At 66.9% G+C, this 57,671-nt stretch carries 48 protein-coding genes (1 of these 48 only partly in view); 33 read left to right on the forward strand and 15 right to left on the reverse strand.

The annotated features are described in order from the left end of the window. Nucleotides 1-48 precede the first annotated feature (48 nt). From AB9O74_RS07740 to AB9O74_RS07815, 16 genes are all read left to right on the forward strand, one after another. Nucleotides 49-276 carry a hypothetical protein gene (locus AB9O74_RS07740; RefSeq protein WP_369348947.1) on the forward strand — a complete coding sequence of 76 codons (228 nt, stop codon included), beginning with the start codon at nucleotides 49-51 and terminating at the stop codon, nucleotides 274-276. Nucleotides 277-1,013: 737 nt separating this feature from the next. Beyond that, complete coding sequence (gene recF, locus AB9O74_RS07745; protein WP_369348948.1) at nucleotides 1,014-2,111, forward strand: DNA replication/repair protein RecF; 1,098 nt, start codon at nucleotides 1,014-1,016, stop codon at nucleotides 2,109-2,111. 113 nt (nucleotides 2,112-2,224) lie between these two features. Next, a complete protein-coding gene (gyrB, locus tag AB9O74_RS07750; RefSeq protein WP_369348949.1) occupies nucleotides 2,225-4,684 on the forward strand; it encodes a DNA topoisomerase (ATP-hydrolyzing) subunit B in 2,460 nt (819 codons plus the stop codon). Nucleotides 4,685-4,757: 73 nt separating this feature from the next. Continuing rightward, on the forward strand, nucleotides 4,758-5,609 hold the full coding sequence (locus tag AB9O74_RS07755; RefSeq protein WP_369348950.1) for a lysostaphin resistance A-like protein: 852 nt from the start codon (nucleotides 4,758-4,760) through the stop codon (nucleotides 5,607-5,609). Between the two features lie 71 nt (nucleotides 5,610-5,680). Beyond that, on the forward strand, nucleotides 5,681-6,487 hold the full coding sequence (locus tag AB9O74_RS07760) for a M48 family metallopeptidase (RefSeq protein ID WP_369348951.1): 807 nt from the start codon (nucleotides 5,681-5,683) through the stop codon (nucleotides 6,485-6,487). 142 nt (nucleotides 6,488-6,629) lie between these two features. Then, a complete protein-coding gene (locus AB9O74_RS07765) occupies nucleotides 6,630-7,826 on the forward strand; it encodes a lipopolysaccharide assembly protein LapB (RefSeq protein WP_176990751.1) in 1,197 nt (398 codons plus the stop codon). Between the two features lie 257 nt (nucleotides 7,827-8,083). Beyond that, nucleotides 8,084-8,641, forward strand: coding sequence for an energy transducer TonB (locus tag AB9O74_RS07770; RefSeq protein ID WP_026069914.1), 558 nt, complete (start codon nucleotides 8,084-8,086; stop codon nucleotides 8,639-8,641). Nucleotides 8,642-8,727: 86 nt separating this feature from the next. Then, the gene (exbB, locus tag AB9O74_RS07775; RefSeq protein WP_176990752.1) at nucleotides 8,728-9,486 is read left to right on the forward strand and encodes a TonB-system energizer ExbB; all 759 of its coding nucleotides are present in this window, start codon (nucleotides 8,728-8,730) and stop codon (nucleotides 9,484-9,486) included. A 57-nt stretch (nucleotides 9,487-9,543) separates the two neighbouring features. Beyond that, on the forward strand, nucleotides 9,544-9,969 hold the full coding sequence (locus tag AB9O74_RS07780) for a biopolymer transporter ExbD (RefSeq protein ID WP_176990753.1): 426 nt from the start codon (nucleotides 9,544-9,546) through the stop codon (nucleotides 9,967-9,969). A gap of 3 nt (nucleotides 9,970-9,972) precedes the next feature. Further along, nucleotides 9,973-10,386 (forward strand): biopolymer transporter ExbD, encoded by a 414-nt coding sequence (locus AB9O74_RS07785; RefSeq protein WP_176990754.1) that lies wholly within the window; start codon nucleotides 9,973-9,975, stop codon nucleotides 10,384-10,386. 115 nt (nucleotides 10,387-10,501) lie between these two features. Beyond that, nucleotides 10,502-11,962: a cardiolipin synthase gene (cls, locus tag AB9O74_RS07790; RefSeq protein WP_176990755.1), complete on the forward strand. Its 1,461-nt coding sequence runs from the start codon at nucleotides 10,502-10,504 to the stop codon at nucleotides 11,960-11,962. Between the two features lie 68 nt (nucleotides 11,963-12,030). Further along, entirely contained in the window at nucleotides 12,031-12,291 is a 261-nt protein-coding gene (locus AB9O74_RS07795) for a hypothetical protein (protein WP_019184059.1), read from the forward strand. Between the two features lie 4 nt (nucleotides 12,292-12,295). Next, nucleotides 12,296-13,039 carry a pyridoxine 5'-phosphate synthase gene (locus tag AB9O74_RS07800; protein ID WP_369348952.1) on the forward strand — a complete coding sequence of 248 codons (744 nt, stop codon included), beginning with the start codon at nucleotides 12,296-12,298 and terminating at the stop codon, nucleotides 13,037-13,039. A 285-nt stretch (nucleotides 13,040-13,324) separates the two neighbouring features. After that, nucleotides 13,325-14,416 (forward strand): PA0069 family radical SAM protein, encoded by a 1,092-nt coding sequence (locus AB9O74_RS07805; protein ID WP_369348953.1) that lies wholly within the window; start codon nucleotides 13,325-13,327, stop codon nucleotides 14,414-14,416. Between the two features lie 101 nt (nucleotides 14,417-14,517). After that, nucleotides 14,518-14,880, forward strand: coding sequence for a hypothetical protein (locus AB9O74_RS07810; protein ID WP_369348954.1), 363 nt, complete (start codon nucleotides 14,518-14,520; stop codon nucleotides 14,878-14,880). A 359-nt stretch (nucleotides 14,881-15,239) separates the two neighbouring features. Then, a complete protein-coding gene (locus tag AB9O74_RS07815; protein WP_369348955.1) occupies nucleotides 15,240-15,437 on the forward strand; it encodes a hypothetical protein in 198 nt (65 codons plus the stop codon). 32 nt (nucleotides 15,438-15,469) lie between these two features. Here the strand turns inward: AB9O74_RS07815 and AB9O74_RS07820 are convergent, their stop codons facing one another. From AB9O74_RS07820 to AB9O74_RS07830, 3 genes are all read right to left on the reverse strand, one after another. After that, nucleotides 15,470-16,180 (reverse strand): 2OG-Fe(II) oxygenase, encoded by a 711-nt coding sequence (locus AB9O74_RS07820; RefSeq protein WP_319211604.1) that lies wholly within the window; start codon nucleotides 16,178-16,180, stop codon nucleotides 15,470-15,472. A gap of 109 nt (nucleotides 16,181-16,289) precedes the next feature. Next, the gene (locus tag AB9O74_RS07825; protein ID WP_369348956.1) at nucleotides 16,290-17,306 is read right to left on the reverse strand and encodes a class 1 fructose-bisphosphatase; all 1,017 of its coding nucleotides are present in this window, start codon (nucleotides 17,304-17,306) and stop codon (nucleotides 16,290-16,292) included. A gap of 131 nt (nucleotides 17,307-17,437) precedes the next feature. Beyond that, the gene (locus AB9O74_RS07830) at nucleotides 17,438-18,640 is read right to left on the reverse strand and encodes an aromatic amino acid transaminase (protein WP_369348957.1); all 1,203 of its coding nucleotides are present in this window, start codon (nucleotides 18,638-18,640) and stop codon (nucleotides 17,438-17,440) included. Nucleotides 18,641-18,815: 175 nt separating this feature from the next. Here AB9O74_RS07830 and AB9O74_RS07835 point away from each other — a divergent pair, with 175 nt between their 5' ends. Continuing rightward, complete coding sequence (locus AB9O74_RS07835; RefSeq protein ID WP_369348958.1) at nucleotides 18,816-20,942, forward strand: TonB-dependent receptor family protein; 2,127 nt, start codon at nucleotides 18,816-18,818, stop codon at nucleotides 20,940-20,942. A gap of 1 nt (nucleotide 20,943) precedes the next feature. Here AB9O74_RS07835 and AB9O74_RS07840 read toward each other — a convergent pair whose 3' ends face one another. Then, the gene (locus AB9O74_RS07840) at nucleotides 20,944-21,285 is read right to left on the reverse strand and encodes a hypothetical protein (RefSeq protein ID WP_369348959.1); all 342 of its coding nucleotides are present in this window, start codon (nucleotides 21,283-21,285) and stop codon (nucleotides 20,944-20,946) included. A gap of 144 nt (nucleotides 21,286-21,429) precedes the next feature. Between AB9O74_RS07840 and AB9O74_RS07845 the strand changes: the two genes are divergently transcribed. From AB9O74_RS07845 to ligD, 3 genes are all read left to right on the forward strand, one after another. Next, nucleotides 21,430-21,825: a hypothetical protein gene (locus AB9O74_RS07845; protein ID WP_176990764.1), complete on the forward strand. Its 396-nt coding sequence runs from the start codon at nucleotides 21,430-21,432 to the stop codon at nucleotides 21,823-21,825. Between the two features lie 95 nt (nucleotides 21,826-21,920). Beyond that, the gene (locus AB9O74_RS07850; protein ID WP_176990765.1) at nucleotides 21,921-22,862 is read left to right on the forward strand and encodes a Ku protein; all 942 of its coding nucleotides are present in this window, start codon (nucleotides 21,921-21,923) and stop codon (nucleotides 22,860-22,862) included. Between the two features lie 6 nt (nucleotides 22,863-22,868). Further along, complete coding sequence (ligD, locus tag AB9O74_RS07855; protein WP_369348960.1) at nucleotides 22,869-25,430, forward strand: DNA ligase D; 2,562 nt, start codon at nucleotides 22,869-22,871, stop codon at nucleotides 25,428-25,430. Here ligD and AB9O74_RS07860 read toward each other — a convergent pair whose 3' ends face one another. From AB9O74_RS07860 to adh, 4 genes are all read right to left on the reverse strand, one after another. Then, nucleotides 25,431-25,826 (reverse strand): hypothetical protein, encoded by a 396-nt coding sequence (locus AB9O74_RS07860; protein ID WP_369348961.1) that lies wholly within the window; start codon nucleotides 25,824-25,826, stop codon nucleotides 25,431-25,433. A gap of 56 nt (nucleotides 25,827-25,882) precedes the next feature. Then, nucleotides 25,883-26,260 carry a DUF779 domain-containing protein gene (locus AB9O74_RS07865; protein ID WP_176990768.1) on the reverse strand — a complete coding sequence of 126 codons (378 nt, stop codon included), beginning with the start codon at nucleotides 26,258-26,260 and terminating at the stop codon, nucleotides 25,883-25,885. 113 nt (nucleotides 26,261-26,373) lie between these two features. Then, the gene (adhP, locus tag AB9O74_RS07870; RefSeq protein WP_369348962.1) at nucleotides 26,374-27,402 is read right to left on the reverse strand and encodes an alcohol dehydrogenase AdhP; all 1,029 of its coding nucleotides are present in this window, start codon (nucleotides 27,400-27,402) and stop codon (nucleotides 26,374-26,376) included. A gap of 82 nt (nucleotides 27,403-27,484) precedes the next feature. Further along, nucleotides 27,485-29,014, reverse strand: a complete 1,530-nt coding sequence (gene adh, locus AB9O74_RS07875) for an aldehyde dehydrogenase (RefSeq protein ID WP_369348963.1) — start codon at nucleotides 29,012-29,014, stop codon at nucleotides 27,485-27,487. Nucleotides 29,015-29,253: 239 nt separating this feature from the next. Between adh and AB9O74_RS07880 the strand changes: the two genes are divergently transcribed. Continuing rightward, complete coding sequence (locus AB9O74_RS07880) at nucleotides 29,254-31,137, forward strand: sigma-54-dependent Fis family transcriptional regulator (protein WP_369348964.1); 1,884 nt, start codon at nucleotides 29,254-29,256, stop codon at nucleotides 31,135-31,137. A 19-nt stretch (nucleotides 31,138-31,156) separates the two neighbouring features. On the opposite strand, the gene eda is transcribed toward AB9O74_RS07880, so the two are convergent. Further along, nucleotides 31,157-31,795, reverse strand: coding sequence for a bifunctional 4-hydroxy-2-oxoglutarate aldolase/2-dehydro-3-deoxy-phosphogluconate aldolase (gene eda / locus AB9O74_RS07885; protein WP_176990772.1), 639 nt, complete (start codon nucleotides 31,793-31,795; stop codon nucleotides 31,157-31,159). Then, complete coding sequence (locus tag AB9O74_RS07890) at nucleotides 31,782-32,798, reverse strand: sugar kinase (RefSeq protein ID WP_369348965.1); 1,017 nt, start codon at nucleotides 32,796-32,798, stop codon at nucleotides 31,782-31,784. The genes eda and AB9O74_RS07890 overlap by 14 nt, the downstream gene beginning before the upstream one ends. A 271-nt stretch (nucleotides 32,799-33,069) precedes the next feature. On the opposite strand from AB9O74_RS07890, the gene AB9O74_RS07895 reads away from it, so the two are divergent. The 3 genes from AB9O74_RS07895 (at nucleotide 33,070) to AB9O74_RS07905 (ending at nucleotide 43,243) form a co-directional block, all read left to right on the forward strand. Next, nucleotides 33,070-35,829, forward strand: a complete 2,760-nt coding sequence (locus AB9O74_RS07895) for a TonB-dependent receptor (protein WP_369348966.1) — start codon at nucleotides 33,070-33,072, stop codon at nucleotides 35,827-35,829. 264 nt (nucleotides 35,830-36,093) lie between these two features. Then, nucleotides 36,094-39,273 (forward strand): TonB-dependent receptor, encoded by a 3,180-nt coding sequence (locus AB9O74_RS07900; RefSeq protein WP_369348967.1) that lies wholly within the window; start codon nucleotides 36,094-36,096, stop codon nucleotides 39,271-39,273. Nucleotides 39,274-39,424: 151 nt separating this feature from the next. After that, a complete protein-coding gene (locus AB9O74_RS07905) occupies nucleotides 39,425-43,243 on the forward strand; it encodes a LamG-like jellyroll fold domain-containing protein (protein ID WP_369348968.1) in 3,819 nt (1,272 codons plus the stop codon). A 27-nt stretch (nucleotides 43,244-43,270) separates the two neighbouring features. On the opposite strand, the gene AB9O74_RS07910 is transcribed toward AB9O74_RS07905, so the two are convergent. From AB9O74_RS07910 to AB9O74_RS07930, 5 genes are all read right to left on the reverse strand, one after another. Next, entirely contained in the window at nucleotides 43,271-44,110 is an 840-nt protein-coding gene (locus tag AB9O74_RS07910) for a PhzF family phenazine biosynthesis protein (protein WP_369348969.1), read from the reverse strand. Between the two features lie 68 nt (nucleotides 44,111-44,178). Next, nucleotides 44,179-44,769 (reverse strand): cysteine dioxygenase family protein, encoded by a 591-nt coding sequence (locus AB9O74_RS07915; protein WP_176990778.1) that lies wholly within the window; start codon nucleotides 44,767-44,769, stop codon nucleotides 44,179-44,181. A gap of 116 nt (nucleotides 44,770-44,885) precedes the next feature. Further along, entirely contained in the window at nucleotides 44,886-45,749 is an 864-nt protein-coding gene (locus AB9O74_RS07920) for a rhamnogalacturonan acetylesterase (protein WP_369348970.1), read from the reverse strand. Then, nucleotides 45,749-47,371 (reverse strand): carboxylesterase/lipase family protein, encoded by a 1,623-nt coding sequence (locus tag AB9O74_RS07925; RefSeq protein ID WP_369348971.1) that lies wholly within the window; start codon nucleotides 47,369-47,371, stop codon nucleotides 45,749-45,751. Before AB9O74_RS07925 ends, AB9O74_RS07920 begins: the two co-directional genes overlap by 1 nt. Next, nucleotides 47,364-48,356, reverse strand: coding sequence for an alpha/beta hydrolase (locus tag AB9O74_RS07930; RefSeq protein ID WP_369348972.1), 993 nt, complete (start codon nucleotides 48,354-48,356; stop codon nucleotides 47,364-47,366). The genes AB9O74_RS07925 and AB9O74_RS07930 overlap by 8 nt, the downstream gene beginning before the upstream one ends. A 152-nt stretch (nucleotides 48,357-48,508) precedes the next feature. On the opposite strand from AB9O74_RS07930, the gene AB9O74_RS07935 reads away from it, so the two are divergent. The 9 genes from AB9O74_RS07935 to kduD all read left to right on the forward strand — a co-directional run. Further along, nucleotides 48,509-49,330: a 2-keto-4-pentenoate hydratase gene (locus AB9O74_RS07935; RefSeq protein ID WP_176990782.1), complete on the forward strand. Its 822-nt coding sequence runs from the start codon at nucleotides 48,509-48,511 to the stop codon at nucleotides 49,328-49,330. A 37-nt stretch (nucleotides 49,331-49,367) separates the two neighbouring features. After that, nucleotides 49,368-50,372: a TRAP transporter substrate-binding protein gene (locus AB9O74_RS07940; RefSeq protein ID WP_176990783.1), complete on the forward strand. Its 1,005-nt coding sequence runs from the start codon at nucleotides 49,368-49,370 to the stop codon at nucleotides 50,370-50,372. Between the two features lie 12 nt (nucleotides 50,373-50,384). Continuing rightward, nucleotides 50,385-50,915 (forward strand): TRAP transporter small permease, encoded by a 531-nt coding sequence (locus AB9O74_RS07945; protein ID WP_176990784.1) that lies wholly within the window; start codon nucleotides 50,385-50,387, stop codon nucleotides 50,913-50,915. Nucleotides 50,916-50,918: 3 nt separating this feature from the next. Then, nucleotides 50,919-52,202, forward strand: coding sequence for a TRAP transporter large permease (locus AB9O74_RS07950; RefSeq protein ID WP_369348973.1), 1,284 nt, complete (start codon nucleotides 50,919-50,921; stop codon nucleotides 52,200-52,202). Next, nucleotides 52,175-53,332 (forward strand): pectate lyase, encoded by a 1,158-nt coding sequence (pelA, locus tag AB9O74_RS07955; RefSeq protein WP_369348974.1) that lies wholly within the window; start codon nucleotides 52,175-52,177, stop codon nucleotides 53,330-53,332. Before AB9O74_RS07950 ends, pelA begins: the two co-directional genes overlap by 28 nt. Nucleotides 53,333-53,370: 38 nt before the next feature. After that, complete coding sequence (locus AB9O74_RS07960; RefSeq protein ID WP_369348975.1) at nucleotides 53,371-54,951, forward strand: family 43 glycosylhydrolase; 1,581 nt, start codon at nucleotides 53,371-53,373, stop codon at nucleotides 54,949-54,951. 43 nt (nucleotides 54,952-54,994) lie between these two features. Beyond that, on the forward strand, nucleotides 54,995-56,053 hold the full coding sequence (locus AB9O74_RS07965) for a LacI family DNA-binding transcriptional regulator (RefSeq protein WP_121044030.1): 1,059 nt from the start codon (nucleotides 54,995-54,997) through the stop codon (nucleotides 56,051-56,053). 253 nt (nucleotides 56,054-56,306) lie between these two features. Further along, nucleotides 56,307-57,155, forward strand: coding sequence for a 5-dehydro-4-deoxy-D-glucuronate isomerase (gene kduI, locus AB9O74_RS07970; RefSeq protein WP_176990787.1), 849 nt, complete (start codon nucleotides 56,307-56,309; stop codon nucleotides 57,153-57,155). 66 nt (nucleotides 57,156-57,221) lie between these two features. Then, a protein-coding gene (gene kduD / locus AB9O74_RS07975; protein WP_128095343.1) for a 2-dehydro-3-deoxy-D-gluconate 5-dehydrogenase KduD crosses the window boundary here: on the forward strand, nucleotides 57,222-57,671 show its 5' portion. It continues 306 nt past the right edge of the window; the window shows 450 of its 756 coding nt (coding positions 1-450); it begins with the start codon at nucleotides 57,222-57,224; the stop codon falls past the right edge of the window.

Consider the following 57,671-nt stretch of genomic DNA (forward strand, 5'->3'; position numbering starts at 1 on the left):
GATACCGGTCTGCCCCACGGTTGAACCTTCGAACGTCCAGCCAACGCCTTGGTCGGCGTTCCCTCGGTCGAGCGGTCATCGGCAGCAGTACGTCATCTGGCGCGACGCTCACACGCCAGCCTCGATCCAGCGCTGGCCATCGACCTGGAGGCGATCATCCGATCCATTCGATTGCCCGCTCCCGCCGTGGTCGATTCCCGAAGATCCAGCGTCGTGAACGAGCTCGATTTTCTTCTTGCCTTGGAGCGCGTCGGCGGCCTGCTTTTGAACGGCTGAATCACAGCTCTAAGCTTTTAAAAACTGTATATAAATCTAAAGCTTGGTGGTGGTGGTAGGGCCAGATTTGGTTGAAAAGTAGGTTAAGTGTTTGGTTTGAAAGGGAAATATGGCCTCGAAACCCCCGGTAAAACAGGGTTTAAGCCTGGGGGTGATCCTGTGGATATCTTTCAAGCCCCTCCGAGGGGTGCTTTTTATCCACAGATTGCCCATGGGTTGTGCATAAGTCATACATGGGGGATGTGGACAGTCTCGTTTGGGTCTGCGTGGCGTCCGTTGGATTCTGGACAGCCGTCTCCACCTCCGTCTCGCAGAATTCAAAGAAATGGGCCGTCGGCTCAGATCGAGCCGTCCTGACCGGTGGAAATCAGCGCGAATTTCTTGAAATCTGCACGGCCTCCCTGCTGCGCACGCCTCAGATTTGAAGAAATTCGGCGCGTTTTTGCATCGCGATGCTGCTCATCCAGTGACATGTTCCACGTGGCGCGCCGCATAGGCCCAACTCGGCCTGGGCGGCGGTACCGCAGCGACCGGTCTCTTGTGGTGGCTCGCGCCCTCGGATGGATGTCCTTGGGGGCCCGGATGCCTTCTGGGCCCAGACATCCTGCAGGAAGAGTCGACATCTCCACCGCAGTCCACTCTGCGCGAGGCGGTGTCCCACGTGGAACCAGGTCAATGCAGTAAGCTGATCGATTCCCCCTACCCGTCTGCCGCCCCGTGCGGCGTTGATCGTCCGCATGCACATCCGCCGTCTGTCCCTGCACCAGGTCCGCCGCTTCGATACCGTCGAACTGGCGCCGAAACCGGGCATCAATCTGATCACCGGTGACAATGGCGCCGGCAAGACCAGTGTCCTGGAGGCGCTGCATGTCATGGCGTATGGCCGCAGTTTCCGCGGACGGGTGCGGGATGGCCTGGTACGCCAGGGGCGGGAAGCGCTGGATGTGTTCGTCGAATGGGACGAGCAGCGCGAAGGCGCCGATTCGCCGATCCGTCGAAAAGCCGGGCTCCGCCACAGCGGCCAGGAATGGAAAGGACGGCTGGACGGGGAAGACGTCGCCCAGCTGGGCACGCTGTGCGCAGCGCTGGCCGTGGTGACCTTTGAACCCGGGAGCCATGCCCTGGTCAGTGGCGGCGGTGAACCCCGCCGGCGATTCCTCGATTGGGGGTTGTTCCACGTGGAACCAGACTTCATGGGGCTGTGGCGGCGCTACTCGCGGGCCCTGAAGCAGCGCAATGCCCTGCTGAAGCAGGGCGGGCACCCGCATGCCCTGGATGCATGGGATCGGGAACTCGCCGAGGCCGGCGAACCCCTGACGACCCGCCGCCAGCACTACCTGGAGCGGCTGCAGGAGCGGACCGTGGAACTGGCCGCCGTACTGGCGCCCAATCTGGGCATCCAGTCGTTGAACCTCAGCCCTGGCTGGCGCAAACAGGAGCTGTCCCTCTCCGATGCCCTGCTCCTGGCCCGCGAGCGCGACCGGATGGCCGGCTACACCTCGGTGGGTCCGCACCGGGCAGACTGGAGTGTCGGGTTCGAGACCATCCCCGGGCGGGATGCGCTTTCGCGCGGACAGGCCAAACTCACCGCCCTCACCTGCCTGCTGGCCCAGGCCGAGGACTACGCGGAACAGCGCGGGGAATGGCCGGTCATCGCGCTTGACGATCTTTCTTCGGAACTGGATCGCCGCCACCAGGCGCGGGTGCTGGAGCGGTTGAAGGCGGGTCCCGCGCAGATATTCATCACCGCCACCGAGGTGCCCGCGGCGCTGATCGACGCACCAGATATCACCCGGTTCCACGTGGAACATGGACAGGTCCAGCCTGTGCCATAGTGGTCCCCCAGGGGCCACGGTGCTCGGCTGGTATAATTGCTGTTGCAACCCCTTATTACCCGGCGCCCCGCCTCACCGCGGCGGCCCGACCTGCGGAGCCTACGGCAAGCGCAATGACTGAAGAACAGAACATCCCCGCAAACAGCGGCAACTACGACGCCAACAGCATCACCGCCCTGGAAGGCCTCGAGGCTGTCCGCAAGCGTCCTGGTATGTACATCGGCGACGTCCATGACGGCACCGGTCTGCACCACATGGTGTTCGAGGTTGTCGACAACTCCATCGACGAAGCCTTGGCCGGTCACGCGGACAACGTCTCGGTCATCATCCATGCCGATGGCTCGGTCTCGGTGTCGGACAACGGGCGCGGCATCCCGACCGGCAAGCACGAGCAGATGAGCAAGAAGCTCGACCGCGAAGTCTCCGCGGCCGAAGTCGTGATGACGGTCCTGCACGCCGGCGGCAAGTTCGACGACAACAGCTACAAGGTTTCAGGCGGCCTGCACGGCGTCGGCGTCAGCGTGGTCAACGCGCTGTCCCAGAAGCTGCTGCTCGATATCTACCAGGGCGGCTTCCACTACCAGCAGGAATTCGCGGATGGTGCGGCGGTCAATTCGCTGAAGCAGGTCGAAGCCAGCAGCAAGCGCGGCACCACCCTGCGCTTCTGGCCGTCGGTCAAGGCGTTCCACGACAACGTGGAGTTCCACTACGACATCCTCGCCCGCCGCCTGCGCGAACTGTCCTTCCTCAATTCCGGCGTCAAGATCGCGCTGGTCGACGAGCGCGGCGATGGCCGCCGCGACGACTTCCATTACGAAGGCGGCATCCGCAGCTTCGTGGAGCATCTGGCGCAGTTGAAGACGCCGCTGCACCCGAACGTGATCTCGGTGACGGGCGAGTCCAACGGCATCGTCGTGGACGTGGCGCTGCAGTGGACCGATTCCTACCAGGAAACGATGTACTGCTTCACCAACAACATTCCGCAGAAGGACGGCGGTACCCACCTCGCCGGCTTCCGCGGGGCGCTGACCCGCGTGCTCAACAACTACATCGAGCAGAACGGCATCGCCAAGCAGGCCAAGATCAACCTGACCGGCGATGACATGCGCGAAGGCATGATCGCGGTGCTGTCGGTGAAGGTGCCGGACCCGAGCTTCTCCAGCCAGACCAAGGAAAAGCTGGTCAGCTCGGATGTGCGCCCGGCCGTGGAAAGTGCCTTCGGCCAGCGGCTGGAAGAATTCCTGCAGGAAAACCCGAACGAAGCCAAGGCGATCGCCGGCAAGATCGTCGATGCCGCGCGTGCCCGTGAAGCGGCGCGCAAGGCGCGCGATCTGACCCGCCGCAAGGGCGCGCTGGATATCGCCGGCCTGCCGGGCAAGCTGGCCGACTGCCAGGAGAAGGATCCGGCGCTGTCCGAACTGTTCATCGTCGAGGGTGACTCGGCAGGTGGCTCGGCCAAGCAGGGTCGCAACCGCAAGAACCAGGCGGTGCTGCCGCTGCGCGGCAAGATCCTCAACGTGGAACGCGCGCGCTTCGACCGCATGCTGGCCTCGGATCAGGTCGGTACGCTGATCACCGCGCTGGGCACCGGCATCGGCCGGGACGAATACAACCCGGACAAGCTGCGCTACCACCGCATCATCATCATGACCGATGCCGACGTCGACGGCGCGCACATCCGTACGCTGCTGTTGACGTTCTTCTACCGTCAGATGCCGGAGCTGATCGAGCGCGGCCACATCTACATCGGGCTGCCGCCGCTGTACAAGATCAAGCAGGGCAAGCAGGAGCTGTACCTGAAGGACGACCCGGCACTGGACGCGTACCTGGCCAGCAGCGCGGTGGAAAACGCCTCGCTGATTCCGGCCGAAAGCGAACCGGGCATCGAAGGCGTGGCCCTGGAGAAGCTGCTGCTCTCCTATGCCTCGGCCCAGGAAACGATCGCGCGCAACGGCCATCGCTATGACCGCCAGGTGCTCGAAGCGCTCATCGATTTCACCCCGATGGACCTGGAACACCTGCGCAGGGCCGGTGCCGACGAAGGCCTGGCCGCGCTGGCGACCCGTCTCAACCAGGGCAGCCTCGGCTCGCCGCGCTACACGCTGGAACTGCAGGAACCCACCGACGAGCGTCCGGCCGCCGTGCTGGTCACGCGTCGCCACATGGGCGAACAGATGATCCAGGTGTTGCCGCTGGCCGCGTTCGAAACCGGTGAACTGCGTGCCCTGCACCAGTCCTCGCTGCTGCTGCATGGCCTGGTCCGCACCGGTGCCAAGATCAGCCGCGGCGCCAAGTCGGCCGAGGTGGCCAGCTTCGCGGAAGCGCGCAACTGGCTGCTGGACGAGGCCAAGAAGGGCCGCCAGATCCAGCGATTCAAGGGCCTGGGCGAAATGAATCCCGAGCAGCTGTGGGACACCACGGTGAACCCCGATACCCGCCGCCTTCTCCAGGTGCGCATCGAGGACGCCGTGGCTGCCGACCAGATCTTCAGCACGCTGATGGGCGACGTGGTCGAACCGCGCCGCGACTTCATCGAAGACAATGCGCTGAAGGTCGCCAACCTGGATATCTGACACAATCGGGGACGGGCCGGCCGGGTGCGACCTGCACCCTGGCCGGCCATCGCTCCCCGATGCCAGGAATCCGATGTCTGCAACCACCCCGGCGTCCGTGACGCCTCCGCTGCCCCCTGCCGTTCCGTCATCGCCGCGTACGCCGGGTTCCCCGCTCGCGGGCTTCTTCATCGACCTGGGCATCGGCGCAGCGGTACTGCTGTCGCTGAGCCTGATCGGCGGGCTGGTCTGGGGGCTGTATCGCGGCGCGATCGTGGGCTACCAGGCCGCCCGTGATGGTACGGATGCCTCCGCCGTGGCGGGTCTGGCCCAACAGCTGGGTCAACCCGGTGCACTCGCCCAGATCCTGATGGCGCTGGTCGCCACCGGGGGCGCGGCGCTGGTGCTGTACTTCTTCCGTCGCCGGGCCACGCCCGCCGAACGTGCGCTGTCCTTCCAGGCCGCGCGTCGCCCCTCGACATGGGGGTGGACATTGCTGGTCGCCACCGGGGTGATCATCGGCAGCAACCTGATCGCCTGGCTGGCCAAACAGGCCGGCATCGAGCCGGTGCCAACCAATCTGGCGCTGATGGAACAGGCGATCACGCGCTTCCCGTGGTTCCTCGCTCTGTTTGCCGTGGTGCTCGCGCCGGCCTATGAAGAGCTGTTGTTCCGCCGTGTCCTGTTCGGTCGCCTGTGGCAGGCCGGCCGTCCGGCGCTGGGCATCGTCCTGAGCAGCCTGGCCTTCGCCCTCGTGCATGAAATCCCCGGCACGAGTGCCAACGGCCCGTGGGAAATCGCTCAGCTGTGGCTCGTCTACGGCGCCATGGGCGCAGCCTTCGCCTGGTTGTACCAGCGCACCGGTACCCTCTGGGCCCCGATCGCCGCACATGGGTTGAACAATGGCATCGCGCTGGTGGCGCTGATGTTCCTGGGCATCCAATGATCGATGCGCGGCTTGACGAAAATTTACGTCGCCGCGTTCCACACTGCGCACATGAACACGGGGGATCGCACATGAAACCAGTGCTGTTGGGAATTGCCATCGCCATGCTGGTGAGCGCGTGCGCCACCACGACCTCGCCGACCGGCCGCCGCCAGATGGTCGGCGGGGTGTCGCAGGCCGAACTGGATCAGCTCGGCGCGCAGGCGTTTACCGAAACCAAGTCCAAGGGCACGCTCAGCAAGGATCCGAAGCAGACGGCCTACGTGCAGTGCGTGGTCAATGCCCTGGTCGCCCAGCTGCCCCAACAGTACCGTGGCGTACGGTGGGAAACAGCGCTGATGGTCGACAAGGAACCCAACGCGTTCGCCCTGCCCGGCGGCAAGGTCGGGGTCAACACCGGCATCTTCACCGTCGCCAAGAACCAGGATCAGCTGGCCGGGGTGATCGGCCACGAGATCGGGCATGTCATCTCGCGCCACCACGAAGAACGCATCACCCGGCAGATGGGCGCGCAGACCGGCCTGTCGGTGCTCGGCGCCCTCGCGGGCGCGGCGTACGGCGAGGGGGCGGCCAGCACGGTCAACCAGCTCGGTGGCGCTGGCGCCCAGGCAGCCTTCCTGCTGCCAGGGTCGCGCACCCAGGAAAGCGAGGCCGATATCGTCGGCCAGCGCCTGATGGCCGAGGCCGGCTTCAACCCGGCGCAGGCGGTCGATCTGTGGCAGAACATGATGGCGGCCAGTGGCGGCCGATCACCGCAGTGGCTGTCCACCCACCCCGATCCAGCCAACCGCATCCGCGAATTGCAGCGAGACGCGCCGTCCCTGAGTGGTGTATACCAACAGGCCCAGGCAGCCGGGCGGCGGCCGAAGTGCGGCTGATGCCCCCGTATGCGACCAAAAGATGCTGTATTGCAGCATCGGAAACGATTTCTCACGCCATCAGTTTCTGATACGTTTGGCGGCTCAGATTTTTCTGACAGTCCGTTTTGATGCCGCTGCGGCGGTTCGATCGAGGTGAAAGATGATTTTCAGCAATCACAAGCAAGCCGTCCTTTCCGTCCTCATCGCGACCGCTGTAAGTGGCGCCATGATCACCGATGCCTTTGCCCAGGCCCGCTCCTCCGAGCGCGGTGCCCGCGGTGGGAAGAAGCAGGCCAAGGCCGAAGTGCTCTACCCGAACGCAACCCGCCAGGAGCCGGAGCAGAAGTCCTCGGCCAAGGTCGGCCCGAAGCTGCAGAAGCTGATTGACAGCTACAACGATCAGAAGTTCCCGGAAACCCGCGCGCAGGCCGAAGAGATCCTGGCCAACCCGGCCGCGAACAACTACGACAAGTCGCTCGCCGCGCAGCTCGCCTCGCAGGCCGCCTATCAGCTCGACGACAACGTCGCCGCCAAGAAGTACCTCGAGCAGGTGCTGCAGCTCGGTGGGCTGGACAACAACGGCCACTACCAGTCGATGCTGATGCTCGGCCAGCTGCAGCTCCAGGACGACCAGACCAACGAAGGCCTGGCCACGCTGGACAAGTATTTCGCCGAGACCAAGTCGAGCAAGCCGGAAGAGCTGATCGCCAAGGGCCAGGCGCTGTACCAGGCCGAGCGTTACGCCGAGGCCATCCCGGTGCTGCAGCAGGCCATCGCCGGCTCGTCGGAGCCGAAGGACAGCTGGAACCAGCTGCTGATGGCTGCCATGGCCGAAGGCGGCCAGACCGGTGAAGCGGTCAAGCAGGCCGAAGCCCTGGCCGCAAAGAACCCGAACGACAAGAAAGCCCAGCTGAACCTGGCCAGCATGTACATGCAGGCCGACCAGATGGACAAGGCCGGCGCGGTGATGGGCAAGCTCTACACCGCCGGCCAGCTGACCGACGAGCGCGAGTACAAGCAGCTGTACTCGATCTACGCCAACAGCGAGAACAAAGAAAAGGACGTCATTGCCGTTATCAATGATGGCCTGCAGAAAAACATCCTGAAGCCGGATTATCAGGTATACCTGGCACTGGCCCAGGCGTACTACTACTCCGACCCGCAGCAGGCGGACAAGGCGATCGAGGCGTGGCAGAAGGCTGCCCCGCTTTCCAAGGACGGCGAGACCTACCTGAATCTGGCACGCGTGCTGCATTCGGAAGGTCGCATTCCGGAGGCCAGGCAGGCCGCCCAGCAAGCGCTGGCGAAGGGTGTGAAGAACCAGGCGGATGCCAAGAAAATCATCAACCTGAAGTAAGTAGGAATAACGCCTGAATGCCTGCAGAAGTGATGCGCAGGCGCTCAGGATTGGTATAAGCTTGGAGGTTCCTGCGGTGTCATGCACCGCTGATCATGGGCTACCTGTCCCCGGGTATCCCGGCCCCACTAATGAGCTCTTGGCGCATGACGGAACAACTAGTCGTTCACAGGTACGAACAACGCGATGACACCGGCCTCTCCTGGCCGCGTATCGTGGGTATCGCTTTTGTAATCGCACTGCATCTCGCCGCCTTCATGATGCTTCTGATCCCGGCTGTGGCCCCCAAGGCCGTGGCGGAGAAAGAACGCAACATCATGGTGACCCTGGTCGACGCTCCGCCGCCGCCCCCACCGCCGCCGCCGCCGCCGCCGCCGGATGACACCCCGCCGCCGCCGGTAAAGAACCTGTCGCCGCCGAAGCCGTCCCCGGTTCCGCCGCCGCCGCAGGCTCCAGTGGTCGATATCCCGGACCCGCGTCCGACCGACATCGTCACGCCGCCTTCGCCGCCGTCGCCGCCGCAGCCCCCGAGCACCATCGAGGCAAGCGTCGACATCTCGTCGAAGAACATGAACCCCCCGCGTTACCCGCCGGCAGCGTTCCGTGCTGGTATCCAGGGTGAAGTCATCCTGATCATTGACGTCGATGCCAATGGCAACGTCACCAATGTGTCGGTCGAGAAGTCCAGCCGTAACCGTGACCTCGATCGCGCCGCCATGGAAGCAGCTCGCAAGTGGAGCTTCCGTTCCGCGGAATCGGGCGGGAAGAAGGTCGCAGGTCGCGTTCGCGTCCCGGTCAACTTTGCGCTGAACTGATAGTGGCCGGTGGCCCGCCGGCCACCGCCTCTAGCGGTTATTTCTAGCAATACCCTTTATCACCACACACAACAAAGGTAAGCGTCATGCTGCAGGAACTTTTCATCGCCGCTGCTGCCGGGGGCAACTCCAACGCCCTGTCGCAGATGGGCTTCGAGCACCTGATCCACGAGATGACCACCCAGCCGGGTGACTTCGCGGTCTCCTGGGTCGTGCTGCTGACCCTGATCATCATGTCGGCCATGTCCTGGTACTGGACCGTCATCAACATCTTCCGCGCTGCCCGTCTGAAGGCCGCCGCCGACAAGGTCACCAGCCTGTTCTGGGATACCCCGAACGCGCAGGACGCCATCCGTGCGATGGAAGAACAGCCGGCTTCGGAGCCCTTCTCCAAGATCGCTCTGGACGCTGCACAGGCTGCTGCGCACCACCAGCGTTCGGAAGGCGGCACCTCGGGTGGCCTGGGTGAAAACCTGAGCCGTTCGGAGTTCGTCGATCGCGCCCTGCGTCAGGCCGTGACCCGCGAAAGCAACAACCTGCAGTCGGGCATGACCCTGCTGGCCACCGTCGGCGCAACCGCTCCGTTCGTGGGTCTGCTGGGTACCGTGTGGGGCATCTACGGCGCGCTGATCAAGATCGGTGCCACCGGTTCCGCCTCGATCGACGCCGTTGCCGGCCCGGTGGGTGAAGCACTGATCATGACCGCCATCGGTCTGTTCGTGGCTATCCCGGCCGTGTTCGCCTTCAACTTCTTCAGCAAGATCAACAGCGCCACGATCAGCAAGTTCGATACGTTCGCTCACGACCTGCACGACTTCTTCGCCACCGGTTCGCGCGTTCGCTAATAGCGACGCGCGTCACCCAGCGAGAACGTAGTCAACACGATCTAGACGGAGCCCGTTATGGCTTTCAGTAGTGGTAACAGCGGCGGCCCCATGGCCGACATCAACGTTACGCCCCTCGTGGACGTGATGCTGGTGCTGCTGATCATCTTCATCATCACGGCGCCCCTGATGTCCCACAAGGTCAAGGTGGATCTGCCTGAGGCCAACCTGGTGCAGAATCCGGAAGACGCTGAAAAGCGGGCGAGCCCGATCACCTTGGCAGTCAAGGAAGACGGCTCGATCTACTGGAACGACGAGGAAATCGACAAGCAGACGCTCGAGTCTCGCTTGGCGACCGCCGCCCAGCAGACCCCGCAGCCGCCCCTCAACCTGCGTGGTGACCGCACCACCAAGATGCGCGTCATCAATGAGATGACGAAGATCGCGCAGGAACAGGGCATGCTCGACGTGGGCTTCGTCGCCACCAAAGAGAAGGGGCAGTAAGCCATGGCATTCAGTACTGGTGGTAGCCGCGGCCCCATGGCCGACATCAACGTCACGCCCCTCGTGGACGTGATGCTGGTGCTCCTGATCATCTTCATCGTCACCGCGCCGATCATGACGTACCCGATCGCCGTTGACCTGCCGCAGCGCGTGCTCAACCCACCGCCGGTGACTGTCGAACCGCCGCCGCCGATCGAGCTGAAGGTGGACGCCAGCAACCAGGTGTCGTGGAACAACAGCCCCGTGGCTGTGGGCGAACTGCAGCAGCGTATGGAGCAGGAAGTCCAGCGTGATCCGACCAACCAGCCGGAACTGCGCATCGATGCCAGCCCGGACTCCGAGTACGACGTGATGGCCAAGGTGTTGGCTGCCGCGAAGAATGCTCAGATGAAGAAGATCGGCTTCGTGCAGCAGTAATACGCAAGACGCAGTCATGACGCGACTGGAAAACGCCCCTGGAAACAGGGGCGTTTTTTTTGTGCCGCCGGCCGTGGATACGCGCCAGCGGCACGCCGCCCGCTATCATCCGGCCATGCTCGCAACCTTCGACGTCTTCGGGGACTGGCTCGATGCCATCCCCCACCTGCGCCCCCTGATGGTGGCGGCCTACATTCTCTATCTGCTGTGGCTGATCGGTTGGATCATGCTGCAGAAACGCGAGCCGGTCGCCACGCTGAGCTGGATCCTCTCGCTGGCCGCCCTGCCCTACCTGGGCCTCTTCATTTATTACCTGCTCGGCCCGCAGAAGGTGAAACGGCAGCGCCTGCGCCGTGGCCGTTCGCGCTCGGGCATGGAGCACTACAGCAGCGTCTGTCCCCCCGATGCGGACTGCACGGAGCTGGCCAAGATCGCCCAGGCCACCACCGGGCTGTCGCCGAGCTCGGCCACCGAAGTGGAGTGGCTGGTCGATGGTGCGGCGACCTACAGCGCACTGCTTGCCGCGGTGGCCACGGCCAAGGACCACCTGCACCTGGAGTACTACATCTTCAACCCGGACCACGCCGGCACCGCGTTGCGCGATGCGCTGACCGAGCGTGCGGCGGCCGGCGTGCGCGTGCGCCTGCTGCTGGATGCGGTCGGCTCGTCGTCCCTCCGCAAGCGCTTCCTGCAGCCGCTGCTGGATGCCGGTGCCGAAGTGGTCTGGTTCCATCCGCGGCAGCTGCTCAAGCCGTTCAAGCGGCCGTGGTTGAATCTGCGCACGCACCGCAAGCTGGTCATCATCGACGGCCTGCAGGCGTTCACCGGCGGCATCAACATTACCGACGAGGAAGACGAGAGCGTCCGCGCGGATGCGTATCGCGACCTGCACATGCGGCTGCGGGGCCACGTGGTGCGCAGTCTGCAGCTGGTCTTCATCGAGGACTGGATCTACGCCACCGGCCAGGAGCCGGCGCGCTTCAACATCGCCCAGCTGTGGCCGGAGACGATGCCCAGCCGCAGCGAGGGCAGCATCAATGCGCAGGTGCTGGTGTCCGGCCCGGATTCGTCGTGGGAGACCATCCACCGGCTGCATGTCGCGGCGATCCATGAAGCGAAGGAGCGGGTCTGGCTGGTCACGCCCTACTTCGTTCCCGGCGAGGCCGCGCGCATGGCGCTCACCTCGGCCGCGCTCGGCGGCCTGGACGTGCGCCTGCTGGTGCCCAAGATGAGCGACTCCTGGTTCGTCACCCAGGCCGCACGCTCCTATTTCGACGAGCTGCTGCAGGCAGGCGTCAAGATCTACGAGTACGGCCCGCGCATGCTGCACACGAAGGCGTTCATCGCCGATGACGACGTGTGCATCGTCGGCAGTGCCAACTTCGACCACCGCAGTTTCCGGCTCAACTTCGAGCTCTCGATGATGATCAGCGACACCGGCCGGGTAGCCGCACTGGCCGAGATCCTGCTTGCCGAGTACAGCAGCGCTTCGCCGGTGCGCAACGACCGCCAGCGCTCGCTGTGGCGGCACCGCGTCCCGGAGGCGTTCGCGCGGCTGGCCTCGCCGCTGCTGTAGCCGCCGCTCCCCGTGGAACCGCACCGGGCGCCAGCGCTACACTGGCCCGGTCAATCGGGGAGAACGACATGTACTGGCTCTTTCTGCTGTTCGCGCTGGCCTGTTTCGGCATGGCGCTCAAGACCCCCCACATGGGGCTGATGGCGCTGTCGCTGCTGGGCACCCTGGTGTTCCTGCTGGCGTGGGTCCGTGGCCTCTACGTGGCCCGCTTCGGCGATGTGCAGCCCACCCGTGCGGCCATCACCGATCCCAACGAACTCCGTCGGCTGCGGGAGCTCGCCCTCCAGGCGCGCACCCCGACCGCTCAGGGTGAATCCGACCCCTCGTAGTGCCATGACCCAACTCAGCGTCAACGTGAACAAGATCGCCGTCCTGCGCAACTCGCGCGGCGGTGCGGACCCGGACGTGCTGCAGGCCGCCCGTGTCTGCCTGGACGCTGGCGCGCACGGCATCACCGTGCACCCGCGCCCGGACCGTCGCCACATCCACGCCGAGGACGTGCTCGCGCTGTCCGCGTTGACGACCGAGCGCGGCGTGGAGTTCAACATCGAGGGCAACCCGTTCGCGCCCCCGCGTGAGGGCTATCCCGGGCTGCTGCCGCTGTGCGCGCAGACCCGCCCCGCCCAGGCCACCCTGGTGCCCGATGGCGACGGCCAGCTCACTTCCGACCACGGCTTCGACTTCGGCCGGGATGCGCAGCGCCTGCGCCCGCTGATCGCCGAGTTGAAGACGTTCGGCTGCCGGGTCAGCCTGTTCGTGGATGCGGGAAACCCCGACATCGCCCAGGCCGCGGCAATCGGTGCCGACCGCGTGGAGCTCTACACCGGCCCCTACGCCGAGGCGCATGCCGCCGGCGACGCCACGGCCATGCTGGCGCTGTTCGCGGATGCAGCCCGCCGCGCGCAGGCGGTCGGCCTGGGCGTCAACGCCGGGCACGACCTGTCGCAGGACAACCTGGCGGCGTTCCTGCAGGCAGTGCCCGACGTGCTGGAGGTCTCAATTGGCCACGCCCTGATCAGCGAGGCGCTGTACGCCGGGTTGGACGCCACGGTGAAGGGATATCTGCGGCTGCTCTGATGCGGCGCGTATCCCCGCCGCGTAAGGGCCCCGCATCCGGGAGGAGCCGACCGTTGGTCGGCTCAGCCGCCTGGTGACATGGCACGCCAGGTACCCGCCCAGACCCTGTGGATAATTTTGGGGATCAATTCGGCCCCCACCCCCGGCAACCCTTGCCCGGCGCGGGTTTCACTTCCAATTGCCCCTGTGGTTAGTAATACTACTAACCATGGAAATCTCCTATCTCCGCCGTTCCGACGCCGCGACGTCTCATTCCCTGAGACCTCGCGGCGATAGCCTTTGATCATGGGTATTGCGATCAAAGGCCGGGGCTCCAGCACGCACTTGGCGGGCCGCTTCGAGGTCACCGTCAGCGAAGCGATGGACGACGGCTGGGCGCCGGACGAGAGCGAGGAGTTCGCCGCGCCGCGTCTGCGCACCGAAGTACGCGCCGAAACCGCGCGCAGCATCATCAGCCGCAACAAGTCGCCGGATGTCGGCTTCAGCCAGTCGGTCAATCCCTATCGAGGCTGCGAACACGGCTGCTCGTACTGCTTCGCCCGGCCCTCGCACGCCTATCTCAATCTCTCGCCCGGTCTGGACTTCGAGACCAAGCTGTTCGCCAAGACCAATGCGCCGCAGCTGCTGCGCAAGGAGTTCTCGCGGCCCGGGTACGTGCCGCAGCCGATCGCGCTGGGCATCAATACCGATGCCTACCAGCCGATCGAGCGCAAGCTCAAACTGACGCGCCAGCTGATCGAGGTGATGCTGGAGACCCAGCACCCGTTCTCGTTGATCACCAAGAACGCGCTGGTCGAGCGCGACATCGACCTGCTCGCACCGCTGGCCGAAAAGCAGCTGGTCAGCGTGCACTTCTCGGTGACCTCGCTGGACCCGCACCTGTCCGCCAGGCTGGAACCGCGCGCCTCGGCCCCGCATGCACGGCTGCGCGCCATGCGTCGCCTGAGCGATGCCGGCATCCCGGTCGGGGTGATGGTCGCGCCGGTGATCCCGTGGATCAGCGATGCCGAACTGGAAGCCGTGCTCGAGGCTGCCCGTGATGCCGGTGCGTCCACCGCCGGCTACGTGCTGCTGCGCCTGCCGCTGGAAGTGGCCCCGCTGTTCCGCGATTGGCTCGACACCCACCACCCGGACCGCGCCACGCACGTGATGAGCACCATCAACCAGCTGCGCGGCGGCAAGGACTACAACAGCCAGTTCGGCACGCGCATGCGCGGCGAAGGCGTGTACGCGGATCTGCTGTCCAACCGCTTCAAGCTGGCCCGCAAGCGCCTGGGCTTCGACGCGCAGAACAGCCACTGGCCGAAACTGGACTGCACCCGCTTCCTGCGGCCGCTGCCGCCGCGGGTGGACTCACCCCAAGGCTCGTTGTTCTGACCCGCGCCCCGATGGACTTTGGGACGCGCCCGCCCAACAATCGGGCCAGGCACCGCGCCGCGGTGGTCTGACGTCCACATCGGACATCCAGGGGGAACCACATGTCATCGGCAGCCACCTCGGCCGCGTCCAACGCGGCCAGCATCGCGATCAATGCCGCCATCACCGCAGCGGTGCAGCAGCAGCGCGACGCCGTGATCGCACACTTTACTGGACGCCAGGCGCTGTCTCCGCAGAGCGCGATCGCGGCCGACACCATCGACCCCGCATTGCAGGTGCCGCTGAAGTATTACCGCGACAACGGCGTCATCCGCGATGCCGGCGCTGATCGTCTCTATCTGGACCTGGACGTGTTGGCCGGGCTGAAGGCCAAGGCGAAGCGCACCGGGCGCACTGTGTTGATCACGGTGATGGTGTTGGCGGTGGTGGTTGCAGCCGTCGTGGTGGTGCTGGCGACGTGGTAACACATGGGTTGCCCGTGTCACCCGGTGGCTGTGAATGCAAGGAGAGCGCGTCGGGATGAAATGGATTCATCGACTTGGATCGCCTTCCTGTGGATGCTCCCAGTGAACTTCGTAGTACCGGGCTGAAAATTGCGTACCGTGTTCCTCTAGGCGAACAGGAGCTGGTCGGGTTGTCGTTGGCGATCCTTGGAACCGTGGGAGCGACGGTTTCGACTCGCCGAGGCCGCGTGAGTCGTTCCGATACGGCCGCTGATCGATGACACGGGATAGAGCGAACCTTTGCTCAATCGGCAAGCATTTGAACGGATAGAGTGGAAGGCGTTGATCGACACGTTGAACTCAAGCCAAGGAGGAGGCACATGCTGGACCATCACTGGAGGATGGTGAATCTCGTGGTGTTCGTCCTGATCACGATTGGGACGGGAGTGAATGCTCTCTGCAGGATTGCAGACGGAAAATTTACCGGCGTGCACCAGTACGCGCTGGCTTTCTTTGGCTTGTTCACTCTATTCCTGAGTGTCGTCACCGTCATGACGATGCTGCGTAAAGATGATTGAACGCGGCAAGAGGCGAGCACCAGGCAGGGCGCTCAATTCCCACCAAACAATTTCTGCGCACTCTGGAAAAGAACCCAGCTCGTTGCAATGAACTTGTCCCCACCCTGCGGCCGGTTGCCCCGATGCGTGTGGGTAAACGCGGTCGGTGCGATCAACAGGCTGCCCGTGCGCGGCGCGACCTTGCGGCCCTGGAACAGGAACTCGGTTTCGCCGGCGTCGAAATCGTCGTTGAGGTAGAGCGTCCACAGCAGGTGGCGGTGCAGTGTTTCGCCGGCTGGATCGCGCGGATACAGCTCGCAGTGCCAGTACGGATAGCCGCCCTCGCCCGCTGCATACCATTGCAGATTGATGGCACCCGGACGCAGGCAGGTGCGGGCCAGATCGGACAACGCGGCGTCGTCCATGTCGGGGAAATCCTCGGCCGCCAACCGGCGCGGCTGGCCCTGACTGTCCTGGATCTGCAACATCAACGGCGAGATCAGGGCCTGTGGATAACGGCGTAGATAAGTCAGCAAACCCTTGAAAACCGCCTGCTGCAGCACCGCTTCCGCCTGCCGCCACTCGGGGCGCCCGCTGATCCGCAGATCCTTGCTGTGCTTGAGTTCCGGGAACACGCCGCTGCCCACTTCGCCCGGCTGCAACTGCGCACTGGATCGCATCTGGGCCCGCAGGGCCGCGCAGACCTCGTTGGGGACGGCGTTGTGGATTACTTCGATGAAATCGAGCGGCGCGTCGGCAGTCATGGGGTCGTCCGTGGGCACGAGTGGCCGATGGTGACCGCTGCCGTGGCCGATGTCACGCCGTTCCCACGTAACAACAGGGCTGACCGATCGGCCAGCCCTGTGTAGGAAATCAACCCGCCGCGCTGTCGTGTTCGCGGTGGTAACGGGTGGCTTCTTCCACCTCGTTGCGCGAGCCGAGGAACACCGGCACGCGCTGGTGCAACTGGTCGGGCTGGATGTCGAGGATGCGCTCGCGGCCGGTGGTGGCGGCGCCGCCGGCCTGCTCGACCAGCAGGCCCATCGGGTTGGCTTCGTACATCAGGCGCAGCTTGCCGGCCTTGGACGGATCCTTCGTGTCCCACGGATAGATGAAGATGCCGCCGCGGGTCAGGATGCGGTGCACGTCGGCCACCATGCTGGCGATCCAGCGCATGTTGAAGTTCTTGCCGCGCGCGCCTTCCTTGCCGGCCAGCAGATCCTGCACATAGCCCTGCATCGGGGTTTCCCAATGCCGCTGGTTGGACATGTTGATCGCGAATTCCTGGGTGTCCGCCGGGATCTGCATGTCCGGCGTGGTCAGCACGAACTCGCCTTTCTCGCGGTCCAGGGTGAACGCATGCGTGCCGTGGCCGACGGTGAGCACCATCTGCGTGCTCGGCCCGTAGATGCAGTAGCCGGCCGCGACCTGCGCGGTGCCCGGCTGCAGGAAGCTGGCATCGTTGGGCTGCTCGGTGCCCGGCGGGCAGCGCAGCACCGAGAAGATGGTGCCGACCGACACGTTGACGTCGATGTTGGAGCTGCCATCGAGGGGATCGAACAGCAGCAGGAAGTCACCGCGCGGGTAGGTGTCGGGCACCGGCTGGCAGTGATCCATCTCTTCCGAGGCGCAGGCGGCCAGGTGGCCGCCCCATGCGTTGGCTTCCAGCAGGATCTCGTTGCTGATCACGTCCAGCTTCTTCTGCGCCTCGCCCTGCACGTTGCCGGTACCGGCTTCGCCGAGCACACCGCCCAGCGCGCCCTTGCTGACCGTGATGGAGATGCTGGTGCAGGCGCGGGCGACGACAGCGATCAGCTGGCGCAGATCGGCGTTGATGCGGCCGGCATGTTGCTCTTCGATCAGATAGCGGGTCAGCGACGTCTGGGACATGGAATCAGGCGGCCTTCAGAGGAGAAGCGCCTATTGTCGCCCTTCGCTGGAGCCATTACGAGGCGCGGGCGGCGCCACATGGCAGAACGGCCGCGCAGGGCGGCCGTTCTGCTTCACAGGGGCGATATCGCTCAGCCCTTGCTGACGGTCGCCACGGCCTTGGCCACGTATGCCAGGTTGCCCTGGTTCAGTGCGGCCACGCAGATGCGGCCGGTGCCGACGGCGTAGATCGCGAACTCGTCGCGCAGGCGGTCCACCTGGGCGCGGCTCAGGCCCGAGTACGAGAACATGCCGGCCTGGTCGTTGATGAAGGCGTACTCCGGTGCGCCGGCGGCGACCAGGTTCTCCACCAGGCCATGGCGCAGGGCGTGGATGCGCTCACGCATCTCGGTCAGTTCCGCTTCCCACACCTGGCGCAGCTCGACGCTGTTGAGCACGCCGGACACCAGTGCCGCACCGTGGTTGGACGGGCTGGAGTAGATCGTGCGGATGATGCGCTTGACCTGCGACTGCACGGCCTTGGCCGCGTTCGCGTCCGGGGCGACCACCGACAGTGCGCCAATGCGCTCGCCATACAACGAGAACGACTTGGAGTACGAGTTGGCGACCACGAAGCTGTCGATGCCGGCCTCGGCGATGATGCGCACGGCGGCGCCGTCTTCGCTGATGCCCTTGTCGAAGCCCTGGTAGGCCATGTCGATGAACGGGAACAGCTGGCGGTCCTTCAACAGCTCGGCCACCTGCTTCCACTGCGCGACGGTGAGGTCGGCACCGGTCGGGTTGTGGCAGCACGCGTGCAGCAGCACCACGGTGCCCGGCTGCAGCTTGCCGAGGTCGGCCAGCATGCCGTCGAAGTCCACGCCATGCGTGGCGGCATCGAAGTAGGTGTAATCGACCACGTCGAAGCCGGCCGCGCCGAACACCGCGCGATGGTTTTCCCAGCTCGGGTTGCTGATCGCGATGGTGGCGTGCGGCAGCAGCTTGTGCAGCAGGTCCGCGCCGACGCGCAGCGCACCGCTGCCGCCGATGGTCTGCGAGGTGGCCACGCGGCCGGCGGCCAGCAGCGGCGAATCCTTGCCGAAGACCAGCTCACGGGTGGCCTGGTTGTAGGCCGGCAGGCCGTCGATCGGCAGGTAGCCGCGCGGTTTGGCGTCATTGGCCAGCTGCTGTTCGATCGTGTTCACGGCGCGGAGCAGCGGGATGCGGCCGCTCTCGTCGTAATAGATGCCCACGCCCAGGTTGACCTTGATCAGGCGGCTGTCGGCGTTGTAAGCCTCGGTCAGGCCCAGGATCGGGTCGCCTGGGACCAGTTCCACATTTGCAAAGAAGGACACGGCGGTACTCATTCGGATGACGGAAGGGGGAGGTGGCGCGACGCGGATCTGGCGGCAGAATCAGCCAAAACCGACCCATCGTAACAAAGCCCCGCCGAGGGCGCCGAGGCTGTCGTCACGTCCGCTTCCGTACCATGGCGTGCGGCACGCCCATTCACCGAGGATCCCGCCCCGCATGCTCCGTCTTACCCCGCTGGCCCGCCACTGTGCGCTGGCCTCGGCCGTGTTGCTGCCATCGCTGGCGCAGGCCCAGAACACCCCCGCCGCGCCCGCGCCGATCGAGCGGCTGCCCACCGTGCAGGTCCAGGCCGCGCGCGTGGCACAGGTGGCCGATATCGACCTGCCGGCCTCGCTGACCACAGTCTGGGTGGACGAGGACCGCACCGGGCCGCTGGCCCAGCTCTCCGAGGCGCTCAACGGCATTCCCGGGGTGGTTGCCCGCGATCGTCAGAACTACGCGCAGGACACCCAGCTCTCGATCCGCGGTTTCGGCGCGCGCTCGACCTTCGGCGTGCGCGGCGTGCGGGTGCTGGTGGACGGTGTACCGGCCACCATGCCCGACGGCCAGGGCCAGCTCTCCCACGCCAGCCTGCTCTCGGCGCAGCGCGTGGAAGTGCTGCGCGGGCCGTTCTCGGCGCTGTACGGCAACTCCTCCGGCGGCGTGGTCCAGGTCTGGAGCGCGGACGGCGCCGAAGGCGACCCATGGCGCCTGCGGGTGGATACCGGCAGCGACAACACCGTGAGCGCCGGCGCCCAGCTGCGCGGCGTGCAGGGGCCGATCCGCTACAACGTGGCCGCCAACCATTTCCGCACCGATGGCTGGCGCGACCACAGCCAGGCCCGGCGCGAATCGGTCAACGCCCGGCTCGGCACCGATGTCGGTGGTGGCCAGCTTGATCTGGTGCTGAACTACTTCGATGCACCCGATGCGCAGGATCCGCTCGGCCTGACCCGCGCCCAGGTGCGCGAGAACCCGCGCCAGGCCACCGCCGTGGCCACCCAGTACAACACCCGCAAATCCGTGCGCCAGGCCCAGGCCGGGCTGGTGTTCACCCGAACGGAAGGCGCGCAGACGTGGCGTGCGATGGGCTATGCCGGTCAGCGAAGTGTCGAGCAATACCTGGCGATCCCGCCGGGGCCGCAGGCCAATCCGCTGCATGCCGGCGGGGTGATCGACCTGGACGGGGCCTACGGCGGTGTCGACGCGCGCTGGGCCTGGCGGGGCGACTGGGCCGGGCGCCCGCTGGACGTGGTGATCGGCGCCAATGCCGACCGTCAGCAGCAGGATCGCAACGGTTACGAGAACTTCGTGGGCGACCAGGTGGGCATCAAGGGCCGCCTGCGCCGTGACCAGAGCGACCGGGTCGAGAACGTGGACCAGTTCGCGCAGGCGTGGTGGCAGTGGGCGCCGCGCTGGTCGTTGCTGCTCGGTGTGCGCCACAGCACGGTCCGTTTCCGCTCCAACGACCACTACATCACGGCCGGTAATCCGGACGACAGCGGTTCGCGGCGTTACGAGGCGACCACGCCGGTGGCCGGGGTGGTGTTCCGTGCCAGCGATGCCTGGCGGCTGTACGCCTCGGCCGGCCGTGGCTTTGAAACCCCGACCTTCAACGAGCTGGGCTACCGCGCCGATGGCCAGGCCGGGCTGGCGCTGGATCTCTCGGCGGCCCGCAGCCGCAACCTGGAAGTCGGCAGCAAATGGCATGGGCAGAGTGGCGCGCAGGTCGAGGCCGCGCTGTTCCGCGCCGATACCGATGACGAGCTGGCCGTGGCCAGCAACAGCGGCGGCCGCAGCACCTACCGCAACATCGGCCGCACCCGCCGCCAGGGCGCGGAGGCCAGCGTCGTGCAGCCGCTGGGCGCGCAGGCAGATCTTTCGCTGGCCTACACCTGGATCGAGGCCACCGTGCGCGACCCGTATGCACTGTGCGCGGCCACGGGCTGCAACACGGTGACGGCCGGTTCACGCCTGCCGGGCGTGCCCAGGCAGCAGTGGAACGCGCGGGTGCAGTACCGGCCGGGCCCGTGGCAGTGGGCGGCCGAGGTCGTGGCCTCCAGCGACACCGTGGTCAACGACCTGGCCACCGACAGCGCACCGGGCTACGCGCTGCTGAATCTGGAACTGTCGCGGCGCTGGACCACCGCGCAGGGCACGCTGCGGGCCTTCGCGCGGATCGACAATGCGCTGGACCAGCGTTACATCGGCTCGGTGATCGTCAACGATGGCAACCAGCGCTTCTTCGAACCCGGTCCGGACCGCCGCTACAACGTGGGGGTGCAGTGGCAGTGGGCGCCGTGACCTAACGGGGCGGCTTGGCGGGCACGAACGGTGAGGTCGGGTCGCTCGCCGGGAAGGTCTCTTCCATCGCCTCGTCCTGATTGTCGCTGGCATGTTCCTTGCGCTGGCGGCGCTGGTATTCATCTTCGCGGCGGTGATGACCCGCCGGGCCCTTCTCACCGGCGGCCGAATCCTTGCGGTCGCGCGGGACGGGGTCCGGGGTGACCGCCACCGGCAGGTGATCGGACGCGTCGTCGGGCACGGACATGCCGGCGCCGCGGTCTTCGGCATCCTGGTTGTCATGTTTGGCGCGCTGCTCGCCGGGGACCGGGGCGGTGGCGTCGCGCAGGGGATCGCGTGGCATGGGAGTTCTCCAGTAACGGTGCGCTCCACTACAGCGCGCGGCGGGTGAAGTCGCCGCGAATCCCGTTGCAGCAACGAATCTGTCACGGCTGGATAACGGCGGCGGGTCTATTCCTGCCTGCCCCACCGCTGTCGGAGTCGTGTCATGCCCCGCCTGGACCGCCGTGCCGCACCCGCGTTGTTCAACGCCTACCTGCAGCCGGAACGGAGCGGGCGCCGTGCGCGCCGCGACCGCGCCGAGGACGCGCAGGCGATCGCACAGGACTACCTGCAGTACATGCGCAGTGATTACGAGCAGCGCCGCAGCCATGGCCGGCGTAGCTGGCGCGACCTCTACCCGGCCTATGCCTTCGCGCTGACCACGCATTACGCCGATTGGCCGCGCGGCGCCGACGACACCGATGGCGAGCTGGCCGAGCACTGGGAGCAGATGCGCGGCCAATCCCGGCTGGGCTGGCCGCAGGCGCGGGCGGTGGTCGAGGATGCCTGGCTGGCGCTGGACCACATGCCGGCGGCGGCGGTGCACGGCCTGCTGCAGTAGCGGTGCCGTGCAGCCGGCCTGCACAGGCCGGACACGGGCGTTTCACGTGCCGCGCGGTACAGCTGCCCTCCCTGTAGTGTTGGAGTGGCGCCACCATGGCCCGACCGATCTGGACCGGCACGCTGTCATTCGGGCTGCTCAATGTCCCGGTGTCGCTGATGTCCGGCGAACGCAACGTCGATCTGCACTTCCGGATGCTCGATTCGCGCGACCGCAAACCGATCCGCTTCGAGCGCGTCAACGCCGACACCGGCGAGGAAGTGCCGTGGAAGGACATCGTCAAAGCCTACGAATACGACAAGGGCAGCTACGTCGTGCTGGAGGAAGACGATATCCGCTCGGCCGCACCGGAGAGCCATGAGGCGGTCGAGGTGGAGACCTTCGTCGATGCCGGCACGATCGATCCGCGCTACTACGAGAAGCCCTACCTGCTGGTGCCCGCCAAGAAAGCCGAGAAAGGCTACGTGCTGCTGCGCGAAACGCTGCGCAGCACCGGCAAGGTCGGCATCGCACGGGTGGTGGTGCGTACGCGCGAGTACCTGTGCGCGGTGATGCCGCATGGCGATGCGCTGGTGCTGATGATCCTGCGCTATCCGCAGGAACTGGTGGACCCGGAAGACTACAAGCTGCCCAGTGGCAGCCTGTCCGAGTACCGCATCAACAGCAAGGAAACCGCCATGGCCGAGCAGCTGATCGAGTCGATGTCCGGCGAATGGAAGCCGGACGAGTACCACGATGAGTTCCGCGAGCGCCTGCACACATTGCTGAAGAAGCGGATCAAGGCCAAGGGCGGCACCACCAAGGTGGAGGAAGAGCCGGTTCCGCGTGAGGATGATGCGACCAACGTGGTCGACTTCATGTCGCTGCTGCAGAAGAGCCTGGATGCCAAGAAGCGCACGCCGGCGGCCAGGAAGACACCGGCGAAGAAGGCCACGGCCAAGGTCGCCAAACCCACTGCCGCGAAGAAGGCGACCAAGACAGCGGGCAAGGCAGCCAAAAAGACAACCAAGCGCGCGCCCGCGCGCAAAGCCGGGTAAGCGCGCATGTCCCTGCAGGAGTACCGCCGCAAACGCCGCTTCGACGGCACTCCCGAGCCGGACGCCGAGCGTCGCGGTGCACCGGCGCGGCGACCGATCTTCGTCGTGCAGCTGCACCATGCCAGCTCGCGCCACTACGACTTCCGGCTGGAAGCCGACGGCGTGCTCAAGAGCTGGGCGGTGCCAAAGGGCCCCTCGCTGCGTGTCGGCGAGAAGCGGCTCGCGGTGGAGGTGGAGGACCATCCCCTGTCCTATGCCACCTTTGCCGGTGATATCCCCAGCGGTCACTACGGTGCGGGGCACGTGGATGTCTACGACCACGGTACCTGGGCCTGCGATGGCGATCCGCTGGAGGCGATCGCGGCTGGCAAGGTGGACTTCGTGCTGCACGGCGAGCGGCTGAAAGGCGGCTGGAAGCTGGTGCGCACCGCGATGAAGGGCAAGCAGCACCAGTGGCTGCTGATCAAACGCGATGACGAAGAGGCGAGGGACATGGAGGCCGACGATCTGCTGGAGGCGCCGCCGACAGCGGCCAAGCGCGCGGGCACGAAGAAGGCCGCCGCGGCCAACACGAAGAAGGCGGCCCCGGCAAACAAGACCGCACCCGCCAAGCCTGTGAGGAACGGCGCCGCACGCAAGGCCGATGCGCGCTGGTCCAAACGCGCGCTCGCGCTTGAAGGCGCACGCGAGAAGCCCTATCCGCACGATTTCAAGCCGCAACTGACCGACCACCGTGCCAGCGCGCCGGACGGCGAGCAGTGGCTGCACGAGATCAAATGGGACGGCTATCGCCTGCTCGCCGACGTGCGCGAAGGCGTGGTTGCGCTGCGCTCACGCGGCGGGTTGAACTGGACCGACGATTTTCCCGAGGTGGTGCAGGCGATCGAGCGGCTGCCGGTGCGCGATCTGCGCCTGGACGGTGAGCTGGTGGTGCTGGATGCGCAGGGCCGCAGTGACTTTACCGCGTTACAGAAGGTCATCGACGGCACCGCGAAGCAGCCGCTGCGTTATGTGGTGTTCGACATGCCCGGCATCGCCGGGGTGGATGTCAGCCGCGTGCCCCTGCTGGAGCGCAAGGCGCTGCTCAAGGACCTGCTGGGCAGCAAGCCGGACACCCTGGCCTACAGCGACCATGTGCGCGACCACGGCCCGGCGGTGTTCGCCGCCAGTGGCGAAGCCGGCTTCGAAGGCATCATCAGCAAGCGGATCGACGCGCCCTACGTCAATGCGCGCTCGCGCGACTGGATCAAGATCAAGCACGAGAACACCGATGAGTTCCTCATTGTCGGATACACCGAGCCCAAGGGATCGCGCAGTGGCTTCGGCTCGCTGCTGATGGCCACGCCGGACAAGGGCGGGCTGCGCTATGTCGGCCGCGTCGGCACAGGTTTCGATGATGCCGCGCTGCGCGCGCTGACGAAGCAACTGACGCCGCTGACCGTGAAGGACGCGGTGGTGGAGCTGCCCGCGCATGTGCCGTTCACCGCGCGCAGCGTGCACTGGGTGAGGCCGGTCCTGGTGGCGGAAGTCGCTTTCCGTGGGTGGGCCAAGGAAGGCCTGCTGCGCCAGGCCAGCTTCAAGCGCCTGCGCGAAGACAAACAGCCGAAAGATCTGGGCGCGTCAGCCAACGTCACGACCGCCGCTGCGTCCGCCTCCGCCCCGGCGGCGAAAACCAGCGGCCAAAAGAAGGCCGCGGCTGCGCAGGAAGAGAGCACCGTGACGATCAGCCATCCCGAACGCGTGGTGTTCGCCAAGGCGAAGATCACCAAGGGCGAGGTGGCCGACTACTACCGCCGCATGGCGCGCTGGATCCTGCCCGAGGTCGCGCACCGTCCGCTGTCGGTGCTGCGCTGCCCGGACGGCGTGGACAAGCCCTGCTTCTTCCAGAAACACCATGGCACCGGCCTGGGCGGCGCGGTCAAGGCGATCCCGCTGGAACAGAAAAGCGGGCGCGAGGATTACCTCTACATCGAGGATGTGGAGGGGCTGCTGCAGCTGGTGCAGATGAACACCCTGGAGCTGCATCCCTGGGGCGCCACCGTCGATGACCCCGAACATCCGGACCGGCTGGTGTTCGATCTGGATCCGGGTGAAGGCGTGAACTGGACCCAGATCAAGGCCGCCGCACGCGACGTGCGCGCGCGCCTGCAGGAAGCCGGGCTGGAGAGCTTCGTCCGGCTCTCCGGCGGCAAGGGCGTGCACGTGGTGGTGCCCTTGCAGCCCAAGGCCGACTGGGCGCAGGCCAAGGACTTCTGCGAGGCGTTCGCGCAGGCCATGGCCACGCAGGCACCGGAGCGCTATGTGGCGACGATGAGCAAGGCCAAGCGCGACGGGGTGATCTTCATCGATTGGCTGCGCAATGCGCGCGGCGCCACCAGTGTGAGCTCGTGGTCGCTGCGGGCGCGGCCGGGTGCCGGCGTGGCGGTACCCCTGCGCTGGGAAGAACTGGGCCGCATCGCGGCGCCGAACGCCTTCCCGCTGGCGAAGGCGCTGCAGCGCGCGGAGCGGTTGAAGCAGGATCCGTGGGAAGGCATCGGGCAGGTGAAGCAGGTCCTGCCCGGCAGCTGATCAGGCGCGCCCTGGCCGGAACCGTGTGCCCAGCCACAGGCCGAGCAGGGCCTGCACCGGCAGCGACACCAGCAGGATCACCACGAACCAGAATGGGAAATCGCTGCCGAAATCCCACGCTGTGTAGATCGATGCGGCCGCGATCACCGCCCACACCACGCCGCCGTGCACACGCGGCCAGGTCGGCGCATAACGGCTGGCAAAGGCGATCGCGGCGATGCCGCTGAGGATCGTCCAGGCCAGGTCCCAGGCCAGCTGCGGCTCGCCGCCCGGCGGAATGCGCAGCAACGGCACCAGCCAGGAACCGACGCTGTTGACCAGCACCATCACCGCGAACGCGAACAGGACGGCGAGCACGGACAGCAGCGGATTCTTCAGGGCGGACCACACAGGCATGGCGGCGACATCACGGCGGGAGAGCCACCATTATGGACGGGTTGCCGCGGCGTGTTTCAGACCCGGCCGGCCGCCTTGAGCTGGGCGAACTCGTCATCACTGAACAGCCGCGAGCGGACCAGGAAGCGCACGCCCTCGCCGTTCTCCAGCGAGAACATGCCGCCGCGGCCGGGCACCACGTCGATGATCAGCTGGGTGTGCTTCCAGTACTCGAACTGCGAGGGGCTGATGTAGAACGGCGCCCCGCCGATCTCGCCCATGCGCACGTCACGGTCGCCGACGATGAAATCGCCCTGGGCGAAACACATCGGCGAGGAGCCGTCGCAGCAGCCACCGGACTGGTGGAACAGCAGGTCGCCGTGGCGGGCCTGCAGTGTCTCGATCAGCTGCAGGGCCGGGAGCGTGGCCATTACCTGGAGCGGTAGGTCGGTCATGATCGGGGGCACCCTGGGCGCCGGCGAGTGGCCGGCAGGACGGAAGAACCGGCGCTGCCGTCCTGCTGCCACCGGGAGAGGGGAAGCGGCGCAGGACGGCAACGCGGCGCCGTTTACGCGCTCATGTCCAGAACCACGCGGCCTTCGATCTTGCCGGCCTGCATGCGCGCGAAGATGTCGTTGATGTTCTCCAGCGAATCGCTGGTGACCGTGGCGGCGACCTTGCCCTGCTCGGCGAACTCCAGTGATTCCTGCAGGTCCAGGCGGGTGCCGACGATCGAGCCACGCACGGTGATGCCGTTGAGCACCATGCCGAAGATATCCAGCGGGAAGTTGCCCGGCGGCAGGCCGTTCAACGAGACCGTGCCACCGCGGCGGACCATGCCCAGTGCCTGCTCGAAGGCCTTCGGCGAGACGGCCGTGACCAGTGCGCCATGTGCCCCGCCGATCTCCTTCTTCAGGAACGCCGCCGGATCGGTGTTGCGCGCGTTGACGGTGATCGTCGCACCGAGCCGCTCGGCCAGGGCGAGCTTGCCGTCGTCGATATCCACCGCGGCCACGTTCAGCCCCATCGCCTTGGCGTACTGCACGGCCATGTGGCCCAGCCCGCCGATGCCGGAAATCACCACCCACTGGCCCGGCTTCGTATCGGTGACCTTCAGGCCCTTGTAGACAGTGACGCCGGCGCACAGGATCGGCGCGACCTCGATGAAGCCCACGCTCTTGGGCAGCAGCCCGACATACGCCGCGTTGGCCAACGCGTACTCGGCGAAACCACCGTTCACCGAGTAGCCGGTGTTCTGCTGCGCCTCGCAAATGGTCTCCCAGCCGCCCAGGCAGTGCTCGCAATAGCCACAGGCCGAGTACAGCCACGGGATGCCGACGCGGTCGCCTTCGCGGATGTGGCTGACACCCGCACCCACCGCCACCACGTGGCCGACGCCCTCGTGGCCGGGAATGAACGGCGGGTTGGGCTTGACCGGCCAGTCACCGTCGACCGCATGCAGGTCGGTGTGGCACACGCCACAGGCTTCGATCTTCACCAGGATGTCGCCCGGGCCGGGACGCGGCACCTCGACTTCCTCGATGCGCAACGGCTTTCCGAATTCGCGGACGACAGCGGCCTTCATGGTCTTGTTCATGCGTGGATCTCCGTGGATTGCCAATGACTGCACTGTGGCGCCGGCCGCATGCCGGCGCCTTGATCGGGATCAAGCCCGGGGCTCAGAAGAAGCCCAGCTTCCTGGGCGAGTAGCTGACCAGCAGGTTCTTGGTCTGCTGGTAGTGGTCGAGCATCATCTTGTGGTTCTCGCGGCCGATACCCGACTGCTTGTAGCCACCGAATGCGGCATGGGCCGGATAGGCGTGGTAGCAGTTGGTCCACACGCGCCCGGCCTGGATGCCACGGCCCATGCGGTACAGGCGCGAGGCATCCCGGCTCCACACACCGGCACCGAGGCCGTACAGCGTGTCGTTGGCGAGCTCCAGGGCTTCTTCCTCGGTCTTGAACGTGGTCACCGAGACCACCGGCCCGAAGATCTCTTCCTGGAACACGCGCATCCTGTTGTGGCCCTTGAACACGGTCGGCTTCACGTAGAAGCCGCCGGCCAGGTCGCCCTCGAGCATGGCCTGCTCGCCGCCGATCAGCACCTCGGCGCCTTCCTGCCGGCCGATGTCGAAGTAGGAAAGAATCTTTTCCAGCTGCTCGGAGGAGGCCTGCGCACCGACCATGGTGGTGGGATCGAGCGGATTGCCCTGCTTGATCGCGGCCACGCGCTTGAGCGCACGTTCCATGAATTTTTCGTAGATCGATTCCTGGATCAGCGCGCGCGAGGGGCAGGTACACACCTCGCCCTGGTTGAACGCGAACAGCACGAAGCCTTCCACGGCCTTGTCGAGGAAATCATCGTCCTCGGCCATCACGTCGGCGAAGAAGATGTTCGGCGATTTGCCGCCGAGTTCCAGCGTCACCGGAATCAGGTTCTGGCTGGCGTACTGCATGATCAGGCGGCCGGTAGTGGTCTCGCCGGTGAAGGCGATCTTGGCGATGCGCGGGTTGGAGGCCAGCGGCTTGCCGGCCTCCACGCCGAAGCCGTTGACCACGTTGAGCACACCCTTGGGCAGCAGGTCGCCGATCACTTCCATCAGCACCAGGATCGAGGCCGGTGTCTGCTCGGCCGGCTTGAGCACCACGCAGTTGCCGGCGGCCAGCGCGGGCGCCAGCTTCCACGCCGCCATCAGCATCGGGAAATTCCACGGGATGATCTGCCCGACCACGCCGAGCGGTTCGTGGAAATGGTAGGCGATGGTGTCCTTGTCGATCTCCGACAGGCTGCCTTCCTGCGCGCGCACCGCACCGGCGAAGTAGCGGAAGTGATCGGCCATCAGCGGCACGTCGGCGTTGAGCGTTTCGCGGATCGGCTTGCCGTTGTCCCAGGTTTCGGCATGGGCGAGCAGCTCGAGGTTCTCCTCGATGCGGTCGGCGATCCTGTTGAGGATGTTGGCGCGCTCGGTGGTCGAGGTCTGGCCCCAGGCGGTCTTGGCCGCGTGAGCAGCGTCCAGCGCCGCTTCGATGTCCTCGGCGTTGGAGCGGGCGACCTCGGTGAACACCTTGCCGGTCACCGGGGTGGTGTTCTCGAAGTACTGGCCGCTGCGCGGCGCCACCCACTCCCCGCCGATGTAGTTGCCGTAGCGCGGCTTGAAGATGGACTGCGGATCGGTGGCGTGCGGCTTGGCGGACGTGACGGCATTCATGGGTGCATCTCCGGATGGCAGTGGACAGGCCCGGTAAGGGTCTGTCCACTGACGCAAGGACGATGCCAGGTTCGGTGTGGTGCAGTGCGGCAAGGCATGACCCGGCGCGCCGATTGGCAAGCGGGCCGGAAACTGATGCGGTGCACCACGGCAGGTCATTGCGCGGTAACGCCGGGTGTGGTGTTTATCGGAACAGGCCCCGCTACAACTGTCGCAGATTGCGACACTGGAGAATCCAGGTGTCCCAGCGTCCGCTCCAGCACCGTGTCGGCACTGCGCGACGCTCGTTCTTCGAGCGTGGCGCGGCGCCGGTCGGGATCGTGCCCGACACCATCCTGCAGTCCTGGCAGCGCTGCCAGCGCGGCGGGCTGTCGGTGGATGCGCAGCCGGAGGTCGAACCGCTGCCGGACGCGCGCCTGCGCGAGCTGCGCCAGCGCCAGGAAACGCTGTGGCGGCTGGCGCGGCCGGAGCTGGACGGGCTGGCGGCCGACATCGCGGCGACCGGCAGCATCGCGCTGCTGACCGACGAGGCCGGCTGGATCCTGGATGCCGAGGGCAACCCGGGATTTCTCGACAAGGCGGGGCGCGTGGCGCTGATGCCGGGGGTGCGCTGGGATGAAACCACGGTGGGTACCAATGCGATCGGCACCGCCATCGTCGAAGGCCGCTCGGTGGAGGTCCGGGGCGGCGAGCACTACTTCGCCCCGCACGCGATCCTGACCTGCTCGGCGACGCCGATCTTCGATCCCTACGGGCAGCGCGTCGGCGTGCTCGACATCTCCGGCGACGCGCGCCAGCAGCACCTGCATGCGCGCGTACTGGCACGGCAGGCGGTGGCGCATATCGAGCACCGCTACTTCGAAGCGGGGCTGGGCGATTGCGAGGTCGTGCGCCTGCATCATGACGCCGGCCTGCTCGGCACCGCGCGCGAAGGCGTGCTGGGCTTCCGCAATGGCCGCCTGGTGGCCGCCAACCGCGCCGGGCTGGCCCTGTTCGGTCTGGACCACGGCGACATCGGCAGGGCGCCTTACGAGGCGCTGTTCGATGGTCCGCTGTCGCGGCTGCACGATGACGGTGCGCTGGTCGATCGCCAGGGGCGCGCGCTGTACGGGCACCTGGGGCCGGCAGGCGGCACCCGCGTGCGTTCGCCCCTGCCTGCCCGCCCGACACCGGCGGCCCCTGCCCGTGCCGCCGCCGCCGCAGTGCGCGCCGATGCCACGCCCCTGTTCGACGCGGCCCAGCAGCAGGTGCTCGACCGCGCCTGCCGCGTGCTGGACGCACAGCTGCCCGTGCTGCTGCAGGGTGAGACCGGCACCGGCAAGGAGGTCTTCGCGCGTGAGCTGCACCGGCGCAGTGCACGCGCCGACAAGCCGTTCGTCGCGGTGAACTGCGCGGCGCTGCCCGAAGGCCTGATCGAAGCCGAACTGTTCGGTTACGAGGAAGGTGCCTTCACCGGTGCGCGCAAGAGCGGCAACACCGGCCTGCTGCGCCAGGCGCAGGGCGGCGTGCTGTTCCTGGATGAAATCGGCGACATGCCGCTGGCGCTGCAGCCGCGCCTGCTACGGGTGCTGCAGGAGCGCACGCTGTCACCGCTGGGCGGCGGCAAACCGGTACAGCTGGATTTCGCCCTGATCTGCGCCACCCACCGCGATCTCGACCAGGCCATGGACGCCGGTGAATTCCGCAGCGACCTCTACTACCGCATCGCCGACCACAGCGTGCGCCTGCCTGCCGTGCGCGAGCAGGCCGACCGTGCGGCACTGGTGCGTGGTCTGTGGGGCAGGCTCGGCCAGGGCCGGCAACTGGAGGTGGCCGCGCTCGACGCGCTGGCGGGTTACACGTGGCCGGGCAATGTGCGGCAGCTGTGTTCCTGCCTGCGCACCCTGGTGGCGCTGAGTGATCCAGGTGAGCAGATCCTGCACGGGATGCTGCCCGCCTATCTGCAGACCGTGCGCGCGCCGGTGCTGCCGTCCACGGCCGAGGGCCTGGAGGCGATGACGGAAACCGCGATGCGCGACGCGCTGCGGGCCAGCAATGGGAATGTTGCCCAGGCGGCACGCGCGCTGGGCATCAGCCGCAGCACCCTGTATCGCCGCGTCGGCGCGACCGCCCGCCGCCACTGAGGCGGCAGGCGATGCGGACTCAGCCGACCAGCGCGGCCGAATCGCGCGCGAGCTGCTCGATGCCGGCCCAGTCCCTGGCCTGCAGCAGCGCCCGCGTGGTCAGCCAGGAACCGCCCACGCACAGCACGTTGGGCAGGTGCAGGAAATCGCGCGCGGTCTGCGCGCTGATGCCGCCGGTCGGACAGAACCGCACATCGCCGAACGGACCGTTCCAGGCCGACAGCATGGCCGCGCCGCCGGCCTGCACCGCCGGGAAGAACTTGAACGTATCCAGGCCGTGCTCCAGGCCGAGCATCAGCTCCGAGGAGGTCGCCACGCCCGGCAGGAACGGCAGGTCGGTATCGCGCGCGGCCGCGTACAACCGCGGGGTCGCGCCGGGCGACACCGCGAAGCGGCCGCCCACCTGCTTGACCTTCTCCATCTGCGCGGCGGTCAGCACGGTGCCGGCGCCGACCACGGCATCGGGTACGGCCTCGACCATCGCCTGGATCGCATCCATTGCCATCGGCGTGCGCAGCGTCACTTCGATCACCGGCAGGCCGCCGTTGAACAGTGCACGCGCGACCTCGACGGCGTCCTCGACGCTTTCCGGGGTGAACACCGGAATCACCGGGGCCAGTTTCAGGACTGCGCGTACGCGCGGATCAGCGCCGGACATCGAATCGCTCCTCGCCCGTGAGGGCCATGATGTCAGCCTCGCTGACAGGGTTGAAGTCGCCGGGGATCGAGTGCTTCAGGCAGCCTGCGGCCAGGCCGAAGCGCACGATCATGTCCGGCGCGAAGCCGCGCATCATGCCATGCAGGATGCCGGCGGCGAAGGCATCGCCCCCGCCGATGCGGTCCACGATGCCGATCATCTCGCGGGTCGGCGCCACGGCGCGGGTGCCATCGCGGCCGACCAGCATCGCCCCGAGTGCATGGTTGTCCACGCTGTGCGGGGTGCGCTGGGTGCAGGCCATCCACTGCAGACGCGGGAACGCGGCGAAGGCCTGTGCGGCGGCCGCATCGACACGCTCACGCACATCGGCCTGCTCGAACCCGCCGCCGAGCACCACGCCGATGTCGCGGTAATCGGCGAACAGCAGATCGGCGCAGGCGAACAGTTCGCGCAGGATGCCGGGCGCATCGCCCTGCCAGCGCGCCCACAGCGACGGCCGGAAGTTGCCGTCGAACGACACCTTCACGCCCCGCGCGCAGGCGGCACGCGCCGCAGCCAGCGTGGCCTGGGCCATGGCCGGGTTGAGCGCCGGGCTGACCCCGGACAGGTGCAGCCAATCGGCCCCGGCCAGCAGCGTGTCCCAGTCGTAATCGGCGGCGCTGCTGTTGGCGAAGGCCGAGTCGGCGCGGTCGTAGACCACTTCGCTCGCGCGCTGGACCGCACCGGTGGTCAGGAAATAGAGCCCCATGCGGCCGTCGGTGCGGCGCACCGATGTGGTGTCCACGCCATGCCGGCGCAGTTCGCCCAGTGCGTACTCGCCCAGCGGGTTGGCCGGCACCGTGCTGACCGCCGATACCGCATGCCCGAGGTGGGCCAGCGAGACACCGACGTTGGCCTCCGCGCCACCGGCGTGGACCATCAACTGCGGGTTCTGCAGCAGCAGCTCACGGCCGGGGGCGCTCATGCGCAGCAACAACTCTCCGAAACAGACAACACGACTCATGGTCCTGGATCCTTGTGAGGGCCGCGGACGCCGCGGGGACGTCCAGCAGCAATGGCTAGCGGTGTCATTCTAGCGATGGACGCCGCCCCGTCCACCTGTCCCGAATGTCGGAACCATTGTCCTGCAAGCGTCTGCGGGACATTGAAAGTCTGCTGCGGTGCAAGATGCCGGATCAGTAACGGGCTGTTAACGTCCGCCCTGACCAGCGGTGTCATTGCACTGACATGTCGTTGGATAGCTGTTTCATGTAGCACCTTGGGAGAGGGAAAACATGCAAGTCCAGAACACGCAGAAAAAGACACCGGTTACCCTGCTCGCATTGTCGATCGGCCTGGCGCTGAGTGGTACCGCGCTGGCCCAGGATGCGGGCACCACCAACCCCACAGAGCTGGATACCGTCACCGTCACCGGCTACCGCGCCAGTGTCGAGAAGGCGCTGGACATCAAGCGTGGCGAAGCCGGCGTGGTCGACGCCATCGTCGCCGAGGATATCGGCAAGTTCCCGGATCTGAACCTGGCAGAGTCGCTGCAGCGCATCCCCGGCGTGGTCATCACCCGCGAAGCCGGCGAAGGCCGCAACATCTCGGTGCGCGGCCTGGGCCCGGATTTCACCCGCGTGCGCATCAACGGCATGGAAGCGCTGACCACCGTCGGCGCCGGCGACCAGAGCGGCGGTACCAACCGCGGCCGTGGCTTCGACTTCAACGTGTTCGCCTCGGACCTGTTCTCGCAGTTGATGGTGCGCAAGACCGCCTCGGCGGACGTCGAGGAAGGCTCGCTGGGTGCCACGGTCGACCTGCGCACCGCGCGCCCGTTCGACTATGACGGCTTCACCTTTGCCGCCAGCGGCCAGGCCGGCTACAACGCGATGGCCGAGAAAGCCGACCCGCGCATGGCCGCGCTGATCTCCAATACCTTTGCCGACGGCACCTTCGGTGCGTTGCTGTCGGTTGCCTACTCCGAGCGCCAGGCGCTGGAAGAAGGCTCCAACACCGGCCGCTGGGCCAACGGCCCGAGCAACGGCAACTTCAACGCCGCCTCGCCGTTCGCCGCCGCGCGCTCGGCCGACGTCTACCACCCGCGCTTCCCGCGCTATGTGCAGATGGAGCATGAGCAGAAGCGCCTGGGCGTGACCGGCACCCTGCAGTGGAAGCCGAGCGACGCCACCGAGATCTCGCTGGACGCGCTGTACTCGAAGATCGACGCCACCCGCGACGAGCACTACATCGAGGCGATTTCCTTCAGCCGTGGCACCAGCACCACGCCGCGCCTGGTCGGCAAGCCGGCGATGATCGTCAAGAACGGCGTGATCGAGAACAACGCACTGGTCTACGGCGAGTTCGACAATGTCGATATCCGCACCGAAAACCGCCATGACGAGTGGAGCACCGAGTTCAAGCAGCTCAGCCTGAACGGCCAGCACCGCTTCGGTGATGATTTCACCTTGTCCGGCAAGGTCGGCATCTCGCGCTCCAAGCACGAGAACCCGGTCCAGACCACGATCATCATGGACAAGTACGACGTCGACAATTACAGCTACGACTACCGGGGCAACAGCCGGTTCCCGACGCTGAACTACGGCATCGACCCGACCAACCCCGCGGGCTGGGAACTGGCGGAAATTCGCCTGCGTCCGCAGTACGTGGACAATGACTTCGATACCGGCCAGATCGACTTCAACTGGAACATCAGCCCCGGCTTCCGCCTGAAGGGCGGCGTGCTCGCCAAGGACTACACCTTCAAGACCACCGAACTGCGCCGCGCCAGCGAACTGGCCGTGCCCAACTTCGCCGACGGCACCAAGATCGTGCCGGTGGACATGACCGAGCAGGCCGGCCTGGAGGGCATCAACGGCAGCCCGTCCAACTGGGTGGTGCCGGATCTGAACGCGATCGCCGATCAGTTCGACATCTACAGCAACAGCGGCATCTTCGCCGTCGCCCCGCGCGCCAACAACGTCCGCAGCGTCGAAGAAAAGGACCGCGGCGCCTACCTGATGGGCGAGTTCTCCACCGAGATCGGCGCGCTGCCGTTGTCGGGCAACGTGGGCGTGCGTTACGTGCGCACCAAGCAGAGCTCCACCGGCCTGTCCACACTGGCCACCGGTACGGTCTCCACCACGGAGAACCGCACCTACAACGACACCCTGCCCTCGTTCAACCTGGTGGCGGAAGTCACCCCGGACTTCCTGATCCGCCTCGGCGCGGCCAAGGTGATGAGCCGCCCGGGCCTGGGCAGCCTGACGCCTGGCGCCACGGTGGCCGTGGCCGGTGGTGCACGCACCATCTCCAGCGGCAACCCGGACCTGGAACCGATCCGCGCGACCAACGTCGACCTCGGCTTCGAGTGGTACTTCGCCGAAGGCGCGATGGCCGGCATCGGCCTGTTCTACAAGGACATCGAGAGCTTCGTGCAGACCACCCGCGAAGTGCGTCCGTACTCCGACAGCGGCCTGCCCGCCTCGCTGCTGATCGGCACCGGTGCCTCGCCGGCCGATGACTTCACCTACAGCCGACCGGTCAATACCCCCGGTGGCGAACTGCACGGCGTGGAAGCCAACTACACCCAGCCCTTCACCTTCCTGCCGGGCAAGTGGTCCAATCTCGGCGTGCAGTTGAACTACACCTGGGTGGAATCGCAGATCCAGTACCTCAACGCCGCCGGCCAGCCGGTGATGAAGACCGACCTGACCGGTCTGTCCAAGTCGTCCTGGAACGCCACCCTGTTCTATGAAGGGAAGGTCTTCTCCGGCCGCGTCTCGGCGACCAACCGCGATGACTACCTGACCCAGGCACCGGGTACCGAAACCGGCTTCAACATCGATGGCTACCACGGCATGACCGGCACCACGGTCCTCGATGCGTCGATCCGCTACACGATCAGCGATCAGCTCGAGCTGAGCCTGGAAGGCATCAACCTGACCAACGAAGCCTCCGACGAGTGGGTCTACTCGCCGGCGACCGGTCAGCTGCCGCTGCAGTACACCGAAACCGGCCGCCAGTTCCTGCTCGGCGTGCGCTACAAGTTCTGATTCAACGGCACTACCCACCGGCGGCGTGAGCGATCACGCCGCCGGCTGCGCGCGCGACGCCATCGTTGCCATCCCCGACCCTCGCCAACACATGCACACGCTGCTGCGGCGCAAGATGCCGCCGCGTGAAGGGTTTGCTACGTTTCGGATGACCAGCGGTGTCACCGCGGCCACGCGCGATGGACGCTCCGGAGGAGGCCGGACGTCATGACTCATCAACATCACGGTCGCATGGCGGCGAACCCTGGGAGGGGCTTACACACGATGGAACGACAGGACATCCGTAGGAAGACACCGGTTACCTTACTCGCGGTTTCGATCGCCTTCGCGCTGCAGGGCGCGGCCGGCATCGCCGCTGCCCAGCAGACACCCGAACAGGCTGCCGCGCTCAACGCGGTGGATCTGGACAAGGTCGAAGTCAAAGCGACCTACCGCGAAAGCCTGCAGCAGTCGCTGGATGAAAAGCGCTACAGCGTCGAGCAGGTCGATGCGATCTACGCCGAGGACATCGGCAAGTTCCCTGATCTGAACCTGGCCGAGTCGATGCAGCGCATCGCTGGCGTCTCGATCGACCGCGAAGGCGGCGAAGGCCAGCAGATCTCGGTACGCGGCCTGGGCTCGGACTTCACCCGCGTGCGCATCAACGGTCTGGAAGCGCTGTCCACGGCAGGCAGCGGCACCACCGGGGTCAACCGCAGCCGCGGCTTCGACTTCAACACCTTCGCCTCGGAGCTGTTCAGCCGGGTCAAGATCAACAAGACCCAGTCGGCGCAGACCGACGAGGGTTCGCTGGGCGCCACGGTCGATCTGCGCGGCTCGCGCCCGTTCGATTTCGAGGGCTTCCAGGCCTCGCTCGGTGGCCAGTACGGCTACAACGAGCTGTCCAGGAACAAGGACCCGCGCATCTCCGGCCTGATCAGCAACACCTGGGCCGATGGCCGGGTCGGCGCGCTGATGTCGGTGGCCTACAGCAAGCGCACCATCTTCGAAGAAGGCTACAACCCGGTCCGCTGGGAGCACGGCAACTACCGCAACTCCAATCAGAGCACCGCGGCCAACAACGGCACCTACGGCTTCTGCAGCCCGGCCGGCTACGACCCGCAGACCCCGCGCAATCCGCTCGCCAATGAAACCGCTGCCGGTGTCGGCAGCGCCGCCAACCAGGCGCGCAGCAACGGCTGGGGCAGCTACGGCATCGATGCGACCCACTGCGGCCCCGGCCTGGATCGCCCCGCGGCGACCGCCGGGAACATCGCCGCCTATGAGACCGCGACCAACGCGTGGATTCCGCGCTATCCGCGCTACATCCGCACCGAGCACGAGATCGAGCGCCTGGGCGTCACCGGCGCGCTGCAGTTCAAGGTCAGCGACGACACGCAGTTGAACCTGGACATGCTGTATTCCAAGCTCGACAAGAACGTCCGCGAAGACTCCATCGGCGCCAACCTGCACCGCACCGCGCAGTACGGCGGCAAGACCCAGATCGTGGTACGCGAGGCGCAGGCCGATGAGCAGAACCGCCTCACCTACGGTGTGTTCGACAACGTCGACTTCCGCACCGAATCCACCGCGATCGAAGAGAGCACCGAGTTCAAGCAGTTCAGCCTGAACCTGGAACACCGCTTCAACGATGCGGTGCGCCTGGATGCCGTGGTCGGCCATTCCGAGTCCAACTACGAGCGGCCGGTCTTCTCGATGGTCAGCTTCGACAACAGCAACCTGGATGGCTTCGTGCTGGACATGCGCAACGGCAAGGTGCCGGCGATGTCTTTCCCGTTCGATCTCAATGCGGTCGACAACTGGAAGTGGCTGGGCTACGGCAGCACCCCGGTCAATGCCAACGGCACCGCGCGCGGCGGCAACATCAGCGAAGTGCGCTTGAACCCGCAGTACGTCGACAACGCCTTCGACACGGCCAAGGTCGACCTGACCTTCGACATCAATCCCACCTTCACCCTGCGCGGCGGTCTGGCCTACAAGGACTACGACATGAGCACGCAGGAGTACCGCAACATCAGCTACGGGCGCCTGTCGCAGGCACTGCCGGGCGGTGTGACCGTGGGGGACCTGAGCGATACGCTGAGCGGCTTCGGCAAGGGCATGGACGGCAACCTGCCCAACGCTTGGCTGGTGCCGGACTTCAACCAGATCGCCAAGCTGCTGGACATCTACTGCAACTGCGACACCGGTGCGCTGGGCGGCGACTACCGCCTGGCCAGCGTCGGCCATTTCGGTGCGTCCAACAACAACTTCGACGTCAACGAGAAGAGCTACGGCAGCTACCTGCAGCTGGACTTCAACACCGACCTGCTGGGCCGCGCGTTCCGCGGCAACCTCGGCGTGCGCTACGTGCAGACCCGCATCACCGCCGATGGCTATGCGCCGTGTACCGCCACCAACGCGACCGATCTGTCCTCGGCCTGCGAACCGTTCTTCGGGGTGGCCAGCGCCACCGCCGATCCCGGCGAGCGCCTGCAGGTCGGCACGCGGGTCGGCCACAAGTACGACGACTGGCTGCCCTCGTTGAACCTGGCCTGGGACCTGAGCGATACCTTCGTGCTGCGCTTCGGCGCGGCCAAGACCATGGCCCGCCCCACCCTGTCCAACCTGTCGCCCAGTGTCAGCGGTGGTCCCACCGCGTACTTCGATGACGACCGCAGCTACTCGATCAACCTGGGCAACCCCAAGCTGGACCCGTTCCGCTCGACCAACTACGACCTGAGCGCGGAGTGGTACTTCGACGAAGGCGCGCTGCTGTCGGCGGCGCTGTTCTACAAGGACATCGAGAGCTACGTCCAGCGTACCCGCCTGCTCACCACCTGGGCGGACATGGGGTATTCGCTGGACCTGCTGCCGACCGGCTTCAGCCCGGACACCGTGTTCAACGTGCAGAGCTACTTCAACACCCCGGGCGGCCCGCTCAAGGGCTACGAAGTGTCCTACCAGCAGCCTTTCAGCTTCCTGCCCGGTTTCTGGCGCAACTTCGGCGTGCAGCTCAACTACACGCACGTCGAGTCCAAGATCAAATACATGTTCAGCTCCGGCACCGGTAGCACGATCGTCACCACGTACACCGAGAACGACCTGCTGAACCTCTCGCCGAACTCGTACAACGCCACGCTGTACTACGACGACGGCCGCTTCAGCGCCCGTGTCTCCACCAGCTACCGCGATGCGTACATCAGCACCATCCTCTCGCAGGAGAACGTGTGGGACCTGGACGGCAATCCGTTCGCCACCGCCGATGTGCAGGGCAAGTACAGCGTGGAGAACGTGGATTTCAACATGTCCTACAAGGTCAACAAGAATCTCTCGCTGACCTTCGAGGCGATCAACCTGCTCGACACCGCCGATGAGCGCTATGTCGATTCGGCGCTGTCGCTGCCGGACCGCTACACCCACACCGGCCGCCAGTACTACCTCGGCCTGCGCTACAAGTTCTGACCGTGCTGCGTCTTCCGCCACCGCCATCGGGCCCGTCCCCGTCCTTCTCTCCGGGATGGCGGGCGCGGTGCCGGGGCGGAAGGCCACCGTGAGCGGCTGACCCCCGCTGCTGGTTCCGCTGTACTGTTTCTGCTGTCGAAAGGAAGGTCTCATGCATCGCGTTGTCGCCGCCTCGATCCGCCCCTCCCGCCTGTCCGCCAGCCTGCTGGTGCTGCTGCTCGCGGGCAGTGGCACCGCCTGGGCGCAGACGGCGCCGCAGCTGCTGTTCCACGTGTCGGCCAACCAGGGCCTGCAGGCCGACACCGCCGCGGGCGACCCGGTCCCGAACTTCGTGGACAAGGTGAAACGGGTGCCGAACGGGGCACATGGCAGCGCCATCGAATGGGCCGACGACGGCGTGCTGTCGTGGAATGCACCGGGCAACATCCAGGCACAACGCGGCACGCTCGGCTTCTTCTGGCGCGCGCGCTACGCGGTGGGTGAAGCGCCGTTTGTGATCTTCCGGGTCGGCTACGCCGACCACAGCAGCTGGGACATGGCCTGGTTGCGCATCGACTGGAACGGCCACGGCTTCGATGCCTTCGTCACCGATGCCAACCTGGCGCGTACGCGCGTGTCGTTCAAACTCGATAAGAACCCCTCGCCGCAGCAGTGGCAGCACATCGCCTTCGGCTGGGACGAAAACCACGGCGTGCGCCTCTACGTGGACGGCAGGGAGGTCGCCCGCCAGGAGACCACGGCCGACTACGACGCCGCGCTCGACCAGCTCGGCCTGGCCGCGCGCGTGATGGCGCCCTACCAGGTGCAGAGCCGCTACAACTTCCTGCGCGGCAGCGATTTCGACGAGATCCGCGTCTACGACCGCCTGCTTGATCCGGCCGGCATGGCCGCACTGGCCCGCAATGCCGCCCCCACCACCGCCGTCGCCGGGCCGGACGCGATGCGTGCTTGGCGCCATCGCCACGGCTGGGACGCTGCCCCGCCGCCGGCGTTGACCGCACCGACCACCACGATCCGCAAGGTCGAGTTCGCCGATACCAAGGACCACAAGCAGTGGATGTGGAAGGCCACCGACGGCATCGCCGAAACGACCTGGCCGGGCGTCTACAACCGCTCGCGCCTGCCGGGGCGCAATGATTATTTCCAGCTGCCAGACTGGAACACCTATGTCGACGGCGGCCAGCAGCTCGACCTGACCCTGCCGGCCGGTGAGACCGTCAACCGCATCGAAGTGCGCGGCGCCGCCTTCGGCGGGCTCAGCCACAGCGTGGATGGCCAGCCGGCGCAGACGCTGTTCGAGCGTCCGCAGGGCGTCGTCCGCAGCGTCAACGCGATTCCCGCGCAGGCGGGCGGCGTGCTGCACTTCCGCAACACGGCGCAGGAAACCCCGATCCAGGAAATCTGGGCCTACCAGGTCAGCGATGCGGCCGAGTCGGAAGGCACGGTCAAGCAGCGCTACCTGATCGACAGCCAGGCGCTGCCGGACTACACCAACATCGCGGCACTGCGCGCGTACATCGACGGTCGCTACCCGGCGGCCGAACGCAGCACGGTGATGGCGCTGCCCAAGGGCGCCGGCTCACGCAAGCGCACGGCCGACACGCTGCCCGCGCAGCCGCTGCCGATCGTGCACGTGCTGATTCCCTCCGGCGTGAGCGACGCGCCGGCCGCGCAGCCACTGATCCGCAGCTGGGCGCACAGCTGGGAGAACATGCATGACGGCCTGGATGGCGTGGCGATCGATCTGCCCGCGCTCAATCTGCCGGCCACGCAGGACGGCCTGATCCCGCTCAACATCCGCATCAAGGATCCGATCTGGCCGGCGCGCGACATGATCGACGTGTCGGTCTCGGTCAAGCCGGGCCAGAAGCGCACCCTGTGGCTGGACCTGCGCGACCGCATCCTCACCGCCGACAGCCTGTGGATCTCCATCGCCTCGGCCGCCCCCGGCTTCAACGCCACTTCGTTGGACGGTGCCGAGATCCGCATGGTCTACAAGGATCGCGAGGAGGCGAAGAAAGAGCATCTCGCCGATCGCTTCAACCAGGTCCGCGACAACTGGGGCTTCCTGGTCGAAGAGCACACCACGTCCAAACGCCAGCGCCTGTACGCGCGCGTGTACGCCGATCTCAGCGACCTGCTGCGGGTCGATCCGGACCACGAACTCGGCCGGCTGTACTGGAACTACATCAGCTACAACAGCCAGGGCAAACCGCCGTTCACCCCGCCGCAGGCCCCCAAGGGCGTGCCGCAGTGGGCGTTCGCGCAGACCGAAGACCTCAAGTACGTGCGCCGCTTCATCGACTGGTGGATCGACAACCGCCAGATCGCCTATGGCGACTTCGGTGGCGGCATCTCCGACGACTCCGACCTGACCCAGCAGTGGCCGGGCCTGGCGCTGATGGGCGTGCAGCCGGACAAGCTCAATGCCTCGCTGACCGCGCTGTCCGATGCGGTCTACCGCAATGGCATGTTCAGTAACGGCCTGAGCACGATCGAAACCGATGAGCTGCATTCCTACGAGGAGGGCATCAATACCAACAGCGCGATGCTCTACCTCAACTGGGGCGATCCGCTCACCATCGAGCGCCTGATGGAAACGGTGAAGGCCTTCGACGAACGCATCATCCTGCCCAACCCGCAGGGGCACCTGCTGTTCTCCAGCAACTGGTTCGGCGGCAACAAGGTCTACCGCGAACCGAACTGGCAATGGCAGAAGCCGTATTCCTTCCCGGTGCTGCACCCGGCCTTCCTGATGGGCCAGTACAACGCCGACCCGACCGGTCGCAAGCTGGTCACCGGTCTGGCCGATGGCTACCTCGCCCACGCCTACACCGACGACAAGGGCCGCTGGGCGCTGCCGAACGAGATCCACTGGGCCACCGGCAAGACCCGCGGCGGTGAGCTCAACAACGGCTCGGGCAGCGGCGACATCATGCATACCTTCTGGGCGGCATGGCGCTGGACCGGCGATGACAAGTACCTCAAGGCATTGGATTACCGCGTCGAGCGCGGTGGCCCGGGGGCGCTGTCCAACCTGGGCGAGAACTATGTCGAGGCCCTGGGCCGCGGTGCCGAGTGGAACCCGCGTTTCATCAGTGATGCCGACGGTGGCAGCACCGGCTTCGCCAGCCTGATGGCATGGCAGGCCACCGGCGACAAGAAATACCTGGAAGCCCTGCACGCCGACGGCATCCAGGCCAAGGCGCAGCGCGAATACATGAACACCGAGGGTCATTGGTGGTCCGACCGTGTCGAAGCGCCCAGCGAATTCCTGCAGCGTGCGCGCTTGGGCGGCATCGCGCTGAAACGCAACCAGAGCTGGCCGGGCCACACCGTGAGCTGGCGCTTCGCCCAGCCGGACGCGGCCGAGCAGGTCGCGCTGCTGGTGCATGCGCCCTCGCCGGACCGCTTCAAGGTGATCGCCTACAACCTGGGCAGGCACGCGGTGGACGCGGAGATGAGCACCTGGAATGTCACCGCCGGACAGTGGCGGATGACCAGCGGCGTGGACCGCGACGGCGATGACAGAATCGACGGCAAGGCCACCACGCGTGATCTCACCCTGGAACGCAGTGCCTCCACCACGCTGCGCTTCGCGCCGGGCCAGAGCCAGGTGTTCGAGTTCGAGCTGGTGCAGGCCGGGACACCGGTCGAACAGCGTGCCGACCTCGGCATCGGGCGGGGCGATGTGCGCGTGGAGGACGGCCAGGTGCAGGTGACCGTGCACAGCCTGGGCCATGTCGCCACCGGTGTGGGCGTGGCGGTGCTGGAAGATGCCAAGGGCCGTGAGCTGGCCCGGGTGGAGATTCCGGGCCTGGCCGCGCCGAGCGATCTGGTGCCGAAGACCGCCACCGTGCGCCTGCCGTTGCCGGCCGGTAACCGCAACGGCTGGCAGGTGCGCGTCATGCAGGCCGACGGCGCAGCCGAGGTGACCCAGCGCAACAACGTGGTGACGCTGGACCGGTAGCACCATGCCAGGCATGGCCGCCTTGGCTCACAGCGTGACCTGCCCCTCGATGCAGGTCACGCAGTCGCCGCCGATCCACAGCGCATCGCCTACGCGCTCCACCTGCAACCGCCCGGCGCGGCCGATCGCCGTGCCCTGGCTGATCACATAGCGGTCCGGCGCTTCGCCGGTGGCCAGCAGCCAGCGCGCGATGCCCGCATTGAGGCTGCCCGTGGCCGGGTCCTCCGGCGCGCCATCGCCCGCGATGAAGGCGCGGCTCTCGTACTGGGCCTCCTCGCCATCGCTGGGCTGCCACGGTCCGAACACACCGACCTTCAGGCCTTCCAGCCGCGCATAGTCCGGCTGGACCGCCAGCACCGCTGCACGATCGCGCAGCCGCAGCGCGAGCCAGCCGGTGCCGTTGTCCGCCCAGCGCGCATCCACGACGTCCTCCGTCGCCACGCCCAGGCCGCGCCGGACGCGCTCGCGCAGGTCCGGCGTCAACGCCTCGCCCCGCAGCAGCGGCGGCGCCAGGAAGGCCAGGCCCGTCTCGCTGCGCCGGATGCGTACCAGGCCGATCCCGCACTCCTGCACGATGTCCTCGTCCTTCGGCACGCCGCCATGCGACAGCCAGGCATGGCAGCTGCCCAGGGTGGGATGCCCGGCGAACGGCAGCTCTTCCAGCGTGGTGAAGATGCGCACGCGGTAGTCCGCCCGGGGATCGGTCGGCGGGAGCAGGAAGGTGGTTTCGCTCAGGTTGGTCCAGCGTGCGAATGCGGCCATCCGCGTGTCGTCGATGCCTTCGGCCTCCAGCACCACGGCCAGCGGATTGCCGCGCAGTGGATCCTGGCTGAAGACATTGACCTGTTGGAACGGCAGCGTGGGCATGGCGGAACATCGGGAACGGGTGGAACGCGCATGATGCGCGCCACGCCGCCGCCCGGTCGAGCGGAGGGCTAGGCCGCGTCGGTTTCCATCACCTGCACGCGGCGCTGGTACCAGCCGTCGGCCTCGGGCTCGAAGATCGCGCTGCGGGTCATCTCGCCCTGGTAGACGTGCACCGAGATCGCCAGGTCGTCATCGCTGGTATTGCGGAGGGTATGGTACTCGTGCGGCGGGATCAGGCTGCCGGCACTGCCGCAGTCGCCCAGCACGGGCGGCTCCGGGCGGAAACGGAAGCGCTCGCCGTCGCGCTCCAGCAGCTGGTACTGGGTGATCTCCAGCTGGCCCAGCCAGACCCCCTCCACGCACCACAACCCGCTGTGGTCGTGCAGCGGCGTGCCCTGGCCCGGTCCCCAGCTCATCGCGACGATGCTGTAGCCGTGCACCGGGCTGCGGTACAGCTCGCGGCGAGCGTAGTGATCCTCGATCGGGTGGTGCACGCAGGCCGGCAGCTGGATGCGGCTGTCGGCGATTGCTTCGCGCAACGCCGCCCGCAGCGTGGCGGCGATCTGGTGCGCGTGCTCGTGCTGGACGGCATGGTCGACCGCAGCGATCAATCGATCACGACCATGGAACGGCGGAAACGGGTTGCATTGGTCTTGCATGCCTCGAGTCTAGGCGATTCTGGTGAACAGCGTGTTTGACCTGAATCACATCCAATCGACCCACGATCGCCGACGTAGTAATCCATTCGAAAGAAATCTTCGCGTTCGCCTATCGATCAGGGGATCAGCAGCGGCCGCAACGACGGGACCTGCCGGGCCAGTTCCTCGGTCACCAGCGTGGCGAACAGCGCCGCGCCGTCGGGGCCGAGGTGGGTGTAATCGAAAGCGAGCTTGGCCTGCCCCATCGGCTCGGCGACCGCGTTGTTCTGCGCGACGGGTGCGCCCGCCACGGGCGCCGCACCCACGGTGGTACCGCCCAGCGCCGCGCTGACCTGCGCCGGTGTGGCGGCCGCCTGTGCCAGCGGCATGGCAGCGACCGGCCCCAGCGCCTGCACCACCGCACGGCTGCGCGCGTGCAGATCGACCAGCGGTACCTCCATCTCGCGCGCCACCGTCCGCACCGCCTCGGCCCACGGCGCCAGGTCATCGATCAACACGCCATCGGCGAACTGGCGGCGGGTCAACGGGGTCAGCAGGACCGGTTGCGCACCGGCGGCACGGATCTCGCGCACGTAGCGGCGCAGGTTGTCGGGGAACTCGCGCTGCAGGTCGGTGGAGCGACCCGGCTTGCCGGGCTGGTCGTTGTGGCCGAACTGGACCAGCACCCAGGTGGTGGCATAGCCGGGCGTGCGCATCTCCGCCTCGGCCAGCGTCCACGAGCCTTCGGCACGGTAGTTGTAGGTGCTGCGGCCGCCGCGGGCCAGGTTGGTGCAGGTCAGGAACGAGGTTACGTGCCGCGCGCAGAACGCCGGGCCCCAGCCGCCCTGCACGGCGGTCGTGGAATCGCCGACCAGCACGATCTTGCTGGCCCGGATCGGCGTCGGTGCGGGTCGATCCAGTACCGCCGGGTCGACCGCGGCCTGCGCCGCACTGATCAGGCCGAACAGCGCGCTGCCGAGCAGCCAGGACGAACGGCGCATCAGAACGTGCCTCGTTGAATGAAGGGGGCCTGCTGATAGAGACGGCGCTCGCCACCGCGCGGGTCGTCGGCCTGCTGCGAGGTGGCATCGAACACCATCGTTTCGCGGCGGGCGAGCGAATAGGTCTGCCAGCGTGGCAGTGCGCCATGATTCGGATCGCCATGGCGGGCAAAGGCGATCAACGCATCGCTCATCGTGGCCGCCACGCGCGTGGCCTCTTCACTGTCACCGGTACGCGAACCGGGGCGGTCGGTGTTGTCGAACACCAGCGGGATATCCAGCGTGTGGAAGGCACCGAATCTGCCGCCGTCCAGCGGCGAGCCCCAATCGAGTTGATAGGCCCAGGTCGGTGCGCCCTGGCGCGCACGCGCCTCCAGTTCCTCCACCGCGCCCCGCCAGGAGCGGCCCGCGGTGGTGGCTGCGAAGAACACCTCCGACGGCGTGTACTGCGGATACAGGCGGCGGTACTCGGCGATCACCACCGACGGCAGCAGGTCCACGTACTGCTCTTTCTCCAGCTTGGCCGGCAGCGTCTCCCAGGTGAGGGCGAAGTTGGCCGGGTCGTTGCCGAGGAAGGCGCGGGTTTCATCGTGGGTGTTGCCGATCACCATCGGAATCCCGGCGGACTGCGCGGGCGCCTCCGGCCAGAACGGATGCACGGGCAGCGATCGCCCGTCGAGCACCGGCCCGACGTAGAGGCTGCTGTTCTCCACGCGCGACGGGTCGCGCGCACGGGTGGCGGCCAGCAGTGATTCCATCGGCATCGTGCGCAGCGCCTCGGCGTCGGCCGCGCCGACCGCCTGCATCGCGATCTGCGCGCGCTGGGTGGCCGCACGCGGGCCGGCAGCGGTGACCTGCTGCCCGCTCATGGTCCAGGCGCGCTGGAACAGGCCGCGTGCGGCGGGCATCGCCATCAGCGTGGCGATCTTCGCGCCCCCGCCGGATTGCCCCACCACGGTGATGTTGCCCGCATCGCCGCCGAACTCGTGTGCATGCTGACGGACCCACTGCAGCGCCTGCACCAGATCGAGCTGGCCGACGTTGCCGGAATCGGCGAACCGCGCATCGCCCAGCTGCGCCAGGTACAGATAGCCGAACACGTTGAGGCGATGGTTGACCGTGACCACGACCACGTCGCCACGCCGGCACAACGCGCTGCCGTCGTACAGCGGGTCGCTGCCCGAGCCGTTGTTGTAGGCGCCGCCGTGGATGTAGAACACGATCGGGCGCTTGCCGCCATCGCGCAGCGCCGGGGTCCACACATTGAGGTAGAGGCAGTCTTCGCTGCCCGGCCCTTCGCTGCCGCCCTGCGGCGCGGCATGGCCGTACGCCAGCGCATCACGCACGCCCCGCCAGGCCGATTCCTGCACGGCCGGCTGGAAGCGCCGGGGGGCGGTATCGGCGCCGTAGGGAATGCCACGGAACACGTGGATGCCCTGCTCTAGCTGCCCGCGCACGCGTCCACTGCGCACGCGTGCCAGCGGCGCGGCATCGTGGCGGGGGCCGGGCACGCCGGCGAAGGCGGGCAGCAGCGGCAGGCTGGCCGCACCCAGCATCGCGGCATAGCGCGCGCTGTCACGCAGGAAACGACGCCGTTGCAGATCGGCGGGGGAATCAGTCATGGCGCGCAGGCTCCGTATGGCGCGAAGGAATCCAGCGCAGGGCCAGCCCGGGCCACTGCGCGACGGTCAGACCGGCCGGGATGCGGACGCCGAAGCCATGGCCGCCGGACGGGAACAGATGCATTTCGGTGGAGACACCGGCGCGCAGCAGCGCCTGGTAGTAGACCAGGCTGTTGTGCACCGGGACCACGTTGTCGTCCTGCGCATGCACCAGGAAGGTCGGCGGCGTATCGATCCGGACCTGACCCTGCATCGAAAACTGCTGCTGCAGCGCCACATCCGCATGCGGCCCGAGCAGGCGGGTACGCGAGCCGGTATGCGCATGCGTGCCCATGTCGATCACCGGGTAGATCAGCAGGGCGACATCCGGGCGTGCGCTGAGTGCATCGATGGCATCGCGGTGGGGATAGACCGGGACATCGAAGCCGTTGCTCAGCCGCGCGGCGACGTGTCCGCCGGCCGAGAAGCCCATGACCCCGACGCGCGCCGGATCGATCTGCCAGCGGGCGGCATCCGCGCGGATCACCCGCATCGCGCGCTGCGCGTCGGCCAGTGCCGCTTGCCGATCGCTGCGGCCTGCAGGCAGCCGGTAACGCAGCACGAACAGGGTCACGCCGCCCTGCTCCACGAAGGCCGGCACCAGGGCGGTGCCTTCCTTGTCCAGCACGATGCGCTGGTAGCCGCCACCGGGCACCACCAGCAGGGCGCTGCCGTTCGGGCGTGCCGGCCGGTACACGACGAGATAAGGCGCACTGACGTTGTCGATGTAGCGGTCGGGCAGTGCGGGATCGGTGCTGCGCTCGATCACGTGGGGGACCGTGGCCGGGCCGGATTCGCCCGGCACCTGGCCCTCCGGCCACAGTGCAATGCGGTCCGGTGCGCCGGCGGCGGGTTCGGTCTCCGGGACGGCGCGCTCGGCCGCAGGCGCCAGGCCGCTGGCCAGCAGCAGGAGGATCAACGAAGGCAACACAAGGCAACGGTGCATCCGGGGACGTCCTTCCGGTAGAGGAAACAGGCATCGTGCCTGACCGGCAGCGCTTCTGATGCGCTGCACATTGCCAATGACACCGGTTTACCATATACAGCTCATCCAACCGCTGTCGATTGGCAGTGCAACAATTTTTCCGGGAGACCCGCTTGAGCAACGACCACGGCAAACAGGACCTGCCCGACCAGGGGTTGGGCGAGATCGCCCGGCACTTCGTCAGCGCCCGCCAACACGGCCAATCCCTGCCGGATTTCCCGGGAACCATCCCGGAAGACCTCGTCACCGCCTATCAGGTACAGGACCAGGCCATCGCGCTGTGGGACGACCAGGTGGTCGGCTGGAAGGTCGGCTACATCGCTGCCGAACGCCGCGACGGGTCGGGCGATGACCGCCTGCTGGGCCCGATCTTCGCGCGCCAGCTCTGGAATGCTACCGGTGGAACAGTCGAGATTCCGGTGTTCGTCGGGGGCTTCGGCGCGGTTGAAGCCGAGTATGTGATCCAGCTGCAGGAAGACGCTCCGGCGGACAAGCTGCACTGGACGCCGGAAGAAGCCGAGGCACTGCCCGCCAGGCTCTTCATCGGCGTCGAGGTCGCGAGCAGCCCGCTGGCGACGATCAACAAACTCGGCCCGCGCGTGGTGGTGTCGGATTTCGGCAACAACAACGGCCTGGTGCTGGGCACCGAAATCGCGGACTGGACCCGCCTGGACGATGCCGACCTGCGTGCGGAGACCCGCATCGAAGGCCAGGTGGTCGGTACCGGTGGCGCCACCCTGCTGCCCGGCGGCCTGCGCACTGCCTACGCGTTCGCGTTGGCCCGTTCGGCGCAGCGTGGCCGACCGCTGAAGGCGGGTGATCTGATCGCCAGTGGCAACGCCACCGGCATCCATGACATCGCCGTGGGCCAGGAAGCATTGATCCGTTTCGTCGGTTACGGCGACATTACCTGCAAGGCCATCGCCGCCGGTTGACCGCGCGGACATGGCGAGCACGCTTGGGAGGGCGCAGATGTTCACTCGCAGAAGTTTCCTGGCTACCAGTCTGGGCGCGCTTGCCGCGCCCGCGCTGACGGCCTGTTCGCGGTCGTCCAACGCCGCACCGGCCGGTGCGCAGCTGTTAACCGCCACCGACGTCCACGTCGCCGATTACCCCACCGTCACCGCGGTGAAATGGATCGGGCAGACGCTGGAAGAAAAAACCGGCGGCCGGCTGCGGCTGCGCCAGTACCACTCCGGCCAGCTCGGCCGTGAGTCCGAGGCGATCGACATGGCCCGCTTCGGCGCCATCGACATCACCCGCGTCTACTCCGGCGCGCTCAACAACGCGTTTCCGCTGACCCAGGGCCTGTGCCTGCCGTACGTGTTCGAGTCGGTGGCGCACATGCGCCGCGCCCTCGATGGTGGCGTCGCCGATACGGTGCTGCAGGGCTTTGAAACCCGTGATCTGGTCGGTCTGGCGATCTACGATTCCGGCGCGCGCTGCTTCTACAACACCAAGCACCCGATCGTGGAACCCAAGGACCTGCACGGCCTCAAGCTGCGCGTGGCGTCTTCGGACATCTTCATCCAGCTGATGCGCCTGCTCGGTGCCAACCCGACCCCGATGTCGCTGGGCGATACCTTCTCGGGCATGGAAACGCACATGATCGACGGTGCGGAAAACAACATGCGCAGCTTCCATTCCAGCCGTCATTTCGAGGCCGCGCACTACTGGTCGCAGAGTGATCACTCCTACGCGCCGGACGTGCTGCTGATGTCGCGGCAGAGCTTCGATGCGCTGAGCCCGGCCGACCGCACCCTGGTGATCGAGACCGCGCGTGAATCGGTGCAGGTGATGCGCGAGCAGTGGGATGCCTCGGAAAGCACCGCGCGCCAGGCCGTCGCCGACTTCGGCATCACGTTCAATGAGGTCGACATGCCGGCCTTCCGCAAGGCCGCCGACCCGCTCCTGCAGCGTTACCTGCAGCAGCCGGAGCTGGCCGCCCTCACCCGTCGCATCCGCGACTTCGCCTGAGGCCCCGACGCGATGTCCGACTCGACTTCCGAAACCGTCATCACCCCCACCGCGCCGCAGCGCCTGCTCAACCTCATCGCCGATGTGGCGATCTACATCGCCGTCATCGCCCTGCTGGGCCTGGTGGTGGTGCAGGGCTGGCAGGTGTTCGCCCGCTACGTGATCAATGATTCGCCCAGCTGGACCGAGCCGGTCACGCTGCTGCTGCTCGCCACCGCGATGAGCCTGGGCGCGGCCACCGGAGTGCATACCCGCCGCCACTTCGGCTTCTTCCTGCTGGCCGCGCACATGGGCCCGGGCCTGCGCCGCGCGGTCGATGTATTCGCCGCGCTGGTGGTGGCCGTGCTGGGCGTGGTCATCGCCTGGTGGGCAGCTGTGCTGCTCATGGACGGTCTGGACATCAAGGCCGCCGGCGCCCACCTGCCGCAGAGCATCAACTACCTGCCCCTGTCGATCGGTGGCGCCCTGATGGCGATCTTCGCCGTGAACCAGATGGCGCTGGCCGTACGGCCGGCCGATGCCGTTGCCGAGGGAGATCGCTGAGTCATGGGTATTACGATTCTTTTCACCGTGTTCGCGGTGCTGTTGCTGCTCGGCGTGCCGGTCGCGTTCGCGCTCGCCGCCGCCGCCCTGGCCACCCTGTGGTACCTCGATCTGCCGACGCTGGTGCTGGTCCAGCAGATTTCCGCCGGCACCGGTTCGGCCTCGCTGATCGCCATTCCACTGTTCATCTTCGCCGGCGAAATCATGATGCGCGGCGGCATCTCCGAACGGCTGATCTCACTGGCGTCCTCGCTGGTCGGGCGCATGCGCGGTGGCCTGGGCCAGGTCTCGATCCTGTCCTCGCTGTTCTTCGGCGGTGTGTCCGGTTCGGCCATCGCCGACGTCTCGGCGGTCGGCGGCACGATGATCCCGCAGATGGTCAAGCGCGGCTACGACCGTGACTTCGCGGTCAACGTCAGCATCACCGCCGCGCTGGTCGCGCTGCTGGTGCCGCCGTCGCACAACCTGATCTTGTTCTCGGCCGCGGCCGGTGGTGGCCTGTCCATCGCCGATCTGTTCGCGGCGGGCATCGTGCCGGCGCTGCTGATGACCGTCGCGCTGATGATCACCGGTTACGTCGTGGCACGCCGCCGCGGCTACGGCGTGGAGATCTTCCCGGGCTGGCGCGCGGTGCTGCTGCGGCTGGTCTCGGCCCTGCCCGGCCTCGGCCTGGTCGCGCTGATCTTCATCGGTATCCGCGCGGGCATCTTCACCGCGGTGGAGAGTGCCGCGATCGCCGTGGTCTACGCGCTGCTGGTGACCACCGTGCTGTACCGCCAGCTCGACTGGCGCGAGTTCCTCGGCACGGTCACCCATGCCGCGCGCAGCACGGGCGTGATCCTGTTCGTGATCGCCACCGCGGCCGTGTTCGGCTGGCTGCTGGCGTATCTGGAAGTGCCGTCGGCCGCGGTCAACTTCCTGCAGTCGTTCGCGCACAGCCAGTTCATGGTGCTGCTGATGATCGTGGTGATGCTGTTGCTGCTGGGCACCTTCATGGACCTGGCGCCGATGATCCTGATCTGCACGCCGATCTTCCTGCCCGTGGCCAAGGCCTACGGCATCGATCCGATCCACTTCGGCCTGGTGCTGGTGCTGACCGGTGGCCTGGGCCTGGTGACGCCACCGGTGGGCTCGGTGCTGTTCATCGGTACCGCGATCGGCAAGATCAGCGTCGGTGAGAGCATGCGCTCGATCTGGCCGTTCTGGTTCGCCGCGCTGGGCGTGCTGTTGATCGTCACCTTCTTCCCGGAAATGTCGCTGTGGCTGCCCGCCCTGCTGCGCGCGTAAGCGTGCGGCGGCTGGCAGCCCTGCTGTGGATCGCCCTGCCCTGCGCCGTCATGGCGCAGGGCCAGGACATCCCGCTGCGGGGCTTCCAGGACGGCATCAACCATTGGCAGAGTGGGCACGGCACGGACTACCCGCGCTGGTCGCCCGGTCAGTACCGGCAGATTGCCGACAACCTGGTCGCCCTGCAACGCCATGGCGGCGGCTGGGCGGTCAACCAGGATCCGCAGCGGATCCTCGACGATGCCGCCAAGGCACAGGTGCTGGCCGACCAGGCCACGCCCGGCGGCAGCTTCGACAACCGCAACGTCTACACCCAGGTCGACTACCTGGCCGAGGCGTTCGCGCGCAGCGGCGATATGCGCTACCGCGACGCAGCGGTACGTGGCCTGGATTTCATCCTTGCCGAGCAGATCCCGACCTGCGGTGGCTGGCCGCATTCGGTGCCCTCGCGCACCGCGTACCACGGCCACATCACCTTCGCTGACGACGTCACCCGTGGCGTGCTGACCACGCTGCGGCGCATCCAGCGCGAGCCGGCGTTCGGCTTCATCACTGCCGATCAGCGTGCCCGCGTGGATGCCGCCGTCACCGCCGGCGATGCCTGCCTGCTGCGACTGCAGGTGCGCCAGGACGGCGTGCCGACGATCTGGGCCGGCCAGTACGACCGCACCACCCTGCTGCCCGCGCAGGGCCGGATGTTCGAACTGCCGGCGCTGGTCACCGACGAGAGTGTCGGCGTGGTCCGCTACCTGATGTCGATCCCGGATCCCGCGCCGGCGGTGGTCGCCTCGGTCAACGCCGCGATGGCGTGGTTCCAGGCGCATGCGTTGACCGGGTGGCGGCTGGAGACCTTCGAAACCACCCCGGCGCAGTTCGCGTTCCATCGCACCACGGTCGACCGCCGCCTGGTCGCCGACGCCGGCGCCCCGCTGCTGTGGGGGCGCTTCCACGACCTGCACGACAGCGCCGTGCTGCTGGCCAACCGCGAGGGTGAGCGCGTGGCCACGTTCGACGAGATTCCGCGCGAGCGCCGCACCGGCTACCACTGGTACGGCACCTGGCCACAGGCCCTGATCACCACCGAGTACCCACGCTGGCAACAGCGTCTTGCCGGGACCGGGGCGCGCTGAGCGCGCCTGGCCCACGATACGTTCAAGGGAGAGAGACGATGCACCTGAGGAAGACCCTGGCGAGCTTCGCCACCGCCTGCCTGCTGCTGGCCGGCGCCGGCCACGCCGCCGAGCCGGCCACCGCCTGGAAGCGCGGGATCGAGAACCAGCGCCAGGCCGATCTGGGCAACGGCACTTTCCTCAATCCGGTGTTCGCCGGTGATCGCCCGGACCCTTCGGTGCTCAAGGATGGCGAGGACTACTACCTCACCCTGTCCTCGTTCGATGCCTACCCCGGCCTGCCGATCTGGCACTCCCGCGATCTCGTCAACTGGCAGCCGCTGGGGCACGCGATCACCAGGAATGTCGGCGCGATCTGGGCCCCGGACATCGTCAAGCACGGCAGCCGCTACTACATCTATTTCCCCGCCCGTACCGGCGAGACCCGCAGCAACTTCGTGGTCTGGGCCGACAGCATCAAGGGCCCGTGGAGCGAGCCGATCGACATCGGCCTGGGCGGCTATATCGACCCGGGCCACGCGGTGGGTGAAGACGGCAAGCGTTACCTGTTCCTCAGTGGCGGCGACTACGTGCAGCTGGCCGATGACGGCCTGAGCGTGGTCGGCACGCCCAGGCACGTCTACGACGGCTGGAAATACCCGGAAAGCTGGGATGTGGAGGCCTATGCGCAGGAAGGCCCGAAGATCAACTTCCGCGATGGCTGGTACTACATGACCACCGCCGTGGGTGGCACCGCCGGCCCGCCGACCGGGCACATGGTGATCACCGCGCGCTCGCGCTCGATCCACGGCCCGTGGGTGAATGCGCCGAACAACCCGATCATGCGCACCCGGTCGGCCGCCGAGCCGTGGTGGTCGCGCGGCCATGCCACGGTGATCGAAGGCACCGACGGGCGCTGGTGGATGATGTACCACGGTTACGAGAACGGGTACTGGACGCTGGGCCGCCAGGCGCTGCTGGAGCCGATCGAATGGACCGCCGATGGCTGGTTCGTGGCCAAGGGCGGCGACCTCGGCCAGCCGCTCGCCAAGCCCTCGGGTACCTCGGTGGGCCAGCACGGCATGGCGTTGTCCGATGACTTCCGCAGCAGGACCCTCGGCGCGCAGTGGTCGTTCTTCAACCCGGCGCAGGACGAGTACAAGCGCCTGGCCTTCACCGGCAAGGGCATGGAGCTGCAGGGCAAGGGCAGCACCCCCCGCGACAGCTCGCCGCTGACCGCCATCGCCGGCGACAAGGCTTACCAGTTCGAGGTCGAGATGGAGATCGCCCCGGGCGCGGTGGGCGGTGCCCTGCTCTACTACAGCGACCGCCTGTACGTGGGCGTGGGCAGCAACGGCGAGAAGTTCATCATGCACCGCTACGGGGAGGAGCGCCCCACCCGGCTTGCCCCCAGCGCCACCGGCGGCAAGCTGTGGCTGCGGGTGACCCACAACCGCCACATCGTCACCATCCACTCCAGCACCGACGGCAGAACCTGGCAGAAGTACCCGGTTCAGATGGAAGTCTCCGGCTACCATCACAATGTGGCGGGCAAGTTCCTGGCCCTGAAGCCGGCGCTCTATGCTGCCGGTGACGGCAAGGTCCAGTTCCGGAATTTCCGCTACCGCGCCCTCGATTGAGCTCCCCGCTAGAATCCCTTGACTCATCCCCGGTTTGAACGACATGTCATTGCGCAGCAAAACCGATCCGTCGCCGCACGGATTGACCAAAGGCAAGGCCGCCACGATCAACGACATCGCGCGTCTGTCCGGGGTATCCAAGAAGACCGTCTCGCGCATCATCAACAACTCGCCGCTGGTGCGTAAGGACACGCGCGAGAAGGTCGAAGCACTGATGCGCGAGGTCGGCTACACGCCGGACCCGCTGGCCCGCGGGCTGGCGTTCCGGCGCTCGTTCCTGATCGGGATGGTGTACGACAACCCGACCGCGCAGTACATCGTGGACATGCAGTACGGTGCGCTGGACGCGTTGCGCGGCTCCAGTTTCGAGCTGGTCGTGCATCCCTGCGATTCACGCAGCCCCGGCTACATCGACGGCGTGCGCCGCTTCGTGCAGCAGCAGAAGCTGCACGGTGTGATCCTGGTGCCGCGTGCTTCCGAAGACCAGGCGCTGGTCGACATGCTCGATGAAATCGGCTGCCGCTTCACCCGCATCGCCTCGCTGCCGCTGGACGATACCTCGCAGATGGTGGTCACCCACGATCGTGATGGCGCCGCCGAAGCAGCCGATTACCTGCTCTCGCTGGGCCACCGCGACATCGCCCTGGTGACCGGCCCGAGCGCGTACCGCTCGGCGCACGAGCGGACGGCCGGCTTCATCGATGCGCTCGCCAAGCGCGGCATCGAGCTGCCGCCGGCACGCATCGTCGAGGCCGGTTACACCTTTGAATCCGGTGTGGCCGCGGCCGAGAAGCTGCTGCTGGGCAAGCAGCGACCGACCGCCATCTTCACCGGTAACGATGAAATGGCCGCCGGTATCTACAAGGTCGCGCTGCGCGCGGGCATCAACATCCCGCGCCAGCTCTCGATCATCGGCTACGACGACAGCCCGCTGGCCTCGCGCCTGTGGCCGTCGCTGACCTCGGTGCGCCGGCATACCCGCGACACCGGCCGGACCGCCGCCGCGATGCTGATCCAGCCCGATGGCCAGGCCGTGATGCAGCACGCCAGCGTGCGCCCGCACCTGATCGTGCGCGATTCCTGCCAGCCGCCCGAGGATTGACGCCCAAGGCGTCAATCCCCGGTAGGTCACGACCGTTGGTCGTGACGCTTTTTCTGTCGTCACCCTTGTTCGGTCGCCACCCTTGTTCTGTGGTGCCGCCGTCCACCTGTCGTATCGCATCCCGTCCCGACCCCGTCCGCGGGCCACCCGGCCTATCGTGCGCTGCAAAATGACACCGGTTTACCAACTGGCTACAATCACCTGAAATCGTGCCGGGGCCGACGCATCGCCCCACCCCTGCTCTGGAGACGCCATGTACTGCAAGACCCATTACGCCACCCATCCCGACGCCATCAAGGGCGCCAGCAATGACGACCTGCGCGATCTGTACCTGCTGGACGGTCTGTTCAACGCCGATGCGGTGACCCTGAAGTACACCCACTACGAGCGCTTCGTGCTCGGCGGTGCGGCCCCGGTCAACGGCCCGGTCTCGCTGCCCAAGCAGACTGAACCCGCGTCGGCCGCCGGCCATGCCTTCCTGGAGCGCCGCGAGCTGGGCGTGATCAATGTCGGCGCCGGCAGCGGCACCGTCACTGTCGATGGCACCGTGTTCAAGCTCGGGCCGAAGGATGGCCTGTACGTGGCCATGGGCAGCGAAGACGTTGTGTTCGCGTCCGATGACGCCGCCACCCCGGCGCAGTTCTACCTGGCCTCGACCCCGGCGCACGCGCGCTTCGAGACCAAGGCGCTGTCGATCAAGGACGCCGTGGCCCTGGACCGTGGCGCGCTTGAAACCAGCAACGAGCGCACCATCTACCAGTACATCGTGCCGGCCACCTGCCAGTCCTCGCAGCTGCTGCTGGGCCTGACCGTGCTCAAGCCGGGCAGCGTCTGGAACACCATGCCGCCGCACCTGCACGACCGCCGCAGCGAAGTCTATTTCTACTTCGACCTGGGCCAGAACGACCGCGTGTACCACTTCATGGGCGAGCCGGACGCGCAGCGCCACATCGTCATCCAGAACAACGAAGCCGTCGTGTCGCCGCCGTGGTCCATCCACATGGGCGCCGGCACCAGCAACTACGCCTTCATCTGGGCGATGGGCGGCGAGAACCTGGATTACACCGACATGCACGTGCTGGACATCTGCCAGCTCAAGTGACCCCGACGCGCCGCCGGCATCGCGCCGGCGGCGTCTGCTACGCATTGGACAAGGACTACATACGCAATGGCTAATCCGTTCAGTCTGGAAGGCAAGGTCGCCCTCGTCACCGGTGGCAACACCGGCCTGGGCCAGGGCATCGCGGTCGCATTGGCGCAGGCCGGTGCCGACGTGGCCGTGGCCGGCATCCAGCCGCCCACCGAGACCATCGCGGCCATCACCGCGCTGGGCCGCCGCTGCCTGGCGATCGAAGCGAACCTGATCAGCATCGAGCCGGTCGAGCGCGTCATCCGCGAAACCATCGAAGGCCTGGGCGGCCTGGACATCCTGGTCAACAACGCCGGCCTGATCCGTCGGGCCGACGCCGTGGACTTCAGCGAGCAGGACTGGGACGACGTGATGAACGTCAACATCAAGTCCGCGTTCTTCATCTCGCAGGCCGCCGGCAGGCATTTCATCGCCCAGGGCCGCGGCAAGATCATCAACATCGCCTCGATGCTGTCCTTCCAGGGCGGC

This window comes from Stenotrophomonas sp. JAG2, from assembly GCF_041080745.1.
In the GTDB taxonomy this organism is placed as follows: Bacteria; Pseudomonadota; Gammaproteobacteria; order Xanthomonadales; family Xanthomonadaceae; genus Stenotrophomonas; species Stenotrophomonas maltophilia_AA.

What these genes read in the sequence shown, in the direction of transcription:
- AB9O74_RS07770 (WP_026069914.1), top strand. Translation starts at nt 8,084, where the DNA reads ATGATGCTTCTGATCCCGGCTGTGGCCCCCAAGGCCGTGGCGGAGAAA.
- AB9O74_RS07905 (WP_369348968.1), top strand. Translation starts at nt 39,425, where the DNA reads ATGCATCGCGTTGTCGCCGCCTCGATCCGCCCCTCCCGCCTGTCCGCC.
- ligD (WP_369348960.1), top strand. Translation starts at nt 22,869, where the DNA reads ATGTCCCTGCAGGAGTACCGCCGCAAACGCCGCTTCGACGGCACTCCC.
- AB9O74_RS07765 (WP_176990751.1), top strand. Translation starts at nt 6,630, where the DNA reads ATGATTTTCAGCAATCACAAGCAAGCCGTCCTTTCCGTCCTCATCGCG.
- AB9O74_RS07890 (WP_369348965.1), bottom strand. Translation starts at nt 32,798, where the DNA reads ATGAGTCGTGTTGTCTGTTTCGGAGAGTTGTTGCTGCGCATGAGCGCC.
- AB9O74_RS07950 (WP_369348973.1), top strand. Translation starts at nt 50,919, where the DNA reads ATGGGTATTACGATTCTTTTCACCGTGTTCGCGGTGCTGTTGCTGCTC.
- AB9O74_RS07920 (WP_369348970.1), bottom strand. Translation starts at nt 45,749, where the DNA reads ATGCGCCGTTCGTCCTGGCTGCTCGGCAGCGCGCTGTTCGGCCTGATC.
- AB9O74_RS07785 (WP_176990754.1), top strand. Translation starts at nt 9,973, where the DNA reads ATGGCATTCAGTACTGGTGGTAGCCGCGGCCCCATGGCCGACATCAAC.
- cls (WP_176990755.1), top strand. Translation starts at nt 10,502, where the DNA reads ATGCTCGCAACCTTCGACGTCTTCGGGGACTGGCTCGATGCCATCCCC.
- adh (WP_369348963.1), bottom strand. Translation starts at nt 29,014, where the DNA reads ATGAATGCCGTCACGTCCGCCAAGCCGCACGCCACCGATCCGCAGTCC.
- AB9O74_RS07925 (WP_369348971.1), bottom strand. Translation starts at nt 47,371, where the DNA reads ATGACTGATTCCCCCGCCGATCTGCAACGGCGTCGTTTCCTGCGTGAC.
- AB9O74_RS07850 (WP_176990765.1), top strand. Translation starts at nt 21,921, where the DNA reads ATGGCCCGACCGATCTGGACCGGCACGCTGTCATTCGGGCTGCTCAAT.
- AB9O74_RS07800 (WP_369348952.1), top strand. Translation starts at nt 12,296, where the DNA reads ATGACCCAACTCAGCGTCAACGTGAACAAGATCGCCGTCCTGCGCAAC.
- adhP (WP_369348962.1), bottom strand. Translation starts at nt 27,402, where the DNA reads ATGAACAAGACCATGAAGGCCGCTGTCGTCCGCGAATTCGGAAAGCCG.
- AB9O74_RS07965 (WP_121044030.1), top strand. Translation starts at nt 54,995, where the DNA reads ATGTCATTGCGCAGCAAAACCGATCCGTCGCCGCACGGATTGACCAAA.
- AB9O74_RS07810 (WP_369348954.1), top strand. Translation starts at nt 14,518, where the DNA reads ATGTCATCGGCAGCCACCTCGGCCGCGTCCAACGCGGCCAGCATCGCG.
- AB9O74_RS07900 (WP_369348967.1), top strand. Translation starts at nt 36,094, where the DNA reads ATGGAACGACAGGACATCCGTAGGAAGACACCGGTTACCTTACTCGCG.
- AB9O74_RS07825 (WP_369348956.1), bottom strand. Translation starts at nt 17,306, where the DNA reads ATGTCCCAGACGTCGCTGACCCGCTATCTGATCGAAGAGCAACATGCC.
- AB9O74_RS07915 (WP_176990778.1), bottom strand. Translation starts at nt 44,769, where the DNA reads ATGCAAGACCAATGCAACCCGTTTCCGCCGTTCCATGGTCGTGATCGA.
- AB9O74_RS07820 (WP_319211604.1), bottom strand. Translation starts at nt 16,180, where the DNA reads ATGACTGCCGACGCGCCGCTCGATTTCATCGAAGTAATCCACAACGCC.
- exbB (WP_176990752.1), top strand. Translation starts at nt 8,728, where the DNA reads ATGCTGCAGGAACTTTTCATCGCCGCTGCTGCCGGGGGCAACTCCAAC.
- AB9O74_RS07930 (WP_369348972.1), bottom strand. Translation starts at nt 48,356, where the DNA reads ATGCACCGTTGCCTTGTGTTGCCTTCGTTGATCCTCCTGCTGCTGGCC.
- AB9O74_RS07945 (WP_176990784.1), top strand. Translation starts at nt 50,385, where the DNA reads ATGTCCGACTCGACTTCCGAAACCGTCATCACCCCCACCGCGCCGCAG.
- AB9O74_RS07840 (WP_369348959.1), bottom strand. Translation starts at nt 21,285, where the DNA reads ATGCCACGCGATCCCCTGCGCGACGCCACCGCCCCGGTCCCCGGCGAG.
- recF (WP_369348948.1), top strand. Translation starts at nt 1,014, where the DNA reads ATGCACATCCGCCGTCTGTCCCTGCACCAGGTCCGCCGCTTCGATACC.
- AB9O74_RS07760 (WP_369348951.1), top strand. Translation starts at nt 5,681, where the DNA reads ATGAAACCAGTGCTGTTGGGAATTGCCATCGCCATGCTGGTGAGCGCG.
- AB9O74_RS07805 (WP_369348953.1), top strand. Translation starts at nt 13,325, where the DNA reads ATGGGTATTGCGATCAAAGGCCGGGGCTCCAGCACGCACTTGGCGGGC.
- AB9O74_RS07780 (WP_176990753.1), top strand. Translation starts at nt 9,544, where the DNA reads ATGGCTTTCAGTAGTGGTAACAGCGGCGGCCCCATGGCCGACATCAAC.
- AB9O74_RS07755 (WP_369348950.1), top strand. Translation starts at nt 4,758, where the DNA reads ATGTCTGCAACCACCCCGGCGTCCGTGACGCCTCCGCTGCCCCCTGCC.
- AB9O74_RS07845 (WP_176990764.1), top strand. Translation starts at nt 21,430, where the DNA reads ATGCCCCGCCTGGACCGCCGTGCCGCACCCGCGTTGTTCAACGCCTAC.
- AB9O74_RS07815 (WP_369348955.1), top strand. Translation starts at nt 15,240, where the DNA reads ATGCTGGACCATCACTGGAGGATGGTGAATCTCGTGGTGTTCGTCCTG.
- AB9O74_RS07865 (WP_176990768.1), bottom strand. Translation starts at nt 26,260, where the DNA reads ATGACCGACCTACCGCTCCAGGTAATGGCCACGCTCCCGGCCCTGCAG.
- eda (WP_176990772.1), bottom strand. Translation starts at nt 31,795, where the DNA reads ATGTCCGGCGCTGATCCGCGCGTACGCGCAGTCCTGAAACTGGCCCCG.
- AB9O74_RS07860 (WP_369348961.1), bottom strand. Translation starts at nt 25,826, where the DNA reads ATGCCTGTGTGGTCCGCCCTGAAGAATCCGCTGCTGTCCGTGCTCGCC.
- kduI (WP_176990787.1), top strand. Translation starts at nt 56,307, where the DNA reads ATGTACTGCAAGACCCATTACGCCACCCATCCCGACGCCATCAAGGGC.
- AB9O74_RS07940 (WP_176990783.1), top strand. Translation starts at nt 49,368, where the DNA reads ATGTTCACTCGCAGAAGTTTCCTGGCTACCAGTCTGGGCGCGCTTGCC.
- gyrB (WP_369348949.1), top strand. Translation starts at nt 2,225, where the DNA reads ATGACTGAAGAACAGAACATCCCCGCAAACAGCGGCAACTACGACGCC.
- AB9O74_RS07910 (WP_369348969.1), bottom strand. Translation starts at nt 44,110, where the DNA reads ATGCCCACGCTGCCGTTCCAACAGGTCAATGTCTTCAGCCAGGATCCA.
- AB9O74_RS07960 (WP_369348975.1), top strand. Translation starts at nt 53,371, where the DNA reads ATGCACCTGAGGAAGACCCTGGCGAGCTTCGCCACCGCCTGCCTGCTG.
- AB9O74_RS07895 (WP_369348966.1), top strand. Translation starts at nt 33,070, where the DNA reads ATGCAAGTCCAGAACACGCAGAAAAAGACACCGGTTACCCTGCTCGCA.
- AB9O74_RS07795 (WP_019184059.1), top strand. Translation starts at nt 12,031, where the DNA reads ATGTACTGGCTCTTTCTGCTGTTCGCGCTGGCCTGTTTCGGCATGGCG.
- AB9O74_RS07835 (WP_369348958.1), top strand. Translation starts at nt 18,816, where the DNA reads ATGCTCCGTCTTACCCCGCTGGCCCGCCACTGTGCGCTGGCCTCGGCC.